Raw genomic sequence first — 55,686 nt, forward strand, 5'->3', positions numbered from 1 at the left:
GGGGCGGGCTGTGGATTTGTGGACGATGCGGCTGGCGCCGCACCGGCGGGCTTGCCGTGGACAACGCTGCGCGTTGCCCACCGCGCCCACCTCGCCCACAAGCTCCACAGCCCTCCACTACCTACAGTCATCAAAGCTCAAAGATACAAGGGTGTTTCCGAAATGAATAGACCCACGCCGGGGTGCCCTGCGGCCATGGGCAAGGCGCGACACGCAGGCCGTGCTGCAGCCCGGCCAAGTGGCGCAACGCAGCCCATGGCCGCAGGGCGCCCCGGCCCGAAGGGTGCGGCCCCAGGGCACGCCCACTCGGCGTTGCAAGGCTTGTGCGGGCAGACAGCCCGCACGGCGCCTTGCGCCTTGATTGGCCGCGCCCTGGGGCCACACGTGGGCCTATTGATTTCGGAAACACCCTCTGAGAGAAGCGCTGCGCGTCGCGCGGGGTAGGACGCGGCGCCGCCCGCACGCCCCGCCTTCCACCAGGGAGTACAGTGTGTGCACAGCCTCCTTCGTGCCCTGGCTGTCGAGCCACCGTCGACGCACCTGAAGGAGTTGCGCGATGCCGTTCGAACATGGGCCGGTTCCAGTGCCGAACCACCTGTTGCGTGCACTGCAGGCCATCATGGGGCGGCGCTGGCCTGGCCTGCGGGACCCGGGTCCCGCGCAGCCAGGCGTCCCCCTGTCCGCGGCGCACAGGGCGTTCTGGAGCCACAACCAGGTGCAGCCGTGCAAGCCCGCGCGGTCCGGCCCGTCCACCGCGGGCGATGGCCTCTGCGCGGACCAGACGCTCGGCCACCCCTGGCCGGTGCCCGCCGGGCCGGCTCGCGCGCCGGGTGGAGAACACCCCGCGATGCCGCCCAGCGCCGGCATCGAGAGACGGTCGCCGCAGCTCGACCGGGACTGACCCGGTCCAACCCACCAAGGAATCCATGGAACATCTGAGAACCTACACCGCCTGGCGGGCCGCCGAGTCCGCCGCGCGGGAGGCAGCGGACAACTTCGCCGCCGCGATCAGGGCGGGCAGGCACCCCTCGGAGCGGGAGATGGGCGAGCTGAGCCGCTTGCGCACCTCCGCGTCCGAAGCCTTGCAGAGGATGATCGAGCAGGCGCAGACCCTGCCTCGGCATTCCACGCGCGACTAGGGCGCCAGCGCAACACCGGATGGCGGAATCGCTCCTCTTCACCACCGCCAGGGTGTCCACGTTCGATGGGCCACGCCTGCTGACCGGCGCGACGGGATTCTTCTTCGCGCGCGCGCAACGCCTCTTCCTCGTGACGAGCCGGCACGTGCTGCAGGACATCCCCAGCGAGCACAGGCCCAACCGCATCGAGGTCGAGTTCCACATCGATCCCATGGACCTGCGGCGCACGGCGACCCAGTCGATCTGGCTGTTCAAGAACGGCATCAGCCAGTGGCGCCAGGGTTCCGATTCCGGCGGCGACATCGATGTCGGCGTCGTCGAGATGGACAGGTCCGCGCTTCCGACCAGCGCCCACTTCCGTTGCTTCACACAGGCCCACTTGCAAAGCGAGCTGAGCGAGGTCGAGGTCGGAACCGGGCTTCTGGTGGTCGGCTTTCCGCTCGGGTTCCATGACACGACGCACCGCCTGCCAGTCGTGCGGCACGCCGTCATCGCCTCGGCGTTCGGCATCCGCTTCCAGGGTCAGGGCTACTTCCTGACGGATGCGCGCACCCACCGGGGCACCAGCGGCGCGCCGGTGGTCATGCGCGACCCAGCATCGCGCGATGCCTTGCCATGGAAGCTCCTTGGCGTGCATTCGTCGCGCATCGACATCGGCACGCGCGACCGTCAGCTCGACGAGTCACTTGGCCTGAACGCCGCCTGGTATGCGGCCATCATCCTGACACTGACCGCATGACGGCGCGCCGGGCCCGATCGCCGGGTGGCGCGGGCGAACGGGCTTGCCGCCCGGCGCCGCAGCAGGCCGGCCATCGGTGTCGGCGGCGCGCGGCGCGCGGCGCGCCAACGTGGGTGGCGCGGGCCTGCCCACGCGCTGCCTGCGCGACAGCACAGACCACCCGTACCCACCAGAATCCGCAGCACCTCCACCACGTTCGCTGCCATGCAAGCCCTGCGCGTCCATGCCTTCGACCAGCCGCCGCAGCTGGACACCCTGCCCTCCCCGGAGCCTGCCGCCGGAGAGGTGCGGGTGCGCGTGCAGGCCTGCGGCATCTCGTTCTTCGATCTGCTGATCGCGCGCGGCGCCTACCAATGGAAGCCGCCGCTGCCGTTCACGGTGGGCAGCGAGTTCGCCGGCACGGTCGATGCACTGGGCCCGGGCACCACCGGCTTCGCCATCGGCGACCGGGTCTGTGGTTCGCTGTCCATCGGCGCTTGGGCCGACCAGGTCTGCGTGCCGGCCAGCGCGCTGCAGCATGTGGCGCCGCAGGCCGCCATCGACGAGGCCGCCGTGCTGCTGACGCCCTACGGCACGGCCTTGTACGCGTTGCGCGAGCGCGGCCAGTTGCAGGCCGGCGAGACGGTGCTGGTGCTGGGCGCGACGGGCAGCATCGGCGATGCCGGCGTGCAGACCGCCAAGGCGCTGGGCGCGCGCGTGATCGCCGCGGTCTCCGGCCCGGCCAAGCAGACCACGGCCCGGCTGGCCGGCGCCGACGAGATCGTCGACCTGCAGTCCGCCGACTGGAAGGACGCCGTGAAGGCGCTGGCCGGCCCGCGCGGCGTGGACGTGGTGCTGGACCCGGTCGGCGGCGAGGCCATGGACACCGCCTTCCGCACGCTGGGCTGGGGCGGCCGCCACCTCGTCGTGGGCTTCGCGGGCGGCAGCATCGGCAGCCTCAAGGCCAACCTGTGCATCGTCAAGGGTGCGTCGCTGGTCGGCGTGGACCTGCGCCAGTACCGCGAGCGCCAGCCCGAGCGCATGCACGGGCTGCTGGCCGACGTAGCTGTCCTGCACGGCCAGGGCCGCGTGCGGCCGCGCATCGCCGCGCACTTTGCGCTCACGCAGGCGGACCAGGCCTTCGCGATGGCCGGCGCGCGCCAGACCACGGGGCGCGTGATTCTGGACTTCTGAGGCCGCTCAGGTCCCGCCCACGTAGGGGTTGACCTGCCGCTCGCGGCCGAAGCTGCTTTCCGGCCCGTGGCCGGGGATGAACACGGTCTCGTCGCCCATGGGCCACAGGCGCTGCACGATGCTGTCCAGCAGCTGCTGGTGGTTGCCCTGGGGAAAGTCGGTGCGGCCGATGGAGCCGGCGAACAGCACGTCGCCGACGAAGGCGCGCTGGATCTCCGGCGCATGGAACACCACATGGCCCGGCGTGTGGCCGGGGCAGTGGCGCACGTGCAGTGTGTGGGCACCCAGCGTGACACTGTCGCCGTCGGCCAGCCAGCGCGTGGGCGTGAAGGCCTTCGCCGGGGGAAAGCCGAACATCCGGCTCTGCTGCGGCAGGCCGTCGATCCAGAACTGGTCGCCCGGGTGCGGGCCGACGATGGGCAGGCCCAGGCGTTCGGCCAGTTCGCCCGTGCCGCCGGCATGGTCGATGTGGGCATGGGTCAGCCAGATCTGTTCGAGCTTGAGGCCGCGTTCTTCGACGGCGGCCAGGATGCGGTCCAGGTCGCCACCGGGGTCGATGACGGCGGCCTGCAGGCTCGCGTCGTCCCAGACCAGGGAGCAGTTCTGCTGGAAGGCGGTGACGGGGATGGTGTGGTAGCGGAGCATGGGCAGGAAATGCTTTCGACAAGCGACTAGGTTGTGGAGGGCATCTCGGCGTGCGCGATCACCTCGCGCACGCTGTCGGTGAAGGCGCCCACCAGCCGTGACTGGGGTGCATCGGGCGCGAGCAGCAGCGCCAGACGGATCGCAATGCGCGGCACGAACGGGCGCACCACGAGGCCTTGGGCCTCGCGCTCCTCCAATGCCGCGAGCGGATTGATGATGGCGGTGCCGAAGCCCGCACCGACCAGCGCACAGACGGAGGCGCCCAGGTCCGACTCCAGCACCGTGCGCGGGCGCGCGTTGGCGCCGGCGAACACCCGGTCCATGCGCTCGCGCGCCGAGCTTCCCATGGGAAACGAAACGAAGTCTTCCCCGTCCAGGTCGCGGGCGTGGATGGTGGGCTCCGCCGCCAGGCGATGGCCCTGCGGCAGCACGGCCACGCAATCCATGTCGAGCAGGGTCTCCACGCGCATGCCGGGCACGTCGTCGCCGTAGAGAACCGCGAGCCCCGCGTCACAGACACCCGCGCTGACCCAGGTGTTGACGGTACCCGCGGCGCCCGAATGGATCGTCACCAGCGTGGCCGGATGCAGCCGCTTGAAATGCGCCACCGCCTGGGTCAGCAGGCCGCCAGCGATGCGCGGCATCGCCGCGACCGCCAGCCGATCGCCGCTGAAGGTCTTGATGTTGGACGCTGCGACCTCCAGGCCGACGAGCCCGACGAAGGATTTCTCGACCTCCTGGAAGAACTGCTTGCCGTCGATCAGGGGCTCCAGGCGTGTGCCGCGGCGCTCGAACAGCAGGAATCCCACGATGTCTTCCAGCTGCGCGATGAGGCGGCTGATCTGGGGCTGGGAGGTGTGCAGGCGCCTGGACGCTTCCGTCATCGATCCCGTCTGCATGACGATGCGAAACGCTTCGATGTGCTTGAAGGTCATGCGCCGGCCGCTCATATATCACCATTGTATGAAGCGCGCACAACAACGCATTATGCGAATGAGGGCCGCGCGCGAATACTCCTGGCCATGACCCCAAGCCAAGAGACAAGCCGTTCCGAAGCGGCCGCCGTGGACCTGCGAAGCGACACCGTGACCCTGCCGACGCCGGCGATGTACGAACGCATGCGGACCGCTGCGCTGGGCGACGATGGACTGGACGGCGACCCGACGGTGCGACAGCTCGAAGACGAAGCCGCCCGGATGCTCGGGAAAGAGGCCGGCCTGTTCGTCCCGACCGCCACGATGGGCAACCTGATCGCCGTGCTCTCGCACACCTCCCGTCAGGGGCAGGTGGCGATGGAGGCCAGCTCCCACATGTACATGTCGGAGCGTGCGGGGTCGACGTTCGGCGGTATCGCTTACGTCGGGATTCCCGGCGTGGCGGGCGCCATGGACCTGGGTGCGCTGGAAGAAGCGCTCCAGCGTCCCGGCACGCTCCGCACCGAGCTGGTGTGCATGGAAACCAGCCATGCCAACGCAGGTGGCGCGGTGCTGCCGCTCGACCACATGCAAGCGGTGTGGTCGGCCGCCCAGGCGGCCGGCGCGCACGTGCACCTGGACGGAGCGCGCCTGTTCAACGCCGCCGTCGCGCTCGGCGTCCCACCGGACGCGATCGCGCGGTACACGGACAGCACGGTGATCTGCCTGTCCAAGGGCCTGAGCGCCCCCGCAGGCTCGGTGATCGTCGGCTCGACCGCGACCATCCAGGGTGCGAAGAAGCTGCGCAAGATGCTCGGCGGTACGCAGCGGCAGATCGGTGTGGTGGCCGCTGCGGGCCTGGTGGCGCTCCAGACGCAGGTCGCCCGGCTGGCGCAGGACCACGCCCAGGCGCGCCGGCTCAGCGATGGGCTTCGCCGCATCGATCCGCAGTTCCGGGTCAACATCCCTGCGACGAACATCCTCATCGCCGAGCTCCCCGACACCGCCCCGGACAGCAGTGCGTGGGTGCGAGCACTCGCCCAGGGCGGCCTGCTCGTGCGTCCGAACGGGGCACGCCGGCTGCGCATGGTCACCCATCGCCATCTCGGCGCGCAGGCCATCGACCTGGCGCTCGAACGGTTCCAACGGCTTGTGCCGGTCCTGCTCGGCAAGGCCTGATCCGGCTGCCCCATTTCTTGTCCACTCTGGGAGTCTCCATGTTCACCATCTCTCGCCGGGGCGTCCTCGCCTCGACTCTGGCGGCCACCGCCGCTTCGATCGGCGGCCCCGCACGCGCGAGCGGCTTCCCGAACAAGCCGATCAAGCTCGTGGTTCCCTACAGCCCCGGCGGAGGCTCGGACTTCGTCGCGCGCCTGTTCGCCCAGAAGCTCACCGAAACCCTGGGCTGGTCGGTCATCGTCGACAACAAGGCCGGTGCCTCGGGCATGATCGGCACGGACAGTGCCGCCAAGAGCCCTCCGGATGGCTACACCCTGTTGCTGGTGGACACCGCACACGCCACCAACGCCGCCGTCCAGCCCAAGCTGCCGTTCGATCCCATCTTGGACTTTGCGCCGATCACCCTGGTCGGATCCTCGCCCCAGTTGCTGGTGGCCCATCCGGGCCTGCAGGCCAACTCGCTCAAGGAGTTGCTGGCCATGCCGGCCAGCCAGGCCAGCACGCTGGCTGTCGGCACGCCCGGTCAGGGATCGGCGCCGCACCTGTTGTTCGAACAGCTCAAGTTCAAGACCGGCCTGGGCGCGGTGCACGTCCCGTACAAGGGAGGCGCGCTGGCCCTGTCGGATGCCGTCGGCGGACAGATTCCCATGGTGATCAACTCGATCCCCGCCTGCATGCCGCACATCCAGGCCAAGCGGCTCAAGGTCCTGGCGATCGCCACGGCCGCGCGCGATCCGAGGTTGCCGGGCGTGCCGACGTTTGCCGAGACGGTGCCCGGCTTCGAAGGCGCTGCCTGGTACGGTTTCGTCGCCCCCGCCAAGGTGCCGACGGAGGTGCTGCAGCAACTCGATGCGGCCATCGGCAAGGTCATGGACCTGCCGGACGTGAAGTCCAGGTTGGGCGAGGCGTTCATCGACACGATGCCGCGCGGTCCTGCGGCTTTCGCGAAGTTCATGAACGACGACATCGCGCGCTGGCAGTCGATCGTGAAGCAGACGGGCTTCACCCTCAACTGAAGCGCCGCCGGTTCTGCGGTGGCGACCAGCCCGGGGCAGCGCCGGGCTGCCTGCCTCTCAGCGCCAGCCCAGCGCCGGCGCCACCTGCGTCAGGATCGTCTCGATCACATGCGCGTTGTAGTCCACGCCAAGCTGGTTGGGCACCGTCAGCAGCAGCGTGTCGGCCTCGGCGATGGCCTCGTCCTGCGCCAGCTGGCGCACCAGCGTCTCGGGCTCGGCCGCGTAGCTGCGGCCGAAGATGGCCTGGGTCCTGTCGTCGATGAAGCCGATCTGGTCGCCGTCCTGGCCGCTGCGGCCGAAGTACAGGCGGTCCATGTCGCTGACCAGCGCGAAGATGCTGCGGCTGACCGACACGCGCGGCGTGCGGCTGTGGCCGGCCTCCTGCCAGGCCGCGCGGTAGGCGCGGATCTGCTTGGCCTGCTGCACGTGGAAGGGTTCGCCCGTCTCGTCGTTCTTGAGCGTGGAGCTCTGCAGGTGCATGCCCAGCTTCGCCGCCCAGACCGCGGTGGCGTTCGAACTCGAGCCCCACCAGATGCGCTCGCGCAGGCCCGCAGCATGCGGCTCCACGCGCAGCAGGCCGGGCGGGTTCGGGAACATCGGCCGCGGGTTGGGCTGCGCGAAGCCCTCGCCCTTGAGCACGTCCAGCAAGACTTCGGTGTGCTGGCGCGCCATGTCGGCCTCGGTCTGGCCCTCGGCCGGCGCGTAGCCGAAGTGGCGCCAGCCATCGATGACCTGTTCGGGCGAGCCGCGGCTGATGCCCAGCTGCAGGCGGCCGCCGGCGATGAGATCGGCGGCACCCGCGTCCTCGGCCATGTAGAGCGGGTTCTCGTAGCGCATGTCGATCACCGCGGTGCCGATCTCGATGCGCCGCGTCCTGGCGCCGATGGCCGCCAGCAGCGGGAACGGCGCGCTGAGCTGGCGCGCGAAATGGTGCACGCGGAAATAGGCGCCGTCTGCGCCGAGTTCCTCGGCCGCCACGGCCAGCTCGATGGACTGCAGCAGCGCGTCGGCGGCCGAGCGGGTCTGCGACTGGGGAGACGGCGTCCAGTGGCCGAACGAGAGGAATCCGATCTTCTTCATGGCATGCATGGTGGATGTCTTGCGGCGCGCACTATGCCCGGTTTCGAAAGGCACGGTGCGCGACACCGGCAAGCCGCAGTCCGCGCTACCCTCGGCCACCACAGACACAAGGAGACGGGATGAAGACGATCCAACGCCGTGCACCGGCCCTGGCTGCAGCCGCCGCGCTGGCCACCCTGGTCGGGTGCGCCACCGGCCCCACCGAGCCGCCGGCCTCGGCCGCCTCGGTGGCCCACCATGTGTCGCGCGCGTCCGCGCTGGCGGGCGAGGACCTCAAGTACCTGATGCCGGTCTGCAATCCGCAGCCGGCCCAGCGTGCCGCGGGCCCGGAGATCGAGGCCCTGCTGCAGCGCATGATCGCACGGCCGGCGCCCGCCCCGGCGCAGGTGTTCGACAACCTCTACTACGTGGGCTCGGCCTGGGTCAGCGCCTGGGTGCTCCGCACCAGCGAGGGCCTGATCCTCATCGACGCCCTGAACAACGCGGCCGAAGCCCAGGCGCTGATCGAGGGCGGCATGAAGACGCTGGGCCTGGACCCGGCCCAGATCAAGTACCTGGTCATCACGCACGGCCATGGCGACCACTACGGCGCGGCCACGGCCCTGGTGCGCAAGTACGGCGTGCGGCTGGTCGCCAGCGAGATCGACTGGCAGATGATGCAGACCACGCTGGAGTTCGATGCCGTCTCCTGGGACCGCCCGCCCCGGCGCGGCCCGCGCGACATCGGCGTGAAGGACGGCGACACGCTCACGCTGGGCGACACCACCATCGGTTTCAACGTCACGCCGGGCCACACGCTGGGCACGCTGTCGCCGGTGTTCGACGTGCGCACGCGCGGCCAGACGCACCGTGCGCTGATGTGGGGCGGCACCGCGTTCAATTTCGGCCGCGACATGCAGCGGCTGCAGAGCTACATCGGCGAGACCGAGCGCATGCGCAAGCTGGTCGCGGACCAGCATGTCGATGTGCTGCTGTCCAACCACCCGGGCTCGGACGGCACGGTCGACAAGGTGGCCAAGCTCCAGCTCGCCTCGCCCGTCCATCCCTTCGTGGGCGGCCAGGCCACGGTCGACCGCGGCCTGCAGGTGCTGGGCGCGTGCGCGCGGGCGCAGCGCGACCGCTTTCTGAGCGCAACCTGAACACAGGCGTCGTCGGCCTCGGCTGGCAGGGTCGGGGCGCCCGCTGACACGGCCGCCCACGGCCGGGTGCGATACTGAAACAAGGTGTGTCTCGCACCGGGGGCGCGCTGCCGCACAGCGCACGCACGAAAGGCAGTGCCATGCTGGAGCGGTGGGGAGGTTCGCAGGACGGGAATGCGCACGCCGCGTGGGAGTCCGCGCCGCAGGCGGCGATCCTGCGCAGCGCGGACTGGACCGCCTCCACGCTGGGCCCACCGGCCGGCTGGCCACGCGCACTGCGCGCGGCCGCCATGCAGGTGCTGGATTCGACCGTGCCGATGTGGCTGGCCTGGGGCGACGATCTGGCCATGGTCTACAACAGCGCCTATGCGCCCATCCTGGGCAGCAAGCATCCGCAGGCTCTGGGCGCACCGCTGCGCCAGGTCTGGGGGGAGGTCTGGGCCGACGTGGGCAGCCTCGTGGAAAGCACCCTGGCGGGCCAGGCCCTGTACCGCGACGACATGGAACTGCGCGTGCAGCGCGGAGGCGGCGAGGAGACGGCCTGGTTCAGCTTCTCCTACACCCCGCTGCGCGACGATGCGGGCGCCGTGCGCGGCCTGCTCTGCACGGTCTGGGAGACGACGGACAAGATGCTGGCCCAGCGCCGCCTGGCCGCCAGCGAGTCGCGCCTGCGCGCGCTGGTGCTGGCCAGCACCAATGCGAGCTACCGCATGAACGCGGACTGGACGCAGATGCTGGAGATCAACGGCCAGGGTTTCGTGGCCGACACCAGCGTGCCCAGCGCCAGCTGGATCGACCTCTACATCCCGCCGGCCGACCGCGCCGGCGTGCTGGCCGCGGTGCGCCAGGCCATCGACACGCGCAGCCGCTTCGAGCTGGAGCACCGCGTGGTGCGCACCGATGGCACGCTCGGCTGGACGCTGTCGCGCGCCGTGCCCGTGCTCGACGGCGCAGGCCAGATCACCGAATGGTTCGGCACCGCGTCGGACCTGTCGGAGAGCAAGGCGACGCAGGCCGCGCTACGCGAGAGCGAGCGCCAGTTCCGCACGCTGTTCGACAGCATCGACGAAGGCTTTTGCGTGATCGAGTTTCTGGACGGTCCGCACGGCCCGCTCAGCGACTATGTGCACATCGCTGCCAACCCGGCCTACCTGGCCAACGCCGGCATCCCCGACGTGGTGGGCCAGCGCGTGCGCGACATGGTGCCGCAGGAGGCCGACGGCTGGGTCGAGATCTACCGCAATGTCCTGCTGAGCGGCGAGCCCGTGCGCTTCGAGCGCGAGCTCGTGCGCACCGGGCGCTATCTGGAGCTGGCGGCCTTCCGCGTCGAGCCGGTGGAGCGCCGGCAGGTCGCCGTGCTGTTCCAGGACGTGACCAAGCGGCACCGTGCCGAGCGCGCGCTGCGCGAGCTCAACGACACGCTGGAACGCCGCGTGGCCGAGGAGGTCGCCGCACGCAGCAAGACCGAAGAGGCGCTGCGCCAGGCGCAGAAGATGGAGGCCGTGGGCCAGCTCACGGGCGGCATCGCGCACGATTTCAACAACATGCTGGCCGTGGTGATCGGCTCGCTGGACCTGCTGGGCCGGCGCTTCGTCGACGGCGATCCGCGCGCGCGCCGCTATGTCGAGGCCGCCAAGGATGGTGCCAAGCGCGCCGCGCAGCTGACCCAGCGCCTGCTGGCCTTTTCGCGCCAGCAGCCGCTCAAGCCCGAGGCGGTGGATGCGAACAAGCTCGTGGCCGGCATGTCCGACCTGCTGCGCCGCTCGCTGGGCGGTGCGATCCGGCTGGAGACCGTGCTGGCCGGCGGCCTGTGGCGCACGCACGTGGACCCGCACCAGCTCGAGAACGTGATCCTGAACCTCGCGGTGAACGGCCGCGACGCCATGGGCGAGCACGGCCGCCTGACGATCGAGACCGCCAACTGCCACCTGGACGAGCGCTACGCGGCCGAGCACCTGGGCCTGGCTGCCGGCCAGTACGTGCTGGTGGCCGTCAGCGACACCGGCACGGGCATGTCGCCCGAGGTCATCGCCAAGGCCTTCGACCCCTTCTTCACGACCAAGGAGGTCGGCCGCGGCACCGGCCTGGGCCTGAGCCAGGTCTACGGCTTCGTCAAGCAGTCCGGCGGCCACGTGAAGATCTACTCCGAAGTGGGCCAGGGCACGGCCGTGAAGGTCTACCTGCCGCGCCTGCTCGGGCCGCACCAGGATGACAACCTGGCGGAGCCGCAGCAGGCGGTGCCCCAGGGCGACAGCCGCGAGCTCGTGCTGGTGGTGGAGGACGAACCGGCCGTGCGCCAGCTCTCGGTCGACGCGTTGACCGAGCTGGGCTACCGCGTGCTGGAAGCCGATGGCGCCGCGGCCGCGCTGCGCCTGATCGACGCGCACCCCGACATCGACCTGCTGTTCACCGACGTCGTGATGCCCGAGGTCAATGGCCGCAAGCTGGCCGACGAGGCGCTCAAGCGGCGGCCGCAACTCAAGGTGCTGTTCACGACGGGCTACACGCGCAACGCGGTCGTGCACAACGGCGTGCTCGACCCCGGCGTGCAGCTCATCGGCAAGCCCTACACCATCGAGGAACTGGCCACGCGCGTGCGCGAAGTGCTGGACGCGCCGCGGCGGGCGCAGAAGGCCTGAAAGCTCAAGACAGGGCGCAGTGCCCGGCGCCCTCGCTGCAGGCCTGCACGGCGCGGTTGCGCCCCTGGGCCTTGGCCTGCAGCAAGGCCTGGTCGGCCCGGTCGAGCAGTTGCTCCAGCGGCGGCGCCCGGTCTTCCATGCGGAAAATCGTGAAGCCCACCGAGAAGCTGAACGGCAGGCTGCGGCCGTCGCGCAGGCTCAGCGGCTGCTCGGTACGGTGCAGCACGCGCTGCACGAAGCGGTGCGCGCGCTCGCTGTCGCAATCGTGCAGCAGCAGGCAGAACTCCTCGCCACCGTAGCGGCCGGCCAGGTCATGCAGCCGGACGCTGCCGCTCAGCAGCCGCGCCGCATGGGCGATGACCTTGTCGCCCACCAGGTGGCCATGCGTGTCGTTGATGCGCTTGAAGTGGTCCAGGTCCAGCATGACCACGGCGAAGGCATCGCCGACGTTGGCCATCTGCAGCACGGCCTGCGCCTTCTCGAAGAACACGCCGCGCGCGTACAGGCCGGTCAGGCTGTCGCGCTGGTAGCTGTGCTGCAGTGCGACGCGTTGGCGCTCGTGCAGCATCGAGAAGAAGGCCAGCGAGCAGCTGGCCACAAACACCAGGCCCACCACCAGCATGGGATGGCCTGCGAGCACGCCCTGGTCGTCCGGGCGCCAGATGTCGCTGGCCGAAGACAGCGCGCGCAGCACGAAGCTGGCGGCCACCGCGAGCAGCAGGCCCAGGACCCAGGCTTCCGGCGCCGCGCGCTGGCGCCACTGGGGCAGGAACAGCCAGGCGCCGTGCAGCAGCAACAGACCCAGCCCCAGCGAAGCGATGGCCGCCAGCAAGGGATAGGACGCCCGCCCCGCCTGCGCCAGCAGCAGCGCGGCCATGGTGAGCGCCACCAGCGCCCAGTTCCAGCGCGCGCGCCGCGGGCTGCCGCCGTCCAGCGCGGCAAAGCTCATGCCCATCACGGCCACGGCGCTCAGCACGAACAAATTCGGCACGATGTAGGCCAGTGCGCCCGGCAGCAGCGGCCGGGCCAGGAACGCAGCGGCCGCGGTGGCCACGCACAGCAGCGCGAGCGCCCACAGGCGCAGCGGACGCCGAAAACCCGGCATGCCGTGGGCCGCGCTCCAGGAGAACGTCGCCGTGAGCAGGGCGAACAGCCCGAGGAACACGAACAGCGCGCTAGGCGTGAGCGGGGGGGCGGGAAGCAGCGGCACGACAGAACCTGGTCAGGAAATATCTGGTTGCATTCTTACCGCTGTCGTTGTCGTCCCGGTGAACAGCTGCGAGCCGCGGCTCAATGCGCCCAGGGCGCCCGCGCGAAGGCCTGTGCCAGGTAGTCGGTCAAGGCCTGCACGCGCGCCGGCTTGGCGCGGCCCGGCGGTGTCACGATGTGCAGCGCGATCGGGTCGACCTGCCAGTGCGGCATGGCCTGCACGAGCCGGCCCGCGCGCAGGTCTTCCCAGGCCAGGAACTCGGGCTGCAGGGCCAGGCCCAGCCCGGCGCGCAGGGCCGGGGCCAGCGCCTCGGCGTTGTTCACACGCAGAGCCGAGGGCACGACCTGGGCGAACTCGCCGCCTTGCGCATGGCGAAAGCGCCAGGCCTCGCCCACGCGCGCGTGCACGTAGCGCAGCGCGCGGTGGCCGGCCAGGTCGCGCGGATGGTCCGGCTGGCCATGCTGCGCGAAGTAGGCCGGTGCGCCCACGAGCAGGATGCGCACGGCGCACAGGCGCCGCGCCAGCAGGCTGGAATCGGGCAGGCTGGAGATGCGCAGCGCGAGGTCGAAGCCGTCGGCCACCACGTCGGTCAGCGCGTCGCTGAAGTGCACGTCCAGCGTCACCTCGGGATGCTGCGCCATGAAGCCCGGCAGCACCGGCCCCAGGTGCGTGACGCCGAAGGACATGGGCGCGGCCACGCGGATGCTGCCGCGCAGGCTCTTGGACTGCTCGGTCACCTCGGCCTCCACGGCCTCGCCCTCCGCGAGGATGCGCGCGGCGCGCTCCAGCGCCAGCTCGCCGCTGGCCGTCAGCGACATCTTGCGCGAGGTACGGTGGAACAGCACCACGCGCAACCGCGCCTCCAGCCGCGTGATGGCCTTGGACACCGTGGGCTGCGAGACCACCAGATCGGCGGCGGCGCGCGCGAAGGAACCGGTCTCGGCCACCTTGGCGAAGATCGCCCAGGCCTCCAGGTCAGGCAGCTTGGACATGCAATTTTGGGAATAGATCGTTTTCCATCTTTTCTATTCTCTTATCGATCACGCCTTTCTAAAGTCTCTCCATCGCAACACGCACCGCAGGAGAAACACCATGATCGAACGCCGCCCCTTCGCTGAACTCGGTGGAGAAAACCACGGCTGGCTGGACGCCAAGCACCACTTCTCGTTCGCCGGCTACCACGACCCGGCCCGCATGCACTGGGGTGCGCTGCGCGTCTGGAACGACGACACCATCGCGCCCAACACCGGCTTCCCGCCGCACGGCCATGCCGACATGGAAATCATCACCTACGTGCGGGAAGGCGCCATCACGCACGAGGACAACCTGGGCAACAAGGGCCGCACCGAGGCCGGCGACGTGCAGGTCATGAGCGCGGGCAGCGGCATCCGCCACGCCGAGTACAACCGCGAGCCGGTCACCACGCGCATCTTCCAGATCTGGATCATGCCCAATGGCCGCGGCAAGCCGCCGGCCTGGGGTGCCAAGCCCTTCCCCAAGACCGACCGCGCCGGCCAGTTCGTGGCGCTGGCCAGCGGCCTGGAAGGCGACACCGACGCACTGCCGATCCGCACCGACGCCCGCGTCTCCGGTGCCACGCTGAAGGCCGGCCAGTCCACGACCTACCCGCTGGGCACGGGCCGTCGGGCCTACGTGGTGCCGGCCCAGGGCGCGGTCGAGATCGACGGCGTGCGCATCGACACCCGCGACGGCGCAGCCATCAAGGACGTCGAGCGCTTCACGGTAACGGCACTGTCCGACGCCGAGGTCGTGCTCGTCGACTCCGCCGCCTGAGCACAAGCGTTCCAGGCACAGCACAAACCATCTAGTCCATCCCGGGGCAAGCACCTATGGTGCGCCCCAGCCTTTCCCACCACCACCAAGGAGTACCACCATGGCCATCACCGCAACCCCCACCCCCGGCGCCAAGCTGCTGACGCCCCAGGACCACACGCTGGTCATGATCGACTTCCAGTCGCAGATGGCGTTCGCCACGCACTCGATCGACCCGGTGCAGCTGCGCTCCAACGCCGCACTGGTGGCCAACGCCGCCGCCGGGTTCAAGGCCTCCACCATCCTGACCACGGTGGCCGAGAAGAGCTTCTCGGGCCCGATGTTCGAGGAGGTGACCGCGCCGTTCCCGGGCCTGAAGATGCTGGACCGCACCTCCATGAACACCTGGGAGGACGCGGCCGTGATCGCCCGCATCAACGAAATCGGCAAGAGCCGCATCGTGCTGGCCGGCCTGTGGACCAGCGTGTGCATCGTCGGCCCGGCCCTGTCGGCGCTGGACCAGGGCTTCGAGGTCTACGTGATCGCCGACGCCTGTGGCGACATCTCCACCGAAGCCCACAACCGCGCCATGGACCGCATGGTGCAGGCCGGCGCCCGCCCAATCACGGCGCTGCAGTACCTGCTGGAGATGCAGCGCGACTGGGCCCGCACCGACACCTACGACATGACGACCGGCATCGCCAAGAAGTTCGGCGGCGGCTACGGCATCGGCATCACCTACGCCAAGACCATGTTCGGCGCCCACGAAGGCTAAAAACAGGCCCACCCCTTTGGCTGGCTCACTGCGTGTAGCCAGCCCATCCCCCTCAAGGGGCGCACCCGGCGGCCTGGCAGAGCCAGTTCCGCGGGTGCCCCCGCATGGCCTGCTCCGCGGCCTTCGGAGCAGCAGCATGCAAGCCTAGCGTTAACCCCGGCGCGCAGCGCCACCATTGAACCGGAGCACACACATGAGCACCATCGTCACCGCCGACGGCACCGCGATCTTCTACAAGGACTGGGGCCCCAAGGACGCCCAGCCCATCATGTTCCACCACGGCTGGCCGCTGTCCTCGGACGACTGGGACGCGCAGATGCTGTTCTTCGTGCAGCGCGGTTTCCGCGTCGTGGCGCACGACCGGCGCGGCCACGGCCGCTCGGCCCAGGTCAGCGAAGGCCACGACATGGACCACTACGCGGCCGATGCCTTCGCGGTGGCCGAGCACCTGGACCTGCGCAACGCCGTGCACGTGGGCCATTCCACGGGCGGTGGCGAGGTGGCGCGCTATGTCGCCAAGCATGGCCAGCCCGCAGGCCGCGTGGCCAAGGCGGTGCTGGTGTCGGCCGTGCCGCCGCTCATGCTCAAGACCGCCAGCAACCCCGAAGGCCTGCCGATGGAGGTGTTCGACGGCTTCCGTGCCGGCGTGGCGGGCAACCGCGCCCAGACCTTCCTGGACGTGCCCACGGGCCCGTTCTACGGCTTCAACCGGCCCGGCGCGACCGTGCACGAAGGCGTGATCCGCAACTGGTGGCGCCAGGGCATGATGGGCAGCGCCAAGGCCCACTACGACGGCATCAAGGCCTTCTCGGAGACCGACCAGACCGAGGACCTGAAGGCCATCACCGTGCCCACGCTGGTGCTGCACGGCGACGACGACCAGATCGTGCCGATCGCGGACTCCGCGCTCAAGTCGGTCAAGCTGCTCCAGAACGGCACGCTCAAGGTCTATCCGGGCTATTCGCACGGCATGCTGACGGTGAACGCCGACGTGCTGAACGCCGACATCCTGGCCTTCATCCAAGGCTGACGCGATGACTGCCGGCCAGGACTTCGCCGATGTGGTGCTGCGCGGTGGCCGCTTCACCACGCTCAACCGCGCCCAGCCCACGGCCACGGCCGTGGCCATCCGCGGCGGCCGCTTCGCCGCCGTGGGCAGCGACGCGCAGGCCATGGCCCTGGCCGGCCCGGCCACGCGCGTCATCGACCTGCAGGGCCGCAGCGTGCTGCCCGGCCTGATCGACAACCACCTGCACATCATCCGCGGGGGTCTGAACTTCAACCTGGAACTGCGCTGGGACGGTGTGAAGAGCCTGGCCGACGCCATGGCCATGCTGAAGGCCCAGGTGGCCATCACGCCCGCACCGCAATGGGTGCGCGTGGTGGGCGGCTTCACCGAGCACCAGTTCGCCGAGAAGCGCCTGCCCACCATCGCCGAGCTCAATGCGGTGGCGCCGGACACGCCGGTGTTCCTGCTGCACCTGTACGACCGCGCGCTGCTCAACGGCGCCGCGCTGCGCGCCGTGGGCTACACCAAGGACACGCCCGCCCCGCCCGGCGGCGAGATCGTGCGCGACGCGGCCGGCAACCCCACGGGCCTGCTGCTGGCCAAGCCCAACGCGAGCATCCTGTACGCCACGCTGGCCAAGGGCCCCAAGCTGCCCTACGAGTACCAGCTCAACTCCACGCGCCACTTCATGCGCGAGCTGAACCGCCTGGGCGTGACGGGCGCGATCGACGCGGGCGGGGGTTTCCAGAACTACCCGGACGACTACCAGGTCATCCAGGAACTGGCCGACCAGGATCAGCTGACCATCCGCCTGGCCTACAACCTGTTCACGCAAAAGCCCAAGCAGGAGAAGGCCGACTTCCTGAACTGGACCGCCACCTCGCAGTACAAGCAGGGCACGGACTACTTCCGCCACAACGGCGCGGGCGAGATGCTGGTGTTCTCGGCCGCCGACTTCGAGGACTTCCGCCAGCCGCGGCCCGACATGGCGCCCGAGATGGAGGGCGACCTGGAAGAGGTGGTGACCCTCCTCGCGCAGAACCGCTGGCCCTGGCGCCTGCACGCCACCTACGACGAGACCATCAGCCGCGCGCTCGACGTGTTCGAGAAGGTCAACCAGGACGTGCCGCTGGCGGGCCTGCACTGGTTCTTCGACCACTGCGAGACCATCTCGGAGAAGTCCATCGACCGCATCGCGGCGCTGGGCGGCGGCATCGCCGTGCAGCACCGCATGGCCTACCAGGGCGAGTACTTCGTGGAGCGCTACGGCGCCGGCGCGGCCGAGGCCACGCCGCCCGTCAAGCGCATGCTGGAGAAAGGCGCCAGGGTCTCGGCCGGCACCGACGCCACGCGCGTGGCCTCCTACAACCCCTGGGTCTCGCTGTCCTGGCTTGTCACGGGCAAGACCGTGGGCGGGTTGCAGATCACGCCGCAGCGCAACTGCCTGGACCGCGAGACCGCGCTGCGCATGTGGACCGAGAACGTGACCTGGTTCAGCAACGAGGAAGGCAAGAAGGGCCGCATCGAGGTCGGCCAGTTCGCCGACCTCGTGGTGCCCGACCGCGACTTCTTCGCCTGCCCCGAGTCCGAGATCGCCGACACCACGGCGCTGCTCACCATGGTGGGCGGCAAGGTGGTCTATGCGGCCGGCGCCTTCGCCAGCCACGACGCCGGCGCACCGCCGCCGGCCATGCCCGACTGGTCGCCCGTGCGCCGCTTCGGCGGCTACGGCAACTGGGGCGAACAGGGCGCGCCGCTGCAGGCGACCTTGCGCCAGGCCGCTGCGGCCTGTGCCTGCGCCAACGACTGCAAGGTCCACGGCCACCAGCACGCCACGGCCTGGACGAGCAAGCTGCCGATCAGCGACCTGAAGGGCTTCTGGGGCGCGCTGGGCTGCGCGTGCTGGGCGGTCTGATGGAAGTCGTCGCGTCGCCGTGGGTGCAGGGCCTGGCGCTGTTGCTGCTGTGCTCGGCCTACCTGCAGGGCGCGTTCGACAAGGCGCGGGACTTTCCCGCCGCCGTGGCCGAGATGCGGCAGTTCGGCCTGGCGCCCGCAGCACCCCTGGCCGCGGCCACCATCGCGCTGGAGGCCGTGGCCTCCGTGATGGTGGTCAGCGGCTGGGGCCGCTGGCTCGGCGCGCTGGCGCTGTGCGGTTTCACGCTGCTGGCCACCGTGCTCGCGGCGCCCTTCTGGTCCGTTCCGGCGCCGCAACGCCGGCCCATGGCCAACACATTCTTCGAACACCTGGGACTCGCAGGCGCTTTCCTGCTGGTCGCCATCCACGACCTGGGCACCACGCCATGAGTACCGCACCCGCTTCTTCCGGCAGCTTCGCGCCGCTGCGCCAACCCATCTTCGCCGTGCTGTGGACCGCCACGGTGCTGGGCAACATCGGCAGCTTCATGCGCGACGTGGCCAGCGCCTGGATGGTGACCGAGCTGTCGGCCAGCCCCACGGCCGTGGCGCTGATCCAGACCGCAGCCACGCTGCCGATCTTCCTGCTGGCCATCCCCGCGGGCGTGCTGTCCGACATCCTGGACCGGCGCCGCTTCCTGATCGGCATCCAGGTGCTGCTGGCGCTGGTCAGCGGCGCACTGCTGCTGCTGGCCCACACGCAGACGCTGACCGTGGAATACCTCGTCGCGCTGACCTTCCTGGGCGGCGTGGGCGCGGCGCTGATGGGGCCGACCTGGCAGTCCATCGTGCCCGAGCTCGTGCCGCGGCAGGACCTCAAGAACGCCGTGGCGCTGAACTCGCTGGGCATCAACATCGCGCGCGCGCTCGGCCCCGCGGTCGGCGGCCTGCTGCTGGCCAGCTTCGGCGCCGCGGCGGCCTACGGCGCCGACGTGCTGAGCTACGTGTTCGTGATCGCCGCGCTGCTGTGGTGGAAGCGCCCGCCCACGGTGGACAGCGCACTGTCCGAGCAGTTCTTCGGTGCCTTCCGCGCCGGCATCCGCTACGCGCGGGCCAGCCGCGAGCTGCACGTGGTGCTGCTGCGCGCCGCCGTGTTCTTCCTGTTCGCCAGCGCGGTCTGGGCGCTGCTGCCGCTGGTGGCGCGCCAGATGCTACAGGGCACGGCCGGCTTTTACGGCGTGATGCTGGGGGCCGTGGGCGCCGGCGCCATCGGCGGCGCGCTGCTGCTGCCGCGGCTGCGCCAGCGCCTGGACGCCGACGGCCTGGTGCTGCTGGCCGCGCTGCTGGCGGCAGGCATGATGGCCGCGCTGTCCTTCGCGCCGCCCCAATGGCTGGCCGTGCTGCTCATGCTGGTGCTGGGCGTGGGCTGGATCGTGGCGCTGACCACGCTCAACGGCGTGGCCCAGGCCGTGCTGCCCAACTGGGTGCGCGGCCGCGGCCTGGCCATCTACCTGATGGTGTTCAACGGCGCCATGGCCGCCGGCAGCCTGGCATGGGGCCTGGTGGCGCAGCAGATCGGCGTGCCGCTGGCGCTGCTGGTCGGCGCGGTCGGCCTGGTGGCGATCGGCGTCGTGTTCCACCGCGTCAAGCTGCCCACGGGCGAGGCCGACCTGCAGCCGGCCAACCACTGGCCCGAGCCGATGCTGACGGCGCCCGTCGCGCACGACCGCGGCCCGGTCGTGGTGCAGGTGGAGTACCGCGTGCGGCGTGCCGACCTGCCGGCCTTCCTGCAGGCCATGCAGGCCGTGGAGCGCGAACGCCGGCGCGACGGCGCCTACGCCTGGGGCGTGGCCGAGCACACCGGCGAGCCCGAGCGCGTGATCGAGTGGTTCATGGTGGAGTCCTGGGCCGAGCACCTGCGCCAGCACCACCGCGTGTCCAAGGCCGATGCCGACCTGCAGGCCCAGGCGCTGCGCTGGCACATCGGGCCGGACCAGCCGGTCGTCCACCACTTCCTGGCGCTGGACCCGCGCCAGCCGCCGGCCGAAACCGCCGTGCCCGCCCACGCACACTGAACCGCCGAGGCAGGCCGCCATCCCCCCTGGGGCGCGGGGGGCGCTGCGCGCGGCCTCCACAATCGGCGGGTGACCGCTGCCCTACCCGCCCACGCTGCCCCGACCGCCGACGCCCTCGGCTGCACCGCCGCCCACCTGCACGCCAGCCAGGACCTGCAGGCCGAAGGCATGCAGATCTACCGCCGCCGCTCGTCGGACCGCGCCATGGGCCAGGTGGCGACGGCCGCCAGCGGACGTGGTTACCTGGTCGGCATCTCGCTGGCCGCCGGCCATGCGCGCCGCGTGCTGCAGGGGCGCGGCGGCGAGACCTACCACTTCGGTTCCAGCGCCGTCTACATCCGCAGCTTCGCCGACGACTACCGCGCGGACATCTGCACCCCCTTCGACTTCGTGCTGCTGGAGCTTCCGCCGGCCCTGTTCGACCGTGCAAGCGGCGGCCATTGCGGCCGGCGCGTGGCCGGCCTGCGCACCAGCACCGCGGTGGAAGATCCCGTGCTCGCCGGGCTGGGCCGGGCGCTGCTGCCGTCGCTGGCACGGCCGCAGGAGGCCAGCCCCCTGTTCCTGGGCCAGATGGCCACGGTCATCGAAACCCACCTGATCGAACGCCACGGCGACGGCCTGGCCGACGCGCCGCCCATCGGCGGCCTGGCGCGGCGGCACGAGCGCCTGGCCAAGGAGATGCTGGCCAGCCGGCTCGACGGCAAGTTGTCGATGGCCGAGATCGCGTCCGCCTGCGGCCTGTCGCGCAGCCACTTCGCGCGCGCCTTCCGCGCCAGCACCGGCCAGTCGCCCACGCAATGGCTGCAGGCGCAGCGCGTGGACACGGCCTGCGCGCTGATGGCGCAGCCGGGCCGTACGCTGGCCGAGGTCGCCGCGGCCTGCGGCTTCGCCGACCAGAGCCACTTCGCCCGGGTGTTCCGGCAGCTGAAGGGAATGGCGCCGAACCGCTGGCGCCAGTTGCGCTAGGCGGCGCCCATGCCAGGAGCCTCTTCCTCGCCGAGTTCGGCACCGTGGCGGTGCCACCAGCGCCAGACCAGGAAGCCCGCCAGGCCCAGCGCGGCCAGAGCGGCCAGAGCCATGCCGGCCGCGGCCAGGCCGTCCAGCAGCGTGCCGAGCTGACGGCTGAACACCGCGCCCAGCGCCAGGTACAGGGCCGACCAGAGCGCGCTGGCCAACGCGTCGTTCAAAAGGAAGCGGCGCGTGGACATGCCCAGCGCACCGGCCATGGGCGCGGCGACCACCGACACGCCCGGCACGAACTTGGCGGCCAGCAAGGCGCCACCGCCATGGCGGGCCATCAGGTTCTCGCTGCCGACCACGCAGGAGTCGGGCGAGAGCGAGAAGCGGCAGAGCAGGCCCAGGATGCGGTGGCCGTAGCGCCGGCCCGCCAGGTACCACACGCCGTCGCCCAGCACGTTGGCGACGGTGGCCACGGCCAGCGCCGGCAGCCACAGCGCCAGCAGGCCGCCCGGCATGCCCATCGCCACGCCGCCGGCCACCACCAGCAAGGGCGCGGCCGGCAGCGGCAGCCCGGCCCGTGCCGCCAGCGTGACGGCGAAGACGAGCGCCAGCCCGTACTCGACCATCAGTGACGACAAGACTTGCATGGACCGGAGCTCCGTGGGTGGAAGAAAAAAGGAAAGGGAACAGGCCTCAGGCGGCCGGGTTGCCCATCACGCAGGCGCACTGCAGCGGCGGATGCGAGGGCGTGGACGGTGCGGACGACGAGGCGGGCAGGCTGCCGGCCCAGGCGATGTTGGCGGCGGCGCCCAGGATGGCGAGGGTGAGTGCAACGGCGTTTTTCATGATGGGAGGACTGTAGGCGGGCAAGCCCCGCAGATAAATCCCACGCCGAGCAACGCGCTGTTTCCAAAACAGCAAACAAGCCTCTGTCGATCCGGGCGAACCCGGATGCCCTGGCACGCTGCTTGCAATATGGTTGCACCTCCCGTTTTGACAAGGTGCAACCCGCGCTCCTGGCGCGCGTGCAGGTGAAAGATGAGTTTGACGACATTGGGCATCAAGGTGGATGAACTGTTCCGCTCCCGGCTGAAGGCCGCGGCGGAGGCCGTGGGGCGCAGCCCGCACTGGTTCATCAAGCAGGCCGTGCTGAGTGCGATCGAAAAGGTCGAAGGCGGCTTCGTGCCGGGGCGACTGGTGGGCGCAGGCGAGCTCGGCACCGCCATGGACGGTCTTGCGCACCTCGAAGGTGCAACCGAAGTATTCAGCAGCGCCACAACGGTGCAACCTTTTCTGATCTTCGCCCAGGGAGTTGCACCCCAGTCGGTGCGGCGCGCCGCCATCACGGCCGCTTACCGCCGTCCGGAGCCCGAATGCGTGCCGCTGTTGCTGGGCCTGGCGCGCCAGCCGGCCGCGGCCACCGCCAAGGCCGAGGCCCTGGCGCGCAAGCTCGTGACGGCGCTGCGCGCGCGCGGCACCGGCGGCGGCGTGGAAGGCCTGCTGCAGGAATTCTCCCTGTCCAGCCAGGAGGGCGTGGCACTGATGTGCATGGCCGAAGCCCTGCTGCGCATCCCCGACCGGGCCACGCGCGACGCGCTGATCCGCGACAAGATCAGCCAGGGCGACTGGCAGTCGCATGTGGGCCACTCGCCCTCGCTGTTCGTGAACGCCGCCACCTGGGGCCTGCTGCTGACCGGCAAGCTGGTGTCCACCAGCAGCGAGAAGTCGCTGTCCTCGGCCCTGTCGCGGCTGATCGGCAAGGGCGGCGAGCCGCTGATCCGCAAGGGCGTGGACACGGCCATGCGCGTGATGGGCGAGCAGTTCGTGACGGGCGAGACCATCTCCTCGGCCCTGGCCAATGCCCGCAAGCTGGAGGCCAGGGGCTTTCGCTACTCCTACGACATGCTGGGCGAGGCCGCCACCACGGCCGAGGACGCGGCGCGCTACCTGGGCCTGTACGAGCAGGCCATCCACGCCATCGGCCGCGCCAGCGCGGGCCGCGGCATCTACGAGGGCCCCGGCATCTCGATCAAGCTGTCGGCGCTGCACCCGCGCTACGCGCGTGCCCAGCACGAGCGCGTGGTCGGCGAGCTGCTGCCGCGCGTGCGCGCACTGGCCCTGCTGGCGCGCCGCTACGACATTGGCCTGAACATCGACGCCGAGGAGGCCGACCGGCTGGAACTCTCGCTGGACCTGCTCGAGGCCCTGTGCTTCGACCCCGAGCTGCAGGGCTGGGACGGCATCGGCTTCGTGGTGCAGGCCTACCAGAAGCGCTGCCCCTTCGTGATCGACCACCTGGTCGAGCTGGCCCAGCGCAGCGGCCGGCGCCTGATGGTGCGGCTGGTCAAGGGCGCCTACTGGGACAGCGAGATCAAGCGCGCCCAGGTCGACGGCCTGGAGGACTACCCGGTGTTCACGCGCAAGCTGCACACCGACATCTCCTACCTGGCCTGCGCGCGCAAGCTGCTGGCCCAGCCCCAGGCCATCTACCCGCAGTTCGCCACCCACAACGCCTACACGCTGGCCGCCATCTACCAGATGGCCGGCAACAACTACTACCCCGGACAGTACGAGTTCCAGTGCCTGCACGGCATGGGCGAGCCGCTCTACGAGGAGGTGGTGGGCGCCGTGGCCGACGGCAAGCTGGCGCGGCCCTGCCGCATCTATGCGCCGGTCGGCACGCACGAAACGCTGCTGGCCTACCTGGTGCGCCGGCTGCTCGAGAACGGCGCCAACACCTCCTTCGTGAACCAGATCGCCGACCCGCGCGTGCCGGTGGACGCGCTGGTCGCCGACCCGGTGGCCGCGGCCGAGCGCGCCCAGCCGCTGGGCGCGCCGCACGAGCGCATCCCGCTGCCGCGCGACCTGTTCCCGGACCGCGCCAACTCCGCCGGGCTGGACCTGTCCAACGAACAGCGCCTGGCCTCGCTGGCCACCGCACTCTTGGGCAGCACCGGCCGGGCCTGGCAGGCCGGCCCGACCGGTTGCGGCTGGGACGCCGCCCGCGCCCAGCCCGTGCGCAACCCGGCCGACCGGCGCGACGTGGTCGGCCACGTGCTCGAAGCCAGCACGGACCAGGTCGACGCCGCGCTCGCGGCGGCCCAGGATGCCGCGCCGATCTGGCAGTCCACCCCGCCGGCCGAACGCGCGCGCTGCCTGGAGCGGGCCGCCGATGCGCTGGAGGGGCAGATGCAGCAGCTGCTGGGCCTGATCGTGCGCGAGGCCGGCAAGACCCTGCCCAACGCCATCGCCGAGGTGCGCGAGGCGGTGGACTTCCTGCGCTACTACGCGGCCCAGGCCCGCGCCGAGCTGGCCGCCGGCACCGAATTGCCGCTGGGCCCGGTGCTGTGCATCAGCCCCTGGAACTTCCCGCTGGCCATCTTCACGGGCCAGCTGGCCGCGGCGCTGGCGGCCGGCAATGTGGTGCTGGCCAAGCCGGCCGAGCAGACGCCGCTGGTCGCCGCCTGCGCGGTCGAGATCCTGCACACCGCCGGTGTGCCGCACGGCGCGCTGCAGCTGCTGCCCGGTCCCGGCGAGACCGTGGGCGCACGCCTGGTGGCCGACCCGCGCGTGCGCGGCGTGATGTTCACGGGCTCCACCGAGGTGGCGCGCCTCATCGCACGCCAGCTGGCCGAGCGCCTGGACGACCAGGGCCGCACCATCCCGCTGATCGCCGAGACCGGCGGCCAGAACGCCATGGTGGTGGATTCCTCGGCCCTGCCCGAGCAGGTGGTGCTGGACGTGCTGCAGTCGGCCTACGACTCGGCCGGCCAGCGCTGCTCGGCGCTGCGCCTTTTGTGCCTGCAGGAGGACGTGGCCGACCGCATGCTGGCCATGCTGCGCGGTGCGCTGCACGAGCTGGCCGTGGGCAACCCCGACCGGCTGGAGACCGACGTGGGCCCGGTCATCGACGAGGCCGCGCGCGAGGCGATCGAGAAGCACGTCGCGGCCATGGCCGCGGCCGGTTGCCGCGTCGAGCGGCTGGCGCTGCCGGCCGCCTGCGCGCAGGGCAGCTTCGTGGCGCCGGCCCTGGTGGAGATCGACAGCCCGGCCCGGCTCGAGCGCGAGGTCTTCGGCCCCGTGCTGCACGTGCTGCGCTACCGGCGCGGCGCCCTGCCCCAGCTCATCGACGCCATCAACGCCACCGGCTACGGCCTGACCTTCGGCCTGCACACGCGCATCGACGAGACCATCGCCCAGGTGACGGCGCGCATCCACGCCGGCAACGTGTACGTGAACCGCAACGTGGTGGGTGCCGTGGTCGGCGTGCAGCCCTTCGGCGGCGAAGGCCTCTCGGGCACCGGCCCCAAGGCCGGCGGCCCGCTGTACCTGCACCGGCTGCTGGCCGCCGGACCGCGCCCCGCGCTGCGCCTGCGCGAGCCCACCGTGCTGCCCGGCCCGACCGGCGAGCGCAACCTGTACAGCCTGGCCCCGCGCGGCACGGTGTTGTGCGTGGCAGCCACGCCGGCCGGTGCGCAGGCGCAGTGGGAGGCCGCGCGCGCCACCGGCAACCGCGTGCTGTGGACCGACACACCGGCCGCGCGCGCGCAGCTGGCGGCCTTGCCCGAGGCCGAGCGCGCCGAGGCGCGTGTGCTGGCAGCGGACCAGGCCCTGGCCGCCGACATCCAAGCCGCGCTGTTCGAGGGCGACCCCGACGCGCTGCGCGCGCTGAACCGCCAGCTGGCACAGCGCGACGGCCCCATCCTGTCCGTGCAGGGCCTGGCCAGCGACGAGATCGCCAGCGGCCGCGGCCGCTACGCGCTGGAGCGGCTCGTCGTCGAGCGCGCCGTCAGCACCAACACCGCGGCCGCCGGCGGCAACGCCTCGCTCATGGCCATCGGCTGATGCCGCGCACCCCGTTTCCCAACCCGCGGCCACCGGCCGCATCCTTCCCAACCAACGAGCACCCAAGGAGTCTCGCCACCATGTCTTTGCACCGCCGCCATGCCCTCGCCCTCGCCACGCTGGGCCTTTGCGCCTGGACCTCCCATGCCCACGCGCAGGACAGCATCCGCATGGGTGCCGTGCTCTCGCTGACCGGCTCCAACGCCACCGTGGGCGAGGACGTGCGCCGCGCCGTGGCGCTGGCCGCCGACAAGGTCAACGCCCAGGGCGGCGTGATGGGCAAGAAGTTCGAGGTCGTGATCGAGGACTCGGGCGGCAACGCCACCACGGCCCTGAACGCCGCGCGCAAGCTGGTCACGGTGGACAAGGTGCCGGTCATCATCGGCGAGTACTCCTCGGGCATCACGCTGCCGATGGCGCAGTACATCGTCAAGGAGGGCGTGGCCCACATCAACATCGCCAGCACCAGCGTGAAGATCCGCGACCTGGGCGCCACCTCGTTCAACCTGATCGGCCTGGAGAACCTGGGCAACAAGTTCTCGGCCGCCGACACCTGGGCCCTGGGCTACCGCAAGGTCGCCATGCTGGCGCCCAACAATGCCTACGGCCAGGGCGTGGCCCACGGCTTCAAGGAAGAGTTCGAGAAGCTGGGCGGCAAGATCGTCACCGAGCTGCTCTACACGCAGGGCCAGTCCACCTACCGCCGCGAGCTGCAGCAGATGGCGCGCAGCCAGCCCGACGCCTACATCTACACCGCCTACGGCCAGGAGTCGGCCGTCATCAACCGCGAGGCCTTCGAGCTGGGCCTGCGCCAGCAGCCCTGGTACGCCATCCTGCTCAGCATGAGCCTGTCGGACACGCCCGCCGACATCGCCAAGGGCCAGCTCGGCATGGAGGTGGGCAACGTCTACGGCGAGGCCGGCAAGGCCTATGCCGAGGCCTTCGCCGCCAAGTACAAGGAAGGCATCAAGACCTCCTACACCGGCTACGCCTACGACGCCGTGCTGCTGACGGCCGCCGCCATGAACAAGGCCAAGTCCACCGACACCGCCGCGGTGCAGGCCGCCCTCAAGGAGATCGGCAAGGGCGGCTACGTGGGCGTGACCGGCCCCATCGTGCTGGACGCCGAGCGCCAGCGCGTCGACCCGCCCTACGCCAAGCTCAAGTACGACGGCAAGGTCGTCCCGCGCTGATCCTGCGCCACGCCCGCGCCCGGCGCATGCCGGGCGCGGCTTTCCCGCATCCGCCGCACGGCCGCAACCCATGCTCCAACTCCTCATCGACACCTTGCTGCGCGCGTCCGACCTGGCCCTGGTCGCGCTCGGCCTGTCCACCGTCTACGGACTGGTGAAGTTCCCCAACATCGCCCATGTGCAGATCGCCATGGTCGGTGCCTACGCCGCCTTCGCGCTGCACGCCGCGGCGCTGCCGCTGCCGCTGGCCATCGCGCTGGCCAGCGTGGCCACCGGCGCGCTCGCGCTGGCGCTGCACGTGGCCGTGTTCCAGCGCCTGCTGCGCGGCGGCCCGGCCATCGCCATGATCGGTTCGCTGGCCGTGGCCATGCTGATCGTGGCCGGCGTGCAGGGCTTCGCGGGCTCCTTCCCGCGCATGTTCAACCTGCCGCTGGCCCAGCCCATCGTGCTCGGCACGGCGCGCATCTCGCAGACCCAGCTGTGGGCCATGTCGGTCACGGGGGTGCTGCTGGCGCTGTTCGCGCTGCTGCTGTTCGCCACGCGGGCCGGCCGCGCACTGCGGGCCATGGCCTCCAACGCGCCGCTGGCCGCCGCCTCGGGCCTGCAGGCGGGCCGGCTCACGCTGGGCGTGAGCTTCGGCAGCGGCGCGCTGGCCGGCCTGGGGGGCAGCCTGCTGGCGCTGTCCACCGGCGCCCACGTGCAGCTGGGCAACGACCTCCTGCTGCCGGTGTTCGCCGCCGCCATCCTGGGCGGGCTGGGCAACCCGCTGGGCGCCGTGGCCGGCGCCGTGCTGATCGCGCTGGCCGAGACGCTGTTCACCAACCTGAACTTCGGCTGGGCGGTCGGCCGGGAGCTCGCCTTCCTGCCGGTGGCCTACATCGGTGCCGCCTCGTTCCTGATCCTGCTGCTGGCCCTGCTGTTCAAGCCCTACGGCCTGTTCGACCGTGAGGTGCGCCGTGTTTGATTTCCTGCTGTCTTCCCTGACCTTCGCCGGCATCTACGCGCTGATGGCGCTGGGCCTGAACCTGCAGGCCGGCTACGCCGGATTGCTGAACTTCGGCAACATCGCCTTCGCCGGCCTGGGTGCCTACGCCACCGGCATCGTGGTGCAGGCCGGCGGCCCGGCCTGGGCCGGCGCGGCCACCGGCATCGCGCTGGCCATGGCGCTGGGCTGGTGCATCGCGCGGCTCGGGCGCCAGCTCGGCTCGGACTACTGGGGCATCGCCACGCTGGCCATCGCCGAGATCCTGCGCACCGTGGCCACCAACGAGGGCTGGCTCACGGGCGGGGCCAATGGCATCACGTCCATCCCCTCGCTGTTCGAAGGCCTGGCACGGCCCTGGAACGCGGTGGCCTTCCTGGCCTTCGTGCTGGGCCTGGTGGCGCTGGCCGCCTGGGGCTGCAGCCGGCTGGGCAGCGGCCGTTTCGGCCGCGCGCTGCGGCTCATGCGCGAGGAACCCAAGCTCGCGGCCTGCATGGGCTACGACCTGCAGTCGCTCAAGTCGCGCGCCGTCATGGGCGGCGCCGCGCTGACGGCCATCGCGGGCTCGCTCTACGCCCACTACATGAGCTTCGCCGGGCCCGACTACATGCTGGCGGCCGAGACCTTCCTGCTCTGGACCATGGTCATGATCGGCGGCCTGGGCAACATTGCCGGCGTGCTGGTCGGCGTGCTGGTGGTGCAGGCGGCGCACACGCTGGTGCCGTTCGCCAAGGACCATTTCCAGTTCAGCTCGGACACGGCCGGCGCCATGCGCATCGGCCTGATCGGCCTGATCCTGCTGGCCTGCCTGCTGTGGCGCAGCGAGGGCCTGGTGCCCGAAAAACTCCGGAAGATCCCATGAGCGAGAAACTCCTGCACATCGCCGGCCTGGGCAAGGCCTTCGGCGGCAACGTCGTGCTCGACGGCGTGGACATGGCCGTGGCGCGCGGCGAGATCGTCGGCCTGCTGGGCCCCAACGGCTCGGGCAAGAGCACGCTGCTCAACATCGCCACGGGCTTCGAGGCGCTGGACCGCGGCAGCATCGTGTTCGACGGCACGCCCATCGAGAAGCTGGCCGCGCACCGCATCGTGGGCCGCGGCATCGCGCGCACCTTCCAGCTGCCTTCCATGCCGACCAGGATGTCGGTCATGGAGGTGGCCATGGCCGCCAGCACCGCGCGCCACGGCGTCTGGGACACGCTGCTGCGCCCGGCGCCGGCGCGCCAGGCCGAACAGGCCGCGCGCGACAAGGCCGCGCGGCTGCTGCGCGAGCTGCTGCTCGAGCCCGTGCGCGACCTGCCGGCCGCGGCCCTGTCGGGCGGGCAGAAGAAGCTGCTGGGCATCGTCTGCGCGCTGATGGGCGACCCGCAGATGCTGATGCTGGACGAACCCACGGCCGGCGTGCACCCCAACCTGCGCAACGACATCGTCCAGGCCCTGTTGAGACTGAACGCCGCCGGCATGACGCTGGTGGTGGTGGAACACGACATGCACTTCATCCAATCCCTGTGCACGCGCTGCGTGGTGCTGGACCGCGGCCGCATCGTGGCCAGCTGCCGGCCCGACGAGCTGGCGTCCAACGAACGCGTGGCCGAGGCCTACCTGGGCGCGGCCGCGCACCAGCGCGCCGAAGCCGCGCAGGAGGCGTTCGCATGATCGAGGTGCGCGACGTGGTGGCCGGCTACAGCCGGGAGGTGGACATCTTGAAGGGCATCGCCCTGGATGCGCGCGAGCGCGAGATCGTGACGCTGCTGGGCCCCAACGGCTGCGGCAAGTCCACGCTGCTCAAGACCATCGCCGGCTTCCTGCTGCCGCGCCAGGGCAGCATCCGGCTCGAGGGCGCGGAAGTGGCGCAGCGCACGGCCCCGGACAAGGTGCGCCATCTGGGCGTGGGCTTCGTGCCGCAGACCGAGAACGTGTTCAGCGTGCTCTCGGTGCGCGAGAACCTGCAGGTCGGCGGGCATTACCTGCCGCGCGACAAGGTCGCCGCGCGCATGGACGAGCTCTGCACGCTCTACCCCGTGCTGGGCCGCAAGCTCAAGTCGCCGGCCGCGGCGCTGTCGGGCGGCGAACGCCAGATCCTGGCGCTGGCGCGCGCGCTGATGCCGCGCCCGCGCATGCTGCTGCTGGACGAGCCCTCGGCCGGCCTGTCGCCCAAGGTGCTGCACGAGGTCTTCGACGCCATCGTGCGCGTGCGCGAGCAGGAGGGCGTGACGGTGCTCATGGTCGAGCAGAACGCGATGGAGGCGCTGCGCATCTCCGACAGGGCCTACGTGCTGTCCATGGGGCAGGTGGCGCTGGAAGGCCGCGCCGCGGAGCTGCTGCGCGACCCGCAGATGCGCGCGCTGTACCTGGGCGGGCGGACGCAATGATGCAGGCGCACGAACGCATCGGCTTCGTCGGCGGCGGCAACATGGCCAGTGCCATCCTGGGCGGCCTGCTGCGCGGCGGCATGGACCCCGCGGCGGTCACGGTGGTGGAACCCCATGCGCCGGCGCGCGCACAGCTGCGCGCAACGCTCGGCGTGCAGGCGGATGCGCTGCCGGTGCCGGCGCTGGCCGGGTGCGCGGTGGTGGTCTGGGCCGTCAAGCCGCAGCAGCTGCAAGCCGCGGCGCAGGCCTGCGCGGGCCGCGTGGCGGGCGCGCTGCAGCTCAGCATCGCGGCCGGCATCCCCTGCGCGGCCGTGGCGCGCTGGACCGGCGCGCAGCGCGTGGTGCGCGCCATGCCCAACACGCCGGCCCTGGTGGGCCAGGGCATGACCGGGCTGTACGCCGATGCAGCGGTCGGTGCGGACGACCGCGCCCGCGTGGCGCGCCTGCTGGCGCCCACGGGCGCGCTGCTGTGGGTGCCGCGCGAGGCCGACCTGGACGCCGTGACCGCGCTGTCGGGCTCGGGCCCGGCCTACGTGTTCTACCTGATGGAGGCGCTGGTGCAGGCCGGTGCGCAGATGGGGCTGGCGCCGGCCGACGCACTGCAGCTCGTGGGCCGCACCTTCGCAGGCGCGGCGGCCATGGCGCTGGACAGCCCGGAGCCGCTGGCACGGCTGCGCGAGCGGGTCACCTCGCCGGGCGGCACCACCTTCGCGGCGCTGGAGCACCTGGCACAGGCCGGCGTGGCGCAGCAGCTCGGCGCCGCGGCGCTGCGCGCGCGCCAGCGTGCCGAGACGCTGTCGCGCGAGCTCGTGGACAGCCCCACCTGAAGCAGGCGCGGAGATGGCGCGCGCCATCCAGGGCGCGGCGCTGCCAGGGGCCACGCGCAAGGCCATGGCCATCGCGCGTCAATGCTGCCGCGGCACCGGGGGCCGCGTGGGCGTGGATGCGCGGCCCGCGCGCTGGAACGTCGTGACGCAAAAGCCCAGCAGAATGAGCAGGAAGCCCGCGACGTGGAACGCGCGCACGGGCTCCCCGAGCGCGGCGAAGGCCAGCAGCGCGGTGAACAGCGCGACGAGGTGGAACGAGACACCCGTCACCGTCGCGCCCAGCGTGGCGACGCAGCGGCCCCAGAGAATGAACGCGAACAGCGATGCGAAAACGCCGATGTAGAGCACGGCACCGAGCGACGCCGGGTCCGTCGGGATGCGCGCGCCGCGCGCGAGTTCGACGGCCCAGAAGGGCGCCAGCACCAGCAGGCCCGCGGCGATGGTGGCCGCCAGGAACACCAGCGGGCTGATGCTGGCGGGCTTGCGCCGCAGCAGCACGGAGTAGACGGCGTAGTTGGCGACCGCCACCAGCACCAGCCATTCGCCTCCATCGAATCGCAGCGCGGCAAAGCTCGCCATGTCGCCGCGGGCGGCGATCCAGGCGATTCCCACGAACGAGATGGCGATGCCGAGCAGCGCCTTCCAGGTGATGCGCTCGGCGCCCAGCAGCACCGCAGCCAGCGGCACCATGAGCGGCAAGGTCGAATTGAGGAACGCGACGCTGGCAGCCGGCACGGTCTGCAGCGCAAGGTAGCCGAGGGCGTTGTAGCCGGCGATCCCGAAGGCCCCGCAGGCCAGCACCAGGGCCCAGTGCTGCGCCAGCAGCCCACGTTCACGCAAGGCAGGCCGCCAGACGAACGGTGCCAGCACCACCAGTGCGACGACCCAGCGGCCGACCGCCAGGGACACCGGTGGGAACACGGGCCCGAGCGCACGCCCCAGCACGAGGTTGCCGGCCCAGAAGACGGGCGGGAGCCACAGGAGCCAGACCGGCCGCGCCCACAGCGCGAGCAACGCGGCGCGCATCACAGGCCCGGCCGTGCGCCGCGGGACCGGATCCCGCAAATCGGCGCACCGGGTGTCAGGAGTTCGAAAGGTCGCGTCATGGCATGCCTTGCTGGAGGGCCCCCAGCATGGCAGGACGGCGCGCCTTGCTATTGGTCGGAATTGAGAGCGGCGCGGCCCCGGCGCGGGTGCGCGTCGACGTATTGGAGCGGCGTCATGCCGAAGCTGCGCTTGAAGTGCTTGTTCAAGGCGCTTTGGTCGTAGAAGCCGCAGGCGAGCGCGGCCTCGACCACGCACTGGCCCGCCTGCAATCGGCGCAGCGCGGCCCGCAGGCGCCACTGTGTCAGGTAGGCATGTGGCGTCAGGCCGAACCTCCGCCTGAAAGCGACGATCAACTGGAATGGTGTCAGCCCTGCGGCCCTGCCCATGTCCTCCAGCGTCAGACTGTCCGCATAGCGCTCACGCAGCAGTTCCAGGGCCGGCGCCAGCGCGGCTGCGTCACCGGGCGCACCGGGAATGCGTGGCGCCGCCTGCCCATGCCTGCACAGCAGGTCGCCGAAAGCGCGCACGAGCACTTCGCGCTGGAACAGCGCATCGTGTGGCGCTCCGTCCAGCGCGCGGTGGAGCGCCATGAAGCGCGTGACGAGGTCCTGGTCCGGCACGAGGTTGGACGTGAAGTAGCCGGGCCGGTCGGCGCCAAGCGCGCCCAGCAGGTCCTCGATGGCCGGCCGGGCCAGGTAGAACGCGCGGTAGCGCCAGCGCGGGCTGCCGCCCATCCGCCCCGAATGCGGCTCCGAGGGGTTGAAGACCAGCAGGGCCCGGGGATGGGCGATGTGCGCGCGGCCACGGCTCTTGAACTCCGAACCGCCGACTTCCGTCACCGCGACGACCAGCGAATCGTGCACATGGGGCGCGTAGTCGTGCGTCGTGAAATCGGCCTGCAGCAGGTCCATGGCGGGCAGGCCAGGCGCATGCCAGTAGCGCGAGGTGTTGCGGGGATCCAGGCGCGCCACCGGCAGCTCCTTCCATCGCAGCAGGGGGCGCTGCAGCGCGGATGGTAGCGCTCACCCCCCCAGGTAGGCCGCCCGCACGCCTTCGTCGGCCAGCATCTCGGCACCCGTGCCCTGGCGCACGATGCGCCCGTTGGTCAGCAGGTAGGCGCGGTCGCACATCTGCAGCGCGGCATAGGCGTTCTGCTCGACCATGAGCACGGTCGTGCCCTCGCGCCGGACCTCCTGCACGAGTTCGAAGATCATCTCGACGAAGTTGGGCGCCAGGCCCAGCGAGGGCTCGTCGAACATCACCAGGCGCGGGCGCGACATCAGCGCGCGCGCGATGGCCAGCATCTGCTGCTCGCCGCCGGACAGCGTGCCGGCGGCCTGGCCGGCGCGTTCGCGCAGGCGCGGGAACTTGTCGAACAGGCGCTCCATGTCCTGGCGCATGCGCTGGCGGTCGCTGCGGCGGTAGCCGCCCATCTCCAGGTTCTCGCGCACGGTGAGCTGCGGGAACACGCGCCGGCCCTCGGGGCAGTGCGCGATGCCGCGGTCGATGATCTGCGCCGGCAGGGCCCCGGAAATCCTGTAGCCGTCGAAGTGGATGCTGCCGGTCGTGAGCGGTTCCAGCCCGCTGATGGCGCGCAGCGTGGTCGACTTGCCGGCGCCGTTGGCGCCGATCAGCACCACGAGTTCACCCTCGTGCACTTCCAGTGTGATGCGGTCCACACCCAGGGTGGCGCCGTAGCGCACGGACACCTGTTCAAGCTTGAGCATGCTGCAGCCCCGATCCGAGGTAGGCGCGAATGACTTCCGGGTCCTGCTGGATGGCCTTGGGGCCGCCCGTGGCGATGCGCTTGCCGTGGTTGAGCACGACGATGTGGTCGGAGATCGACATCACCATGTGCATGTCGTGCTCCACCAGCAGCACGGTGACGCCGCTGTCGCGGATGCGGCGCACCATCTCCTTGAAGGCGTCGGTCTCCGACGGGTTCAGGCCCGCGGCCGGCTCGTCCAGCAGCAGCACGCGCGGCTGCGCGGCCAGTGCCAGGCCCACGCCCAGCAGGCGCTGCTCGCCGTACGACAGGCTGCTGGCCAGCTCGTCGGCGCGCGACTGCAGGCCCAGGAAGCCGAGCATGGCGTGGGCCTGGGCGCGCAGCTCTTCTTCCTCGCGGCGAAAGCCCGTGCCGCGCAACAGCGCCTGCAGCACGCCGCTGCGGCCGCGCAGGTGCAGGCCCGTGAGCAGGTTGTCGAACACCGTGCAGCCCGCGAACACGCTGGTGCGCTGGAAGCTGCGCACCAGGCCGCGCTGGGCGATGCGGTCGGGCGACAGGCCCGTCACGTCCTCGCCGAACAGGAACACGCGGCCCGCGGTCGGGCGCATGTAGCCCGAGATCGCGTTGAAGGTGGTGGTCTTGCCGGCACCGTTGGGGCCGATCAGGCTCACGATCTGGCCCGCTTCGACGGCAAAGCCCAGCTGGTCGACGGCGCGCAGGCCGGCGATCTGGATCGTGAGGTCTTCCAGGCGCAGGACTTCGCTCATGCAGCTTCTCCAGCCACCGTGGCGCGCGGCGCAGCCGCTTCGGCCGCAGGCTTCCTGCGGAACAGGCCGGACAGCGCCGGCACGATGCCGCGCGGCATGAAGACCAGGATCAGGACCATGAGCGCGCCGTACAGCATCCACTGCACCTCGGGCTTGAGCGTGCCGCGCAGCAGCTCGGGCAGCAGGCCGAACAGCAGCCCGCCCACCACCGGCCCGGCCAGCGTGCCCTTGCCGCCGACGATGACCATGATGACCATGGTGATCGTGAACATGAACATGAAGACGTCGGGGTCGATGATGCGCACCGTGTGCGCGTAGAGCCCGCCCGCGGCGCCCGCGATGGCGGCGGCGCCGACGGCTGCGATGCGCAGGTAGTGCGTGACGGGCACGCCGATCGAGCGCGCCAGCGTCTCGTTCTCGCGCAGCGCGACCATGGCGCGGCCCGTGCGGCTGTGCACCAGGCCCGCGACGACCAGCCAGGCCAGCACGGCCACGGCCAGCACCAGCCAGTAGGTCTGGGCCTTGGTCACGAGATCGACCACGCCGGAAGGCAGCCACAGCGTGAGCGGCGGGATGTTGTTGAGCGCCATCGGCCCCTCGGTCAGGTCGACCCAGTTGGTGGCCACCATGCGCATGACCTGGGCGAAGCTGATGGTCACGATCACGAAGTAGGCGCCGCGCACGCGGAAGGCCAGCTTGCCGACCAGCCAGCCGAACAGGCCGGCCACCACGATGCCGCTGCCGAACGCCAGCCATACCGGCTTGGGCGCGACGACGAAGGGCTCGTCCAGGCCCGGCAGCGACACGTCGAAGCCCAGCGACAGCAGCGCGCTGGTGTAGGCACCGATGCCGAAGAAGGCCACGTGGCCCAGGCTCAGCTGGCCCGTGTAGCCCAGCAGCAGGTTCAGGCTGATGGCCGCCACGATGAAGATGCCGGCCGATGCGACGACCGACAGCACGTAGGGATCGGGCCACCAGAACGGCAGGCCGGCCAGCACCAGCACGCTGGCCGCGAACAAGACGACGGAGGGCTTCATCCCACACGCTCCTTCATGACGAACAGGCCCTGGGGCCGCAGCAGCATCACGCCCAGGATCACGAGAAAGCCGATCGCGTCGCGGTAGGCGGTGGAGATGTAGCCGGCGCCGAACTCCTCGATCAGCGCGAGCGCGAAGCCGCCCAGCGCAGCACCGGCCAGGTTGCCGAGACCACCCAGGATCACGATGGCGAAGGCCTTCAGGCTCGCCAGGTCGCCCATGGTCGGGTTGACCACGAACACCGGCGCGAGCAGCGCGCCGGCCACGGCCGCCAGGCACGAGCCCAGCGCGAAGGTCAGCGTGTAGATGCGCGAGACGTTGACGCCGACGATCTTGGCCGCGTCCTTGTCCTGGAAGGTGGCCCGCATCGACAGCCCCAGCCGCGAGCGTTCGATGAGCAGGTAGAAGGCCACCAGCAGCACCAGCGCCGTGACGAGCACGAACAGCCGGATCGGCGAGACCGAGACCGCGCCCAGCACGATGGGCTCCTGCGAGAACGGCGAGGGCACGGCCTTGGCCACGCCGCCCCAGGCCAGCAGTTCGGCGTTCTGCAGCACGATCATCACGCCGATCATGATCAGCATGACCTCGTCGATGGCCGCCAGGTTGCGCCGGCGCAGCAGCAGCCATTCGATGGCCGCGCCGGCCGCCAGGCCGACCGCGGCGGCCATCAGCACCGCGCCGAAGTAGTTCAGGCCCAGCAGCGACACGAAGCCGAAGGCCACGTAGGCACCCAGCGTGTACAGCTCGCCGTGCGCCATGTTGACCACCTTCATGATGCCGAAGATCAGCGTGAGGCCGATGCCCAGCAGCGCGTAGGTGGCCCCCAGCACGAGGCCGTTGAGCAGGTGTTGGAGGAACTGGTCCACGCCGGTGCCCTGTGCCTTACTTGACCGAGACGGTGCCGTCTTTGAGCTCGACGACGTAGATGCTGGGCTCGTTCTGGCCGCTCTCCTTGCCGGCCGGGCCTTCCTTGACGAAGTGCACGTCGCCGTTGACCCCCTTGACCTGCACCTTCCACAGTGCATCGCGGATAGCGGCGGGCTCGGCCTTGCCGGCGAGCTTGAGCGCCTCGACGATGGTCAGGATGCCGTCGAAGCCGCGGAAGCCCTCGGTCTGGCCGGCGAAGTCGAACTTCTTCGCGTCCCAGGCGTCGGCGAACTCCTTGGCGACCGCGGGGTACTGCGCGCGCGCCACTTCCCAGGGTGCGAAGAACAGCAGGTGCTGGCTGGCGTAGCCCTTCGGGCCCGGCGTCTTGAGCAGCGGCTCGGGGAAGGAGCCGCCCGTGGTGATGATGCGCTGGGGCAGGCGCTGCTCGCCGGCCTGGCGGATCGCCAGCGTGAGCTGCTCGATGCCCGAGGTGACGATCACGGTGTCCGAACCGGTGGACTTCAGCGCGGCCAGCTGGGCCGACAGGTCGGTCGCGTCGGGCGCCATGGTCTCGGTGCGGCCCACGGCCACGCCCTTGGCCTCGAACATCTTCTTGAACTCGGCCGCGGCGCCCAGGCCCCAGTCGTTGTTGACCGACAGGAAGTCGACCTTCTTGATCGCCGGCGTGAAGGTGTCGATCTTCTTGCCGAAGGCGCTGGCCTCCATGGCCGAGGTCGGGCTGATGCGGAAGATCCAGGGGTTGCCGGCCGTGGTGATCTTGCCGGAGGAGGCCGTCTCCACCACCATGGGCACGCCGTACTCCATGAGCTTGGGCATCACCGCGAGCGTGAAGGTGGAGCTCCAGGCGCCCATCAGCACCGGCACCTTGTCCTTGAGGATCAGCTTCTCGACCGAGTTGACGGCCTCGCGCGGGTTGGACTTGTTGTCCTCGATCACGAGCTCGATCGGCTTGCCCAGCACGCCGCCCTTCTTGTTGACGAGTTCGGCGGCGATGCGTGCGCCGTTGGTCACGTAGGTGCCCGAGGCGGCGACGGGGCCGGTCAGCGGCTGGGTGATGCCGATCTTGATGGTGTCCTGCGCGAGCGCGGGAACGGCGAGGGCGACCAGGGCCGCGGCGGCCAGCGCGCTGCGCAGGAGATGGGACGGGTTCATGGCAATGCTTCCTTGGGACGGTGGGGAATTCGGTGCGGGGGATCAGCCGCGGCGTGCGAACAGGCCGCGGAACCAGAGCTTGAGCAGGCTCCACAGGTCGATGGCGGCGGCCGGCGCAGGCGCTGAGGCGCGCGGCGCGGCCGGCGGCACCGGCGCCGGGAAGACGGTGGGTGCGCAGGCGACCGAGGCGGCGGCGGCCTGTGCGGCCGCGTCCTGCGCGGCATCCACCGGCGGCGCGGGCGCCTGCACGGCCTGCGGTAGCCGGGCCTGCAGGTTGTCGGCGAACTGGCGGGTCAGCTGCTCGGCCAGGGCGCGGACGATGCCTTCGCGGCTGAACTGCGCGAGCGATCCCGTGATCGCGAAGTCCACTGCCAGCGTCACGCGCGTGCCGACCGGGTCGGGCCACAGCGCGAAGCTGGCCTGGCCTTTCACGCGGCTGTTGCTCCGGGCATCGACGGCCGCGCCGGCGAAGCTGCCGCTCTGCGCGGCCTCGTCCAGCGCGAGCTGGCCCTGGCCTGCGAAGCCGGCCGCAATCGGCCCGAGCTTGACCTTGAACAGCAGCGGGATCTCGGCGCCGTCCACGACTTCGGCACCGGGCTTGATCGATGCGCCGGGCAGGCAATCGACCATGAGCCGCACGTCGTGGAAGGCCTGCCAGACGCGCGCGGGCTCGGCGGCCAGGGTGAAGGATTGCTCAAGCTGCATGCGCGGCCTCCGTGGAAGCGGTGTGGGCGCGCTCGCGCAGCACGCGGGCGATGGCCTGCACGATGCCCTGGTAGCCCGTGCAGCGGCACAGGTTGCCGGCCAGTTCCTCGCGGATGCGCGCCTCGTCGGCCTGCGGCAGGCGCAGCACGATGTCGCGCGCCGTCATCAGCATGCCGGGCGTGCAGTAGCCGCACTGCAGTGCGTGTTCGGCCGAGAAGGCGGCACGCAGCTGGGCCATCACGGCGTCGTCGTCGAAGGCCTCCAGCGTGCGCACCTGGCGGCCGACGAAGCGCACGGCCGATTGCAGGCAACTGCGCTGCGGCGCGCCGTCCACCTCGACCGTGCAGGCGCCGCAGACACCGTGCTCGCAGCCCAGGTGCGTGGCCGTCAGGCCGCAGTGCTCGCGCAGCGCGTCGGCCAGGTGGGTGCGCGGCTCCAGTTCGAGCGCGTGGGTGCGGCCGTTGACGCAGAGCGCGAAGCGCTCGGTCGCGACCGGCGGGAAGTCCAGGAAGGGGGTGTTCATCACGGCGTCTCCAGGTCGCGCAGGGCCAGCCGCAGCATCTCGGCCAGCATGGATTGGCGGGTGGCGTCCAGGCCCAGCTCTTGTGCGTCCAGCCAGCGCGCGCGCTCGGCGTCACCGGCCAGGCGGGCGAGCAGGCCGGCCTCTTCGACCACGCGCGGCGGGCCGTCCAACGCGCCGAGCACCACGCGCTCGGTGCCATCGGCCGGGTCGATCAGGCAGCCGGCCAGCGCGTTGGCGAATTCGCCGGTCTTGCGGCAGAACTTGCGCCAGGCCCAGCGCGTGGCAGCCGAGCGGCGCGGCACGCGCACGGCGGTCAGCAGCTCGCCCTCGGCCAGGCAGGTCTCGAAGGCCGAGGCCATGAATGCGGCGGCCGGCACTTCGCGTGCGCCGCCGGGGCCGGCGAGCAGGCAGGTGGCGCCCAGCAGCGGCATGGCGTTGACCCAGTCGGCCGCCGGGTCGGCATGGCACAGGCTGCCGCCCAGCGTGCCGCGGTTGCGCACGGCGCGGTAGGCGATGCCGCGGGCCACGCTGGGCATGAGGCCGCGCGTCGGGTCGGGCACCTGGCCGTCCTCGATCCACGCATGCGTGACCATGGCGCCGAAGCGCACCGCGTCTGGCGTTTCGTGCACGGCGCGCAGTTCTTCGATCGCATCGAGGTCGAGCAAGGTCTCGGGCTGGGCAAGGCGCAGGTTCAGCATGGCGCCCAGCGACTGGCCACCGGCGATGGGCTTGACGCCCCAGCCACCGTCGGCCAGACGCGCATGCAAAGCGGCCAGCGCGGCCGGCCGCTCCAGCGTGTAGGCAGCGGACTTCATGCGCGGGCCTCCTGCGCAGCGGCGAGTGCGGCCAGCACCCGCTCCGGACTGGCGGGGCAGGCGGTCAGCTCCGCGCCCAGCGCGAACAGCGCGTCGTTGACGGCGTTGACGATGGCGGCCGGCGGCGCGATGGCTCCGCCCTCGCCGATGCCCTTCTGGCCGAACAGGCTGTGCGGGCTGGGCGTTTCCATGTGCAGCACCTTGAGCGGCGGCATCTCGCCGGCGCCAGGCAAGAGGTAGTCGGCCAGCGTGGAGGCCAGCGGCTGGCCCTCGGCGTCGAACGGCATCTCTTCGTAGAGGGCCGTGCCGATGCCCTGGGCCAGGCCGCCGATCAACTGGCCTTCGACGATGAGCGGGTTCAGCAGCACGCCGCCGTCCTCGCAGATCGCGTAGTCGAGCAGGCGCACCTGGCCGGTGGCGGTGTCCACCTCGACCGCGCAGGCATGGCAGGCGTAGCTGAAGGTGCCGGTGTCGGGCTGGGTCTTGTAGCCCACCACGATCTCCAGGCCGCCGGGGTCGATCCCGGGCGGGATCTTCTGCGGCGCGCGGTACCAGGTGCGCGCGATGTCGGCCAGCGTCAGCGCGTTGGCACCGTCAGCCGTGTGGAAGCTGCCGCCCTGCAGGCGCAGCGTTTCGGCCGGCACCTCCAGCAGCACGGCGGCCATGGCGCGCATGCGTTCAGCCAGCGCCCTCGCGGCGGTGCCGACCGCGCCGCCCGACATCACGGCGCAGCGCGATCCCCAGGTGCCCGTGGAGTACGGCGACTGCGCCGTGTCGCCGTGCACCAGGCGCACCTGGGCGATAGCGATGCCCAGCACGCTGTGGGCGACCTGGGCCATCGAGGTCTCCATGCCCTGGCCGTGCGAGTGCGCGCCCAGCCGCAGCTCCAGCACGCCATCGGGCGTGAAGCGCGCTGCGCACTGCTCGTAGCCCGGCACCATGGGGATGCCCCAGCCGTGGTAGACCGAGGTGCCGTGGGCGCCCTGCTCGCAGAACACGGCCAGGCCCAGACCGATGCGACGGCCACCCGGCGCGGCATGGGCCTCACGCTGGCGGGCGCGCCAGGCGTCCCAGCCCAGCGCGGCGATGGCCTGGTCCATGGCCTGCAGGTAGTCGCCCGAGTCGAACAGCTTGTTCGTGATGTTCGTGAACGGCATGGCGCTGGCCGGCACCAGGCTCTTGCGCCGGACCTCGTGCGGCTCCAGGCCGAGCTCGCGCGCGGCAGCGTCCAGCATGAGCTCCAGCGCGAAGCACACGCCCGTGCGCGCCACTCCGCGGTAGGGCAGGATGGGCGGCTTGTTGGTGGCGGCCGAACGCGTGCGGCAGCGGAACCAGTCCATCTGGTAGGGGCCGGGCAGGATGGAGCCGACCTGCGCGGCCTCCAGGCAGGCCGTGAACGGGTAGGAGGAATAGGCCCCCGAGTCGACCACGGCGTCGCACTCGATGCCGACCAGCCGGCCGTCGGCCTCGACCGTGACCGCGATGTCGTAGGCATGCTCGCGGCAGTTGGCGTTGGCGCTGAGCTGCTCGCGCCGGTCTTCGAGCCAGCGCACCGGGCGGCGCAGGTGCCGCGCCAGCCAGGCGCAGCAGATCTCCTCGGGCAGCAGGATGCCCTTGTAGCCGAAGCCGCCGCCGACATCGGGCGAGATCACGCGCACCCGGCCCTGGTCCAGGCCCAGGCATTCCGCCAGGCCCGTGCGGTTGATGTGCGGCAGCTGGGCGGCCGAGTACATGACGAGCTGGTCCAGGCGGTGGTCCCACCAGCACAGCACGGCCCGGCCTTCGAGCGGCGCCATGCACTGGCGGGAGGTGCGCAGCTGGCGGCGCACGGTGTGGCCGGGAACATCGCTCTGCGCGAGCTTGCGGTCCACATGGGTCTCGGCGAAGACGTTGTCGGCCCAGTCCTCGTGCAGCCGGGTGGAGGCAGCCATCGCGGCGTGCATGTCGGCCAGCACCGGCAGTTCGGCGTAGTCCACCTCGACCCCTGCTGCGATGTCCTCGGCGCGGGCCCGCGTGGGCGCGACGCAGGCCGCGACCAGCTCGCCCACGTGCCGGACCTTGTCCTGCGCCAGCGGCCATTGCACCGAGCGCTTGAAGCCCGGCAGCGCCGAGGCGGCCAGGATGGGCTGCACGCCGGCCAGGTCGGCCATGGTGTAGACCATGGCCTCGCAGCCGGCCGGCTTGGCGATGCCGTGGATGCGGGCATGGGCCAGCGGCGCGCGCACGAAGGCCACGTCCAGCATGTCGGGCATGCGGATGTCGCCGACGTACTGGCCGCGGCCCAGCAACAGGCGCTGGTCTTCCTTGCGCTGCACGCGCTGGCCGATGCCCTGGCCGGTGGGCTGCAGCAGATGGGGCGAGGTGGGGGCGTTCATCGTGGTGTCTCGGGGGCTGTGCGCTCAGACGCGGGTCTGGCGGTACTTCTCGGTGCGGTAGTCGCCCGAGCGCACGGGCGGGTACTTGGCTTCGCCGGGCGGCGCCACGCACTCGACCAGCGCGTCGTAGTTCGGGTGGTGGAAGAAGGCGATGGAGATGCGCTGCGCGGCCGGCCCGGCCTCGGCCGGCGGGTTCACGACGCGGTGCACGTTGGAGACCCAGCGGTCGTTGGTCCAGCGCATCAGCAGGTCGCCGATGTTGACGACGAAGGTGTCGGGCGCGGTCTCCACGGGCAGCCATTCGCCCTGGCGCGTGCAGACCTGCAGGCCGCCCGCGGTGTTCTCGCCGTTCAGGATGGTCAGCAGGCCGTAGTCGGTGTGGGCACCGGCGCGCAGCTGGCCGGGCTCGGGCGCGACCTTCTGCTCGGGGTAGAAGTTGATGCGCATCGCCGTGATGTGGCGGTCGATCTTGTCGTCGAAGAAGTCCTCGGGGATGCCCAGGGCCAGTGCGACCAGCGACATCATTTCGCCCGTGAGCCGCTCCATCTGCGCGTAGTAGGCCGCGGCGGCTTCGGCGAAGCCGGGCTGCGCGGCGGGCCAGCGGTTCGGGATGAAATAGCCACGGCCCTCCTCGCCCGTGAAGTAGGGTTCGTCGGGCCAGTGCTCGCGGCCGAAGTGGTAGTACTCCTTGAGGTCGCCGGGCGCGTCGCCGGCGTTGCCGCGCGACAGCGCGTCGAAGCCCAGGGCGCGGTAGCCGCGCGGCACCCTGGGGTCCTGCGGCGCAGCGTCCAGCTTGGTGGCCAGCGGCAGGTTGAAGAAGTGCTTGGCGTGGCCACGCAGCGCATCGATGGTCTGCAACGGCACGCCGTGGCCTCGGATGGTGAAGAAGCCGATGTCGGTGCAGGCCGCTTCCATGGCGCGGGCCGCGCGCAGGCGCTCGTCGGCGCGGCCGTGCAGCGCGGCGGCCAGGTCGATGACAGGGATGGCACTGGTCGTCATGGCCGCCTCAGTGGAAGTAGGCGCCGCCGTCCACCACCAGCGTCTGGCCGGTGATGAAGGCCGACGGCGCGTCGGCGAAGAACTCGATGGCGCCGACCAGGTCGTCCGGCAGCATGTCGCGCGCCAGCACGCGGCCGCGCAGCGAGGGGCCCTTGACGCCCTCGACCAGCACCGGGTTGGCCAGTGCGCCGTCGCTGAGCGTGAAGCCCGGCGCCACGCTGTTGACCAGCACCTTGTGCACGCCCAGCTCGGTCGCCAGCGCACGCGTGAGCGAGATCACCGCGCCCTTGCTCGCCACGTAGTGCGCCATGCCCGGGTTGCCCTTGAAGGCCACGCCCGAGGAGATGTTGACGATGCGCCCGCCGCCGGCGCGCTGGAAGGCCGGCAGCACGGCCTTGCAGGTGAGGAACACCCCCACCACGTTGACGCCCAGCACCTGGTTCCATTCGGCCACCGTGAGCTGCTCGAAGGGCTTGGGCGTCAGCGAGGAATAGATTCCGGCGTTGTTGACCAGCACGTCGATGCGCCCGTACAACGCCTCGGCCTGGGCGGCCATGGCCTCGACCTGCTCGGGGCTGGAGACGTCCACCGTCACGCCCAGCGCGTCGACGCCCTGCCCGCGCAGCCGCTCGGCCGCGGCGTCGGCGCCATTGCGGTCGGCCACCACCACCTTGGCGCCGCGCGCGCCGAACCGTTGCGCGACGGCGTAGCCGATGCCCTGTGCCGCCCCCGTGACGATCGCCACCGCTTGTTCCAGACCCATGTTCACCGTGCTCCTGTCAGTTGCACGGCACACAGCAACTGCCATGCCACTAAGGCAATGGCATGCAGCAGTCTCTGATCCAGGTCATTGAAACAAAAAGATTTTTTCTGCGCTCAACTACGTGGTGCACCACATATATGGGGCCGGCGCGAGGCCTGGGGTGCACCGATGTGGCGCGCCGCCGCCGCCTTCAAACCAAAACGGGGCACACCATCGGTCGCTGTCCGTCAGCGCAGCTTCCAGGGCACCACGCTGGTGTCGTTGTGCGATTCCACGAGCTGGATCAGCTGCAGCATGAAGCGCTCGCGTTCGCCCTCCGGCAGGTAGGCGATGGTGCGGTCGTGGGCACGCTGGGCCGCACCGTCCATGCGCTTGGCCAGCGCCCGCCCCTTGCGCGCGATGCGCACCAGCTTCACGCGCCGGTCGGCCTCGGACTGGCGGCGCTCGACCAGGCCGCGCGCCTCCAGCCGCGGCAGCACCTCGGCCACGCTGGTGCGCTCCAGGCCGACCTCGTAGGCCAGCGTGTTCTGGTCCATCTCGCCATGCTCGGCCAGCACCGTCAGCAGGCTGTACTGCACGGGCGTGACGTTGTATTGCTGGGTTTCCTCGGTGAACAGCCAGGTGTGGATCTGGTGCAGCCGGCGGATCAGGAAGCCGGGCCGGGCGAACAGCGCGGAACGCTCGCAGTAGTGGTCCAGCTGGGCGCGGACCGGCCGGGGATCGTGTTCTTCTGTCATGCGCAAAGTCTAGCCGCGCCCCGCCTTGGCGCCTGCACCAGAACGGCGCCTGCCGGCTGGCACAAATTGTGCGGTACACCACCTATCAGCTCTCACTACCGCACAGGAAGCAGGCAAGACAATGACCAGCATGGTTCTGCAAGGGGGCCGGGTGATCGACCCCGGCGCCGGCCGCGACGGCCTATTCGACGTTCTCGTCACCGACGGGCGCATCGCCGCCATCGGCAACGACCTGGGTGCCGCCGTGCCGGCCGACGCCCAGCGGGTGGACTGCCGCGGCAAACTGGTGCTGCCCGGCCTGATCGACACCCACGGCCACGTCTACCAGGGCGTCACGGGCCGCTTCGGCATGAACGCCGACCTGTGCGGCGTGCGCTCGGGCGTGACCACGCTCATCGACCAGGGCGGCCCGAGCTGCATCACGCTGCCGGGCTTTCGTCAGTACGTGGCCGAGCCCTCGCACACGCGCGTGCTGGCCTTCCTGTCGGCCTACCTGGTCGGCGGCCTGGAGGGCCACTACTACCCCGAGCTGTACCGGCCCGAGTGCCTGGACGTGGACGCCACCGTGAAGTCCGCGCGCCAGAACCGCGATCTGGTGCGCGGCCTGAAGGCCCATGCCGAGATCGGCGGCTTCGCGCGCTGGGGCGTGCAGGTCATGCGCATCGCCGCGCGCATCGGCCGCGAGGCCGCGCTGCCCGTCTACATCCACTTCGGCCAGCTGTGGCCCAAGCCCGAGGCCGGCGGCCTGCCCGTGAACCCCGATTCCATCTTCAACCAGGTGGTGGAGATGCTCAAGCCCGGCGACATCCTGGCCCATCCGTTCAGCCGCCACCCGGGCGGGTTCGTCGAGGAAGACGGCAAGCTGCATCCGCTGGTGCCCGAGGCCGTGGCGCGCGGGCTCAAGATCGACGTGGGCCACGGCTCGCACTTCAGCTACAAGACGGCGCGCATCGTGCTGGACGCCGGCATCGTGCCCGACACGCTGGGGGCCGACATGCACGGCTACAACACCGCCGTGCCGCAGCCGGCCGGCACGCCCGACAGCCACCCGGACGAGGAAGACCACCTGTTCAAGGGCAAGACGCGCTTCGGCCTGGTCTCGGCCATGACCAGCATGCTGGCGCTGGGCCTGCCGCTCACGCACGTGGTGGACATGGTCACGCGCAACGCGGCCCGCATGGCCGGCCTGGAGGGCGAACTCGGCACGCTCCAGGTCGGCGGCGTGGCCGACGTGAGCGTGCTCAACGACGAGCGCGGCCGCTGGCGGATGGCCGACAACGAGGGCACGCAGGTCATCGCCGAGCGGCTGCTGACGCCGGCCTTCTGCCTGCGCGCGGGCCGGCGCTTCGAGGCCGACGCCTCCATCCTGCCGGTGGCGCAGGAAGCATGACGCAGCCCGTACGCGGCCGCCGCGGCATGGCGGTCGCCCCCCACGCGCTGGCCTCGCAGTCGGCTCTCGCAGTCCTGCGCGAAGGCGGCAATGCCATCGAGGCCATGGTGGCCGCGGCCGCCACCATCGCCGTCGCCTACCCGCACATGAACGGCATCGGCGGCGACAGCTTCTGGCTGGTCGGCCTGCCGGGCGCTGGCGGGACCGAGGTGGTGGGCATCGACGCCTGCGGCGCCAGCGCCGCGGCCGTGCGGCCCGAGGACTACGCCGGGCGCAGCGCCATCCCGTTCCGCGGCGGCTCGGCCGCCATCACCGTGGCCGGCACGCTGGCGGGCTGGGACCAGGCGCTGGCGCTGAGCCGCACGCGGCTGGGCGGGCGCCTGCCGCTGTCCCGCCTGCTGGCCGACGCCATCGACGGCGCGCGCCACGGCGTGCCCGTGACCGTGAGCCAGCACCGCAACAGCGCCGCCAAGCAGGCGGAGCTGCAGGACATTGCCGGTTTCGCCGAGACCTTCCTGCCCGGCGGCCAGGCGCCGGCCGCGGGCGGCCTGTTCCGGCAGCCGCGGCTGGCCGCCACCTTCGAGCAGCTGGCCCGCGCCGGGCTGGACGACTTCTACCGCGGCGATCTGGCCCGCAGCCTGGCACGCGACCTGCGGGCCGTGGGCAGCCCGCTGGCGCTGGACGACCTGGCACAGCACCGCGCACGGCTGGTGGAGCCGCTGCGGCTGGCGCACCGCGCCGGCACCGTCTACAACATGCCGCCGCCCACGCAGGGCCTGGTCTCGCTGATCATCCTCGGCTTGATGGACCGTCTGGGCGTGGAGCGCTTCGACCACCTCGGCGCCGACTACGTGCACGCGGCGGCCGAATCGGTCAAGCAGGCCTTCTCCGTGCGCGACGGCCACATCACCGACCCCGGCTGCATGGCGGTGGACCCGGCCAGCTTCCTGCAGCCGGCCGCGCTCGACGCCATGGCCGCACGCATCGACATGGGCCGCGCGGCCGCCTGGGGCCAAGGCAAAGGACCGGCCGACACGGTCTGGATGGGCGTGGTCGATGGCCAGGGCCGTGCGGTCTCGATGATCCAGAGCATCTACCATGAGTTCGGCTCGGGCCTGGTGCTGGCCGAGAGCGGCGTGAACTGGCAGAACCGCGGCGCCTCGTTCTCGCTGGACCCCGGCCACATCAACACCCTCGCGCCGCGCAAGAAGCCCTTCCACACGCTGAACCCGGCGCTGGCGCTGCTGGACGACGGCCGCACCATGGTCTACGGCAACATGGGCGGCGACGGCCAGCCGCAGAGCCAGTCGGCCGTGTTCACGCGCTGCGTGGTGCACGGGCTGGACCCGCAGGCCGCCATCGCCGCGCCGCGCTGGCTGCTGGGCCGCACCTGGGGCCAGAGCAGCGACACGCTCAAGCTCGAGAACCGCTTCCCCGAAGCCACCGTGCAGGAACTGCGCGCCCGTGGGCACGCCGTGGAGGTGCTGGGCGCCTTCGACGAAACCTTCGGCCATGCCGGCTGCATCCTGCGCGACGCCGCGGGCACCTGCACCGGCGGCTTCGACCCCCGCTCCGACGGCGCCGTCGCCGCGTTCTGATGACCACGCCCACCGACTTCTCCGCCTGGGCCGCCCCGTTCGCGGGCGCCGCCTGGCGCAACGTGGTGCGCCGCCACGTGGCACTGCCGCATCTGGGCCGCGACGTGCTGCTGCACGCCGGCCCGCCCTTCGAGGGCGCGCCGCCCGCACCCGTGCGCCAGGCGGCCGTGCAGGCCCTGCTGTTCGAAGGCCTCGCCGACGACGCGGCCGCGGCCCAGGCGCTGCTGGCGACAGGCGCGGTGCGCCTCGTGCCCGCGCAGGACCATGGCGTGGCCACGCCGCTGGCCCAGGTGGTCTCGGCCGCGATGCCCTTGGCCGAGGTCGGCGATGGCAGCACCCAAGCCTGGGCGCCATTGGTCGAAGGGCCGCCGCCCGCGCTGCGCTTCGGCACCAGCGACCCGGCCGCGCTGCCGCGCCTGCAGGCCGTCACCGAGCTGGGCCTGCAGCGCCTGGCGCCGCTGCTGCAGGCACAGCCGCTGCCCCTGGCTCCCGTGATCGCCCAGGCGCTGGCCGAAGGCGACGAATGCCATGGCCGCACGGGCGCGGCCAACGCGGCCCTGCTGGAGCGGCTCGACGGGCTGGCGGACGCCGATCGCGCACTGCTGGCCGGCAGCCCGGGCTTCGTGCTGACCATCCTGATGGCGGCCGCGGCCTGGCGCATGCGCCAGCCCGGCGCGCACATCGCGGCCGCCGGCGGCAACGGCCTGCGTTTCGGCCTGCGCCTGCACGGCGAAACGCACTGGCGCGCCATCGGTGCGACGCCTCCCACCGGAACGCGGTTTCCCGCGCACGCGGGTGCTGCGGCGCTGGGCGCGATCGGCGACAGCGCCGTGCTCGACTTCTGCGGCCTGGGCGGCCAGGCCCTGCTGGCCGCGCCGGCCCTGTGCGAGGAATGGCGCGGCTCGCTGCCGTCCGACCTCGCGCAGCGCCGCGCGGCCGTCAGCGACGCCGCCACGGGCCTGGTCGCGCCCCACAGCGTCGCCGCGAGCGGCCTGCCACCGCTGGTCAACCTGGCCGTGCTCGACGCGTCCGGCGCGGCCGGACTGATCGGCCGCGGCTGGTACGCGCCGGATCCTGCCCTGTTCCACCCCCTCCCCCGCTGAAGGACCCACGCCATGAAGCTGTCTTCGCTCTCCCGCCTGCGCACTGCCGCTCTGCTGACGCTGGCCACCCTGGCCGGCGCCGCCGGCGCGCAGCAGCCGACCAAGCTGCGCTTCGCGCTCGACTGGGTCTTCCAGGGCCCGCAGGCGCCGTTCCTGGTGCCGCACCACAACGGCTGCTACCAGAAGGCCGGGCTGGACGTGACCACCGACCGCGGCTTCGGCTCGGGCGACACCGTGGTCAAGGTCGGCGCCGGCACCTACGACGTCGGCTTCGCCGACATCAACGCGATGGTCGAGTACAACGCCAAGCAGACCCGGCCCGAGGACCGGCTGATCGCCTTCTTCATGGTCTACGACGGCGCCGCGCTGTCCATCATCACGCGCAAGGACACCGGCGTCGCCAAGCCGGCCGACCTGGTCGGCAAGACCATCGCGGCGCCGCCCGGCGATGCCTCGCGCCGGCTGTTCCCGGCGCTGGCCCAGGCCAACGGCTTCGACGCCGGCGCCGTGAAATGGATGAACGTGGCGCCCGAGCTGCGCGAGACCATGCTCGCGCGCAAGCAGGCCGATGCCATCAGCGGCGCGGCCTTCACGGGCTACATGGGTGCGCGCGCGGTCGGCGTGCCCAAGGACGAGCTGGTCGTGATGCGCTTCCCGCAGTTCGGCTCCACGCTCTACGGCAGCGCGCTGGTGACCAAGCGCGCATTCGCCGCCAGCCATGGCCCGGCGCTGACGGCGCTGGCCCAGTGCGTGGCCGAGGGCATCGTGACCAGCATCCGCCAGCCGGCCAGCGCCATCGAGGCCCTGTACCAGCGCGACAAGCTCATCAACCGCGAGGTCGAGCAGGAGCGCCTGCAGCTGTCGCTGGACTGGTCCATCGTGACCCCCTGGACCCGCGCCAACGGCCTCGGCGGCGTCGACCCGGTGCGGCTGGGCAAATCGATGCAGGAAGTGGCATCGGCGCTGAACATCGCGGCGCCCGACGCGGCCGAGGTGTTCACCACGCAGTACCTGCCGCCGGCCGAGCGGCGCGCCGTGCCGAAGTAGAGACCGCCCTGCCGCCGCGCCGACCCGCCGGCGGCGCACGGCCGTCCATTCCAGCCTGTCGATTGGTTCCCAGGCTGCACCATTGAAGCTGGATATATTTTCAGTATTTCGTCGAAAAGCTGTATGCTTGAACAGCCATTCAAGGAGCTTTCGATGGACACCCTACTCGACACCGCCTACCTGGTCGCCCTGGTCGAACCGGCCTTGCCAGAGCCCATCCGCATGCAGGCCGAACTGCGCTACTGCCGCGAACTGGAGCGCCGCCTGGGCACCCCGGACGACGTGGCCCACGCGCTGCGCGCGATCGCGCGCGTGGCCGCGCTCGAGGACGAACCCGGCACCGAAGCCCAGACCCTGCTCGTGCAGTGGCGGCTGGCCAACCATGCGGCGCGCCAGTTCGCCGTGCAGGACCTGCCGCAGGCGGCTGCCCAGGCGCGCTTCGAGGTGCGGCTGGGGTAGCGCCCGCATCCGCACTTTGGTGGAAAGCCGTCGGCACGCTGCGGAACGGGATGTGCAAACCCGCGTTGTGCATTGGCGCGGCGATCTCTACATTTGCCCGAAAACATTGGTGCAACTTTCGAGCGAAGGGAACCGCAAGAGCGAACCATGCGCAGCCCATCCGCCCCGTGGGTCTGGTCCCTCGTCGCGCTGGCGATGGGCTGCGCGCTGGCCCTTGCCGAGGCGCAACGCACCACCGCCGTGCAACAGACCCTGCGCGAGCAGCGCTTCGACGCACTGGTCGAGCGCGCGACGAACGAGCTGCGCCAACGCCTGAACGTCTACGAGTACGGCCTGCGCGGCACGCGCGGCGCGGTCATCTCGGCCGGCAGCGAGCAGATCACGCGCGCGCGCTTTCGCCGCTACGCCGAATCGCGCGAGCTCGAGCGCGAGTTCCCCGGGGCGCGCGGCTTCGGCTTCGTGCGCCGCGTGCCGCAGGCGCAGTTGCAGGATTTCCTGGCGCGTGCGCGCGCGGAACGGCCCGGTTTCAGGGTCCAGCAACAGGGCGCCCACGGCGATGACCTGCTCGTCATCCAGTACATCGAGCCCGAGGCCCAGAACCGCGAAGCCGTCGGCCTGGACATCGCCTCGGAGACGCACCGGCGCGAGGCCGCGCTGCAGGCCCTGCGCAGCGGCAAGCCGACGCTGACGCGCCCGATCACGCTGGTCCAGGCCAGCGGGCAGCCATCGCAGGGCTTCCTCTTCCTGCTGCCCATCTACGCCACCCAGGACGGTGCGGCCCCGCCGCAGCCCTCGGTGCAGGCAGCCGACGGCCTGGCCTACGCGCCGCTCGTGATCCACGAGGTGCTGGCCGGCCAGACGCTGATCCACGACGAACTCTCGCTCGCGCTGTACGACACCGACGGCACCGGGCCGCCGCAGCGCTTTTTCGCCCAGGCCCATGCCGACGATGCGGCGCACGCCGGCCTGGTGCGCCGCGTGGACCTCCCCGTGTACGGCCGCCAGTGGATCGCCGAGTTCAAGGCCACGCCGGTGTTTTCTGCACGCCTGCACCTGCCGCCGCCGCAGCGCACGGCGCAGCTGGTGCTGGGCGCCAGCGTGCTGCTGGCCACCCTGCTCTACTTCTTCCTGCGCGACCGCCAGCACCGCCGCCAGGCCATGGTGGAGGACGCCCACATGGCCGCCATCGCCGAGAACGCCGGCGACGGCATCGTCGGCCTGGATCCGCAGGGCCGCATCACGCGCTGGAACCGCGCAGCCGAGAGCATCTTCGGCCGCAGCACGGCGCAGGTGCTGGGGCAGCGGCTGCAGGACCTGCTCCGCGGCACGGACGGCGCCGGCCCGCTGCCCGCCACCGCGCGCACGGAGTTCACGGCCCAGCTGCAGCGCGACGGCCGCCTGATCGACCTGGACATCCGCAGCGCGCCCGTGGTCGCCCGCAGCGGCCAGAGCCTGGGCCTGGCCGTCACGGTGCGCGACATCACCGAGCAACTGCACGCCGACGAGCGGTTCCAGCTGGCCGTGGAAGCCGCACCGACGGCGATGCTGATGGTCGATGCGCAGCAGCGCATCGTGCTGGCCAGCCGCAAGGCCGAGGAGCTGTTCGGCCACGACGCGGCCACGCTGCGCGGCCTGTCGCTGGATGCGCTGATCCCGGAGCGCCACCGCACCAACCACGCCGACAACGTGGCCGGCTACCTGCGCGCGCCGCAGCCGCGCGCCATGGGCCATGGCCGCGCGCTCTACGCACGCCACCGCGACGGGCGCGACATCCCGGTCGAGATCGGCCTGAACCCGGTGCGCACCCGCGAGGGGCCGGCGACCCTGGCCTCCATCACCGACATCTCGCAACGGCGCCGGCTCGAGGAGCAGCTGCAGGCCACGCTGGACCGGCTGCGCCTGGCGGTGGCCGCCGCCGACGTGGGCATCTGGGTCTGGCGGCTCGACGACGAGGAGATGGAGTGGGACGAGCGCATGTTCGAGATCTACGGCGTGCCGCCCGCACAGCGCTCGGCGGGCGGCTGGGTCGCGTTCTGGCAGTCGCGCGTGCACCGGGAGGACCTGCTCGCGCTGCAGCCCGGGCTGGAGCGCCTGAGGCGCGAGGGCGGCAGCTACGAGGCCAGCTTTCGCATCACGCGCGCAGGCGAAACCCGGCACATCCAGGCCGCCGCCATCGTCGAGCACGGCCCCGACGGCCGCGTGCAGCGCCTGGTCGGCATCAACCGCGACATCACTGCACAGATCACGGCGCAGGAGCGCATCCTGGAGCTCAACACCTCGCTGGAGGATCTGGTGGCGCAGCGAACCCAGGAACTGCATCTGGCACTGGAGGAGGCGCGGCAGGCCACGCGGACCAAGTCCGAATTCCTGGCCAACATGAGCCACGAGATCCGCACGCCCCTGAACGCGATCCTGGGCCTGTGCTACCTGCTGGCCGGCCAGCAGTTGCCGCCCGATGCCCACGGCATGCTGCAACGCATCCAGGACGCCGGCCGCGGCCTGCTGGCCATCATCAACGACATCCTGGACCTGTCCAAAATCGAGGCGCATCGGCTGGAGATCGAGCAGCAGCCCTTCGACCTGGGCGCGGTGCTGGACAACCTGGCCTCGGTCATGGCCGCGGCCCGCGGCGACAAGCCCGTGGCGCTGGTCGTGCAGCCGCCCCCGCCCGGTGCGCGCTACCTGGTCGGCGACAGCCTGCGCCTGGGGCAGGTGCTCATGAACCTGCTCAGCAACGCCATCAAGTTCACCGAGCGCGGCGAAGTCAGGCTGGGCGTGGCGCGCGAGGACGACGGCAGCACGCCAGGCCGGGTGCGGCTGCGCCTGTGGGTGCGCGACACCGGCATCGGCATCGGGCCCGAGCAGCAGGCGCACATCTTCGAGGCCTTCAGCCAGGCCGACAGTTCGACCTCCCGGCGCTTCGGCGGCACCGGCCTGGGCCTGACCATCAGCAGCCACCTCGTGGGCCTGATGGGCGGGAACCTCACCGTCGCCAGCGTGCGCGGCGTCGGCAGCACCTTCAGCTTCACGCTCGATTTCGGCACCACCGTGGCCGAGCGCTGCCCGCCGCTCCCCCGCGACTCTTCCAGCCTGCCCACCGGCCCCGCAGCGCGCCGGCTGCAGGGCATGGCACTGCTGGTCGTGGACGACAGCGAGATCAACCGCGAGGTGGCGGCCCGCATCCTGGGCGGTGAAGGCGCCACGGTGACGCTGGCCGACGACGGCGGCAGCGCGCTCGCACTGCTGGCCGAGCAGCCCACCGCCTTCGACGTCGTGCTCATGGACATCCAGATGCCGGGCATGGACGGCTACGAGGCGACGCGGCGCATCCGCGCCACGCCGGCACTGCGCCGGCTGCCCGTGGTGGCACTCACGGCCGGGGCCTTCGCCTCGCAACGCGACAAGGCGCTGGCCAGCGGGCTGGACGCCTTTGTCGCCAAGCCCTTCCTGGTCGACCAGCTGGTGCAGACGCTGCTGCAGGTGCGCCGCCGCGGCGAGGCGACAGCGCCGCTGCCGGCGCCGGCGCCGACCGAACAGGGCCCGGCCATCGACGTGCAGCGCGGGCTGGCCGTCTGCGGCGACGCCGCCGCTTTGGCCCAGGCGCTGGGCCGCTTCATGCACCTGCATGGCGACGCCGTGCTGCAGCTGCGCCGCGCCGGCCCGGCCGAAGCGGCCGAACTGGCGCACCGGTTGCGCGGCGTGGCGGCGCAGCTGGGGCTGGACCAGGTGGCCGCCAAGACTGCCGCCTACGAGCGCGCCCTGGGCGAGAACCGGCCAGGCGGGGCCGCGCTGGACGCTCTGGCACTGGCGATGGAGCAGGCTAGCGCGGCGATCGCTGCCTACACCCGCCGACCGGCCGGCTGAACGTCGCGGCTTGCGGCACGCGCCGCGCCGTTAGAGCTCAAGCGTAGGGATCGTCGAAACCCAGGCGCGCCATGATCTCGCGCTCGCGCGCTTCCATGGCCTCGGCGTCGGCTTCGCCGGTCTCGTGGTCCCAGCCCTGGGCGTGCAGCGTGCCGTGCACGAGCAGGTGCGCGTAGTGCGCCTGCAGCGTCTTGCCGTTCTCGCGCGCCTCCCTGGCGACGACGGGCGCGCAGAGGACGAGGTCGGCCGTGACCACGGGCTCCTGCGTGTAGTCGAAGGTCAGCACGTTGGTGGCGTAGTCGCGCTGGCGGTAGTCGCGGTTCAGCGCCTGGCCTTCCTCGGCACCGACGATGCGCACGGTGATCTCGGCGTCGCGCTCCAGCGCGTGGCGGATCCAGCGCGCGACCTTGTGGCGCGGCAGCGCGGCCCGGTGTTCGGCCACACCGTCGAAGGCGGCGAACTGCAGCGACAGCTGCAGCCCGTTCAACCCGCTCATCGCGCACCCCGGCGCGCGCGCACCACCTGCTCGGCCGCGTCGCGCCCGGTGTCGTCCACCTCGCCGCCGCGACCGCGCGCGTCGTAGGCGTCGACGATGCGCGCCACCAGCGGATGGCGCACCACGTCGGCGCTGGTCAGCCGCGAGATCGCGATGCCCTTGACGCGCTTGAGCACGCGCTCCGCATCGATGAGGCCCGACAACTGCTGCTTGGGCAGGTCGATCTGGCTCACGTCGCCGGTGACCACCGCTTTGGCGCCGAAGCCGATGCGCGTCAGGAACATCTTCATCTGTTCGGGCGTGGTGTTCTGCGCTTCGTCCAGGATCACGAAGGCGTTGTTGAGCGTGCGCCCGCGCATGAAGGCCAGCGGTGCGATCTCCAGCGCGTTGCGCTCGAAGCACTTGGCCACGCGCTCGGCACCCATCAGGTCGTACAGCGCGTCGTAGAGCGGGCGCAGGTAGGGGTCGATCTTCTGTGCCAGGTCGCCCGGCAGAAAGCCCAGGCGCTCGCCGGCCTCCACGGCCGGACGCGTCAGCACGATGCGCTGCACGGCCGAGCGCTCCAGCGCGTCGACCGCGCAGGCCACGGCCAGGTAGGTCTTGCCGGTGCCGGCCGGGCCGATGCCGAAGGTGATGTCGTGGCGGGCGATGTTG

At 71.3% G+C, this 55,686-nt stretch carries 50 protein-coding genes (1 of these 50 only partly in view); 27 read left to right on the forward strand and 23 right to left on the reverse strand.

Features of this window, described 5'->3' with window-relative positions; translation table 11 throughout:
* Positions 1-926: 926 nt before the first annotated feature.
* The 3 genes from IE209_RS18240 (at position 927) to IE209_RS18250 (ending at position 3,051) form a co-directional block, all read left to right on the forward strand.
* The gene (locus tag IE209_RS18240; RefSeq protein ID WP_189688369.1) at positions 927-1,139 is read left to right on the forward strand and encodes a hypothetical protein; all 213 of its coding nucleotides are present in this window, start codon (positions 927-929) and stop codon (positions 1,137-1,139) included.
* A 19-nt stretch (positions 1,140-1,158) separates the two neighbouring features.
* Positions 1,159-1,878, forward strand: coding sequence for a trypsin-like peptidase domain-containing protein (locus IE209_RS18245; protein WP_189688370.1), 720 nt, complete (start codon positions 1,159-1,161; stop codon positions 1,876-1,878).
* Between the two features lie 204 nt (positions 1,879-2,082).
* Positions 2,083-3,051 (forward strand): NADPH:quinone oxidoreductase family protein, encoded by a 969-nt coding sequence (locus IE209_RS18250; RefSeq protein WP_189688371.1) that lies wholly within the window; start codon positions 2,083-2,085, stop codon positions 3,049-3,051.
* Positions 3,052-3,057: 6 nt separating this feature from the next.
* Here the strand turns inward: IE209_RS18250 and IE209_RS18255 are convergent, their stop codons facing one another.
* On the reverse strand, positions 3,058-3,696 hold the full coding sequence (locus IE209_RS18255; protein ID WP_189688372.1) for an MBL fold metallo-hydrolase: 639 nt from the start codon (positions 3,694-3,696) through the stop codon (positions 3,058-3,060).
* A gap of 26 nt (positions 3,697-3,722) precedes the next feature.
* Positions 3,723-4,631, reverse strand: coding sequence for a LysR substrate-binding domain-containing protein (locus tag IE209_RS18260; protein WP_189688373.1), 909 nt, complete (start codon positions 4,629-4,631; stop codon positions 3,723-3,725).
* A gap of 87 nt (positions 4,632-4,718) precedes the next feature.
* On the opposite strand from IE209_RS18260, the gene IE209_RS18265 reads away from it, so the two are divergent.
* Together IE209_RS18265 and IE209_RS18270 are read left to right on the forward strand one after the other, a co-directional pair.
* Positions 4,719-5,789 (forward strand): GntG family PLP-dependent aldolase, encoded by a 1,071-nt coding sequence (locus IE209_RS18265; protein ID WP_189688374.1) that lies wholly within the window; start codon positions 4,719-4,721, stop codon positions 5,787-5,789.
* A 38-nt stretch (positions 5,790-5,827) separates the two neighbouring features.
* Positions 5,828-6,805, forward strand: coding sequence for a tripartite tricarboxylate transporter substrate binding protein (locus IE209_RS18270; RefSeq protein ID WP_189688375.1), 978 nt, complete (start codon positions 5,828-5,830; stop codon positions 6,803-6,805).
* A gap of 57 nt (positions 6,806-6,862) precedes the next feature.
* Here IE209_RS18270 and IE209_RS18275 read toward each other — a convergent pair whose 3' ends face one another.
* Positions 6,863-7,885 carry an LLM class flavin-dependent oxidoreductase gene (locus IE209_RS18275; RefSeq protein ID WP_189688376.1) on the reverse strand — a complete coding sequence of 341 codons (1,023 nt, stop codon included), beginning with the start codon at positions 7,883-7,885 and terminating at the stop codon, positions 6,863-6,865.
* A gap of 119 nt (positions 7,886-8,004) precedes the next feature.
* Between IE209_RS18275 and IE209_RS18280 the strand changes: the two genes are divergently transcribed.
* Positions 8,005-9,024 (forward strand): MBL fold metallo-hydrolase, encoded by a 1,020-nt coding sequence (locus IE209_RS18280; RefSeq protein WP_189688377.1) that lies wholly within the window; start codon positions 8,005-8,007, stop codon positions 9,022-9,024.
* 140 nt (positions 9,025-9,164) lie between these two features.
* On the forward strand, positions 9,165-11,663 hold the full coding sequence (locus IE209_RS18285) for a PAS domain-containing hybrid sensor histidine kinase/response regulator family protein (RefSeq protein WP_189688378.1): 2,499 nt from the start codon (positions 9,165-9,167) through the stop codon (positions 11,661-11,663).
* Positions 11,664-11,667: 4 nt separating this feature from the next.
* Here IE209_RS18285 and IE209_RS18290 read toward each other — a convergent pair whose 3' ends face one another.
* Positions 11,668-12,873 (reverse strand): GGDEF domain-containing protein, encoded by a 1,206-nt coding sequence (locus IE209_RS18290; RefSeq protein ID WP_189688379.1) that lies wholly within the window; start codon positions 12,871-12,873, stop codon positions 11,668-11,670.
* Positions 12,874-12,953: 80 nt separating this feature from the next.
* A complete protein-coding gene (locus tag IE209_RS18295) occupies positions 12,954-13,865 on the reverse strand; it encodes a LysR family transcriptional regulator (protein WP_189688380.1) in 912 nt (303 codons plus the stop codon).
* Between the two features lie 100 nt (positions 13,866-13,965).
* Between IE209_RS18295 and IE209_RS18300 the strand changes: the two genes are divergently transcribed.
* From IE209_RS18300 to IE209_RS18330, 7 genes are all read left to right on the forward strand, one after another.
* On the forward strand, positions 13,966-14,667 hold the full coding sequence (locus tag IE209_RS18300; protein WP_189688381.1) for a pirin family protein: 702 nt from the start codon (positions 13,966-13,968) through the stop codon (positions 14,665-14,667).
* A 100-nt stretch (positions 14,668-14,767) separates the two neighbouring features.
* Positions 14,768-15,421, forward strand: a complete 654-nt coding sequence (locus IE209_RS18305) for an isochorismatase family protein (protein WP_145547373.1) — start codon at positions 14,768-14,770, stop codon at positions 15,419-15,421.
* 193 nt (positions 15,422-15,614) lie between these two features.
* The gene (locus tag IE209_RS18310) at positions 15,615-16,451 is read left to right on the forward strand and encodes an alpha/beta fold hydrolase (protein WP_189688382.1); all 837 of its coding nucleotides are present in this window, start codon (positions 15,615-15,617) and stop codon (positions 16,449-16,451) included.
* 4 nt (positions 16,452-16,455) lie between these two features.
* On the forward strand, positions 16,456-18,345 hold the full coding sequence (locus IE209_RS18315; RefSeq protein ID WP_189688383.1) for an amidohydrolase: 1,890 nt from the start codon (positions 16,456-16,458) through the stop codon (positions 18,343-18,345).
* Entirely contained in the window at positions 18,345-18,734 is a 390-nt protein-coding gene (locus tag IE209_RS18320) for a DoxX family protein (RefSeq protein WP_189688384.1), read from the forward strand. Before IE209_RS18315 ends, IE209_RS18320 begins: the two co-directional genes overlap by 1 nt.
* Positions 18,731-20,359 carry an MFS transporter gene (locus tag IE209_RS18325; RefSeq protein WP_189688385.1) on the forward strand — a complete coding sequence of 543 codons (1,629 nt, stop codon included), beginning with the start codon at positions 18,731-18,733 and terminating at the stop codon, positions 20,357-20,359. Before IE209_RS18320 ends, IE209_RS18325 begins: the two co-directional genes overlap by 4 nt.
* 69 nt (positions 20,360-20,428) lie before the next feature.
* Complete coding sequence (locus IE209_RS18330; RefSeq protein ID WP_189688386.1) at positions 20,429-21,325, forward strand: helix-turn-helix domain-containing protein; 897 nt, start codon at positions 20,429-20,431, stop codon at positions 21,323-21,325.
* Here the strand turns inward: IE209_RS18330 and IE209_RS18335 are convergent.
* Positions 21,322-21,966: a DedA family protein gene (locus tag IE209_RS18335; protein WP_189688387.1), complete on the reverse strand. Its 645-nt coding sequence runs from the start codon at positions 21,964-21,966 to the stop codon at positions 21,322-21,324. The genes IE209_RS18330 and IE209_RS18335 overlap by 4 nt on opposite strands.
* Before the next feature lie 46 nt (positions 21,967-22,012).
* A complete protein-coding gene (locus tag IE209_RS18340) occupies positions 22,013-22,165 on the reverse strand; it encodes a hypothetical protein (protein WP_189688388.1) in 153 nt (50 codons plus the stop codon).
* A 192-nt stretch (positions 22,166-22,357) separates the two neighbouring features.
* Here IE209_RS18340 and putA point away from each other — a divergent pair, with 192 nt between their 5' ends.
* From putA to proC, 7 genes are all read left to right on the forward strand, one after another.
* Positions 22,358-26,164, forward strand: a complete 3,807-nt coding sequence (gene putA / locus IE209_RS18345; RefSeq protein ID WP_189688389.1) for a trifunctional transcriptional regulator/proline dehydrogenase/L-glutamate gamma-semialdehyde dehydrogenase — start codon at positions 22,358-22,360, stop codon at positions 26,162-26,164.
* An 80-nt stretch (positions 26,165-26,244) separates the two neighbouring features.
* The gene (locus IE209_RS18350; protein WP_189688390.1) at positions 26,245-27,357 is read left to right on the forward strand and encodes an ABC transporter substrate-binding protein; all 1,113 of its coding nucleotides are present in this window, start codon (positions 26,245-26,247) and stop codon (positions 27,355-27,357) included.
* Positions 27,358-27,427: 70 nt separating this feature from the next.
* Positions 27,428-28,321, forward strand: coding sequence for a branched-chain amino acid ABC transporter permease (locus IE209_RS18355; RefSeq protein ID WP_189688391.1), 894 nt, complete (start codon positions 27,428-27,430; stop codon positions 28,319-28,321).
* Entirely contained in the window at positions 28,314-29,201 is an 888-nt protein-coding gene (locus tag IE209_RS18360; RefSeq protein WP_145547395.1) for a branched-chain amino acid ABC transporter permease, read from the forward strand. Before IE209_RS18355 ends, IE209_RS18360 begins: the two co-directional genes overlap by 8 nt.
* Positions 29,198-29,995 (forward strand): ABC transporter ATP-binding protein, encoded by a 798-nt coding sequence (locus IE209_RS18365; protein WP_189688392.1) that lies wholly within the window; start codon positions 29,198-29,200, stop codon positions 29,993-29,995. The genes IE209_RS18360 and IE209_RS18365 overlap by 4 nt, the downstream gene beginning before the upstream one ends.
* Positions 29,992-30,711, forward strand: coding sequence for an ABC transporter ATP-binding protein (locus tag IE209_RS18370; RefSeq protein WP_189688393.1), 720 nt, complete (start codon positions 29,992-29,994; stop codon positions 30,709-30,711). Before IE209_RS18365 ends, IE209_RS18370 begins: the two co-directional genes overlap by 4 nt.
* On the forward strand, positions 30,711-31,538 hold the full coding sequence (proC, locus tag IE209_RS18375) for a pyrroline-5-carboxylate reductase (RefSeq protein WP_229882930.1): 828 nt from the start codon (positions 30,711-30,713) through the stop codon (positions 31,536-31,538). Before IE209_RS18370 ends, proC begins: the two co-directional genes overlap by 1 nt.
* Before the next feature lie 78 nt (positions 31,539-31,616).
* Here the strand turns inward: proC and IE209_RS18380 are convergent, their stop codons facing one another.
* From IE209_RS18380 to IE209_RS18445, 14 genes are all read right to left on the reverse strand, one after another.
* Entirely contained in the window at positions 31,617-32,564 is a 948-nt protein-coding gene (locus IE209_RS18380; RefSeq protein WP_373305376.1) for a DMT family transporter, read from the reverse strand.
* A 128-nt stretch (positions 32,565-32,692) separates the two neighbouring features.
* The gene (locus IE209_RS18385; RefSeq protein ID WP_229882931.1) at positions 32,693-33,556 is read right to left on the reverse strand and encodes a helix-turn-helix transcriptional regulator; all 864 of its coding nucleotides are present in this window, start codon (positions 33,554-33,556) and stop codon (positions 32,693-32,695) included.
* Positions 33,557-33,607: 51 nt separating this feature from the next.
* On the reverse strand, positions 33,608-34,312 hold the full coding sequence (locus IE209_RS18390; protein ID WP_189688395.1) for an ABC transporter ATP-binding protein: 705 nt from the start codon (positions 34,310-34,312) through the stop codon (positions 33,608-33,610).
* Positions 34,299-35,078: an ABC transporter ATP-binding protein gene (locus tag IE209_RS18395; RefSeq protein WP_189688396.1), complete on the reverse strand. Its 780-nt coding sequence runs from the start codon at positions 35,076-35,078 to the stop codon at positions 34,299-34,301. Before IE209_RS18395 ends, IE209_RS18390 begins: the two co-directional genes overlap by 14 nt.
* Positions 35,075-36,115, reverse strand: a complete 1,041-nt coding sequence (locus tag IE209_RS18400; protein ID WP_189688397.1) for a branched-chain amino acid ABC transporter permease — start codon at positions 36,113-36,115, stop codon at positions 35,075-35,077. The genes IE209_RS18395 and IE209_RS18400 overlap by 4 nt, the downstream gene beginning before the upstream one ends.
* Positions 36,112-36,984 (reverse strand): branched-chain amino acid ABC transporter permease, encoded by an 873-nt coding sequence (locus IE209_RS18405; RefSeq protein ID WP_189688398.1) that lies wholly within the window; start codon positions 36,982-36,984, stop codon positions 36,112-36,114. The genes IE209_RS18400 and IE209_RS18405 overlap by 4 nt, the downstream gene beginning before the upstream one ends.
* Before the next feature lie 16 nt (positions 36,985-37,000).
* The gene (locus tag IE209_RS18410; protein WP_189688399.1) at positions 37,001-38,158 is read right to left on the reverse strand and encodes an ABC transporter substrate-binding protein; all 1,158 of its coding nucleotides are present in this window, start codon (positions 38,156-38,158) and stop codon (positions 37,001-37,003) included.
* Positions 38,159-38,200: 42 nt separating this feature from the next.
* The gene (locus IE209_RS18415) at positions 38,201-38,863 is read right to left on the reverse strand and encodes an SRPBCC family protein (protein ID WP_189688400.1); all 663 of its coding nucleotides are present in this window, start codon (positions 38,861-38,863) and stop codon (positions 38,201-38,203) included.
* Positions 38,853-39,386, reverse strand: coding sequence for a (2Fe-2S)-binding protein (locus IE209_RS18420; protein ID WP_189688401.1), 534 nt, complete (start codon positions 39,384-39,386; stop codon positions 38,853-38,855). Before IE209_RS18420 ends, IE209_RS18415 begins: the two co-directional genes overlap by 11 nt.
* The gene (locus IE209_RS18425) at positions 39,386-40,201 is read right to left on the reverse strand and encodes an FAD binding domain-containing protein (RefSeq protein WP_189688402.1); all 816 of its coding nucleotides are present in this window, start codon (positions 40,199-40,201) and stop codon (positions 39,386-39,388) included. Before IE209_RS18425 ends, IE209_RS18420 begins: the two co-directional genes overlap by 1 nt.
* Positions 40,198-42,576, reverse strand: a complete 2,379-nt coding sequence (locus IE209_RS18430; protein WP_189688403.1) for a xanthine dehydrogenase family protein molybdopterin-binding subunit — start codon at positions 42,574-42,576, stop codon at positions 40,198-40,200. The genes IE209_RS18425 and IE209_RS18430 overlap by 4 nt, the downstream gene beginning before the upstream one ends.
* A gap of 24 nt (positions 42,577-42,600) precedes the next feature.
* On the reverse strand, positions 42,601-43,575 hold the full coding sequence (locus tag IE209_RS18435) for an isopenicillin N synthase family dioxygenase (protein WP_189688404.1): 975 nt from the start codon (positions 43,573-43,575) through the stop codon (positions 42,601-42,603).
* Positions 43,576-43,582: 7 nt separating this feature from the next.
* On the reverse strand, positions 43,583-44,338 hold the full coding sequence (locus IE209_RS18440; protein WP_186329716.1) for an SDR family NAD(P)-dependent oxidoreductase: 756 nt from the start codon (positions 44,336-44,338) through the stop codon (positions 43,583-43,585).
* 227 nt (positions 44,339-44,565) lie between these two features.
* Positions 44,566-45,075 carry a MarR family winged helix-turn-helix transcriptional regulator gene (locus tag IE209_RS18445; RefSeq protein WP_189688405.1) on the reverse strand — a complete coding sequence of 170 codons (510 nt, stop codon included), beginning with the start codon at positions 45,073-45,075 and terminating at the stop codon, positions 44,566-44,568.
* 121 nt (positions 45,076-45,196) lie between these two features.
* Here IE209_RS18445 and IE209_RS18450 point away from each other — a divergent pair, with 121 nt between their 5' ends.
* From IE209_RS18450 to IE209_RS18475, 6 genes are all read left to right on the forward strand, one after another.
* Entirely contained in the window at positions 45,197-46,465 is a 1,269-nt protein-coding gene (locus tag IE209_RS18450) for an amidohydrolase/deacetylase family metallohydrolase (RefSeq protein ID WP_189688406.1), read from the forward strand.
* Entirely contained in the window at positions 46,462-48,063 is a 1,602-nt protein-coding gene (locus IE209_RS18455) for a gamma-glutamyltransferase family protein (RefSeq protein WP_229882932.1), read from the forward strand. The genes IE209_RS18450 and IE209_RS18455 overlap by 4 nt, the downstream gene beginning before the upstream one ends.
* Entirely contained in the window at positions 48,063-49,166 is a 1,104-nt protein-coding gene (locus IE209_RS18460; RefSeq protein ID WP_189688407.1) for an oxamate carbamoyltransferase subunit AllG family protein, read from the forward strand. Before IE209_RS18455 ends, IE209_RS18460 begins: the two co-directional genes overlap by 1 nt.
* Positions 49,167-49,178: 12 nt before the next feature.
* Entirely contained in the window at positions 49,179-50,213 is a 1,035-nt protein-coding gene (locus tag IE209_RS18465; RefSeq protein ID WP_189688408.1) for an ABC transporter substrate-binding protein, read from the forward strand.
* Between the two features lie 153 nt (positions 50,214-50,366).
* A complete protein-coding gene (locus IE209_RS18470; protein ID WP_189688409.1) occupies positions 50,367-50,672 on the forward strand; it encodes a hypothetical protein in 306 nt (101 codons plus the stop codon).
* Between the two features lie 147 nt (positions 50,673-50,819).
* Positions 50,820-54,536 carry a CHASE domain-containing protein gene (locus tag IE209_RS18475; protein ID WP_189688410.1) on the forward strand — a complete coding sequence of 1,239 codons (3,717 nt, stop codon included), beginning with the start codon at positions 50,820-50,822 and terminating at the stop codon, positions 54,534-54,536.
* A 37-nt stretch (positions 54,537-54,573) separates the two neighbouring features.
* Here the strand turns inward: IE209_RS18475 and ybeY are convergent, their stop codons facing one another.
* On the reverse strand, positions 54,574-55,032 hold the full coding sequence (gene ybeY, locus IE209_RS18480) for an rRNA maturation RNase YbeY (RefSeq protein WP_189688411.1): 459 nt from the start codon (positions 55,030-55,032) through the stop codon (positions 54,574-54,576).
* Positions 55,029-55,686, reverse strand: the 3' portion of a protein-coding gene (locus tag IE209_RS18485) for a PhoH family protein (protein WP_189688412.1). 347 nt of this gene lie beyond the right edge of the window; the window shows 658 of its 1,005 coding nt (coding positions 348-1,005); the start codon falls outside the window, past its right edge — the gene reads right to left on this strand; its stop codon occupies positions 55,029-55,031. Before IE209_RS18485 ends, ybeY begins: the two co-directional genes overlap by 4 nt.

Origin of the sequence: Pseudorhodoferax aquiterrae (assembly GCF_014652235.1) — a bacterium.
Classification (GTDB): Bacteria; Pseudomonadota; Gammaproteobacteria; order Burkholderiales; family Burkholderiaceae_C; genus Pseudorhodoferax; species Pseudorhodoferax aquiterrae.

Excerpts from the sequence above, each read along its gene's own strand:
- IE209_RS18295 (WP_189688380.1), bottom strand. The coding sequence starts at position 13,865 with ATGTCCAAGCTGCCTGACCTGGAGGCCTGGGCGATCTTCGCCAAGGTG.
- putA (WP_189688389.1), top strand. The coding sequence starts at position 22,358 with ATGAGTTTGACGACATTGGGCATCAAGGTGGATGAACTGTTCCGCTCC.
- IE209_RS18335 (WP_189688387.1), bottom strand. The coding sequence starts at position 21,966 with ATGCAAGTCTTGTCGTCACTGATGGTCGAGTACGGGCTGGCGCTCGTC.
- IE209_RS18440 (WP_186329716.1), bottom strand. The coding sequence starts at position 44,338 with ATGGGTCTGGAACAAGCGGTGGCGATCGTCACGGGGGCGGCACAGGGC.
- IE209_RS18310 (WP_189688382.1), top strand. The coding sequence starts at position 15,615 with ATGAGCACCATCGTCACCGCCGACGGCACCGCGATCTTCTACAAGGAC.
- proC (WP_229882930.1), top strand. The coding sequence starts at position 30,711 with ATGCAGGCGCACGAACGCATCGGCTTCGTCGGCGGCGGCAACATGGCC.
- IE209_RS18415 (WP_189688400.1), bottom strand. The coding sequence starts at position 38,863 with ATGCAGCTTGAGCAATCCTTCACCCTGGCCGCCGAGCCCGCGCGCGTC.
- IE209_RS18465 (WP_189688408.1), top strand. The coding sequence starts at position 49,179 with ATGAAGCTGTCTTCGCTCTCCCGCCTGCGCACTGCCGCTCTGCTGACG.
- IE209_RS18305 (WP_145547373.1), top strand. The coding sequence starts at position 14,768 with ATGGCCATCACCGCAACCCCCACCCCCGGCGCCAAGCTGCTGACGCCC.
- IE209_RS18350 (WP_189688390.1), top strand. The coding sequence starts at position 26,245 with ATGTCTTTGCACCGCCGCCATGCCCTCGCCCTCGCCACGCTGGGCCTT.
- IE209_RS18400 (WP_189688397.1), bottom strand. The coding sequence starts at position 36,115 with ATGAAGCCCTCCGTCGTCTTGTTCGCGGCCAGCGTGCTGGTGCTGGCC.
- IE209_RS18240 (WP_189688369.1), top strand. The coding sequence starts at position 927 with ATGGAACATCTGAGAACCTACACCGCCTGGCGGGCCGCCGAGTCCGCC.
- IE209_RS18410 (WP_189688399.1), bottom strand. The coding sequence starts at position 38,158 with ATGAACCCGTCCCATCTCCTGCGCAGCGCGCTGGCCGCCGCGGCCCTG.
- IE209_RS18245 (WP_189688370.1), top strand. The coding sequence starts at position 1,159 with ATGGCGGAATCGCTCCTCTTCACCACCGCCAGGGTGTCCACGTTCGAT.
- IE209_RS18340 (WP_189688388.1), bottom strand. The coding sequence starts at position 22,165 with ATGAAAAACGCCGTTGCACTCACCCTCGCCATCCTGGGCGCCGCCGCC.
- IE209_RS18260 (WP_189688373.1), bottom strand. The coding sequence starts at position 4,631 with ATGACCTTCAAGCACATCGAAGCGTTTCGCATCGTCATGCAGACGGGA.
- IE209_RS18380 (WP_373305376.1), bottom strand. The coding sequence starts at position 32,564 with ATGCGCGCCGCGTTGCTCGCGCTGTGGGCGCGGCCGGTCTGGCTCCTG.
- IE209_RS18315 (WP_189688383.1), top strand. The coding sequence starts at position 16,456 with ATGACTGCCGGCCAGGACTTCGCCGATGTGGTGCTGCGCGGTGGCCGC.
- IE209_RS18270 (WP_189688375.1), top strand. The coding sequence starts at position 5,828 with ATGTTCACCATCTCTCGCCGGGGCGTCCTCGCCTCGACTCTGGCGGCC.
- IE209_RS18250 (WP_189688371.1), top strand. The coding sequence starts at position 2,083 with ATGCAAGCCCTGCGCGTCCATGCCTTCGACCAGCCGCCGCAGCTGGAC.
- IE209_RS18365 (WP_189688392.1), top strand. The coding sequence starts at position 29,198 with ATGAGCGAGAAACTCCTGCACATCGCCGGCCTGGGCAAGGCCTTCGGC.
- IE209_RS18475 (WP_189688410.1), top strand. The coding sequence starts at position 50,820 with ATGCGCAGCCCATCCGCCCCGTGGGTCTGGTCCCTCGTCGCGCTGGCG.
- IE209_RS18445 (WP_189688405.1), bottom strand. The coding sequence starts at position 45,075 with ATGACAGAAGAACACGATCCCCGGCCGGTCCGCGCCCAGCTGGACCAC.
- IE209_RS18325 (WP_189688385.1), top strand. The coding sequence starts at position 18,731 with ATGAGTACCGCACCCGCTTCTTCCGGCAGCTTCGCGCCGCTGCGCCAA.
- ybeY (WP_189688411.1), bottom strand. The coding sequence starts at position 55,032 with ATGAGCGGGTTGAACGGGCTGCAGCTGTCGCTGCAGTTCGCCGCCTTC.
- IE209_RS18275 (WP_189688376.1), bottom strand. The coding sequence starts at position 7,885 with ATGAAGAAGATCGGATTCCTCTCGTTCGGCCACTGGACGCCGTCTCCC.
- IE209_RS18285 (WP_189688378.1), top strand. The coding sequence starts at position 9,165 with ATGCTGGAGCGGTGGGGAGGTTCGCAGGACGGGAATGCGCACGCCGCG.
- IE209_RS18390 (WP_189688395.1), bottom strand. The coding sequence starts at position 34,312 with ATGCTCAAGCTTGAACAGGTGTCCGTGCGCTACGGCGCCACCCTGGGT.
- IE209_RS18265 (WP_189688374.1), top strand. The coding sequence starts at position 4,719 with ATGACCCCAAGCCAAGAGACAAGCCGTTCCGAAGCGGCCGCCGTGGAC.
- IE209_RS18420 (WP_189688401.1), bottom strand. The coding sequence starts at position 39,386 with ATGAACACCCCCTTCCTGGACTTCCCGCCGGTCGCGACCGAGCGCTTC.
- IE209_RS18450 (WP_189688406.1), top strand. The coding sequence starts at position 45,197 with ATGACCAGCATGGTTCTGCAAGGGGGCCGGGTGATCGACCCCGGCGCC.
- IE209_RS18370 (WP_189688393.1), top strand. The coding sequence starts at position 29,992 with ATGATCGAGGTGCGCGACGTGGTGGCCGGCTACAGCCGGGAGGTGGAC.
- IE209_RS18435 (WP_189688404.1), bottom strand. The coding sequence starts at position 43,575 with ATGACGACCAGTGCCATCCCTGTCATCGACCTGGCCGCCGCGCTGCAC.
- IE209_RS18455 (WP_229882932.1), top strand. The coding sequence starts at position 46,462 with ATGACGCAGCCCGTACGCGGCCGCCGCGGCATGGCGGTCGCCCCCCAC.
- IE209_RS18355 (WP_189688391.1), top strand. The coding sequence starts at position 27,428 with ATGCTCCAACTCCTCATCGACACCTTGCTGCGCGCGTCCGACCTGGCC.
- IE209_RS18460 (WP_189688407.1), top strand. The coding sequence starts at position 48,063 with ATGACCACGCCCACCGACTTCTCCGCCTGGGCCGCCCCGTTCGCGGGC.
- IE209_RS18395 (WP_189688396.1), bottom strand. The coding sequence starts at position 35,078 with ATGAGCGAAGTCCTGCGCCTGGAAGACCTCACGATCCAGATCGCCGGC.
- IE209_RS18300 (WP_189688381.1), top strand. The coding sequence starts at position 13,966 with ATGATCGAACGCCGCCCCTTCGCTGAACTCGGTGGAGAAAACCACGGC.
- IE209_RS18320 (WP_189688384.1), top strand. The coding sequence starts at position 18,345 with ATGGAAGTCGTCGCGTCGCCGTGGGTGCAGGGCCTGGCGCTGTTGCTG.
- IE209_RS18430 (WP_189688403.1), bottom strand. The coding sequence starts at position 42,576 with ATGAACGCCCCCACCTCGCCCCATCTGCTGCAGCCCACCGGCCAGGGC.
- IE209_RS18280 (WP_189688377.1), top strand. The coding sequence starts at position 8,005 with ATGAAGACGATCCAACGCCGTGCACCGGCCCTGGCTGCAGCCGCCGCG.
- IE209_RS18255 (WP_189688372.1), bottom strand. The coding sequence starts at position 3,696 with ATGCTCCGCTACCACACCATCCCCGTCACCGCCTTCCAGCAGAACTGC.
- IE209_RS18470 (WP_189688409.1), top strand. The coding sequence starts at position 50,367 with ATGGACACCCTACTCGACACCGCCTACCTGGTCGCCCTGGTCGAACCG.
- IE209_RS18425 (WP_189688402.1), bottom strand. The coding sequence starts at position 40,201 with ATGAAGTCCGCTGCCTACACGCTGGAGCGGCCGGCCGCGCTGGCCGCT.